Source organism: Roseobacter sp. N2S (assembly GCF_031454055.1).
Lineage (GTDB): Bacteria > Pseudomonadota > Alphaproteobacteria > Rhodobacterales > Rhodobacteraceae > Amylibacter.
The window spans coordinates 1136838-1192891 of sequence record NZ_JAVDQB010000001.1; the positions used below are offsets into that span (position 1 = coordinate 1136838).

The following is a 56054-nucleotide window of genomic DNA, read 5'->3' on the forward strand; positions in this document are numbered from 1 at the left end:
CGCTATGGCGTGATCATGTTCATCATGTCCGAAGTCATGTTCTTTGTGGCGTGGTTCTGGTCTTTCTTCAAACACGCGCTTTATCCCATGGGGCCTATGTCTCCGATTGTGGATGGCGTTTGGCCACCTGCTGGGATTGAAACCTTTGACCCTTGGCACCTGCCGTTGATCAACACGCTGATCCTGCTGTGTTCGGGCTGTCTGGCCACTTGGGCACACCACGCGATTGCCCATGAAAATGACCGCGACGCCATGAAAAAAGGCCTTTGGGGCGCAGTTCTGCTGGGTCTGCTGTTCACAGCCTTCCAAGCCTATGAATACAGCCACGCGGCTTTCGGGTTCTCGGGCAACATTTACGGTGCGAACTTCTTTATGGCGACAGGGTTCCACGGGTTCCACGTTGTGATCGGGACGATCTTTTTGGGCGTCTGTTTGATCCGGGCCTATAAAGGCCACTTTACACAGGAACGGCACGTCGGCTTTGAAGCTGCGGCTTGGTACTGGCACTTTGTGGATGTGGTTTGGCTGTTCTTGTTTGCAGCTGTGTACATCTGGGGCGGCTAAGCCTGTCCCATCTGCGAAAGCGCATTGGCACACCCGTGTGCCTAAGGCCCAGCAGATGCAGAAATAATCGGAAGGCGCGGGCTGTCAGGGTTCGCGCCTTTCCCGTTTCCAGCACAGGCTGCTGGGGTGTAAGTTGAGTATTTGGAGAACATTGAAGCATGAGCACGCGAATGATTTTGCCCCTGCTGTTTGGCATTGCGGGCGTTGCGACATTGTTGTGGCTGGGGTTCTGGCAGTTGGGGCGGCTTGAGTGGAAAGAGGCGCGGTTGGCGCAAATCCATGCGCGTATTTCATCCGAGCCGGCACCGTTGGCGGGGTACTTCCACGATACAGGGGCGCTGGAAGAAGACAATTACCGGCGGGTTCGCTTCGAGGGTGAGCTGACGGGCACAGAGGCGCATGTTCTGACATCGCTGAAATTTCAGGGAGCGGGGTTTCGCATTCTGAAAGAGGTGATCTGGAACGATAAGCCCTTTATGCTGGATTTGGGTTTTGTGCCCGAGGCGCAGAAGAACGATCAGCGCCCCACTGGGCCAGTTCGGGTTGTAGGGAATATTCTGGACCCTGACGATTATGACGCCTCTTTTACCCCCGATCCTGATATGGACAAGAACATCTGGTTCGCCCGTTACCTGCCCATGTTGGCCGAGAAACTGAATGTTTTACCTTTTATGGTGGTTGTCGAAAAAGCCGAATACAACAAAGATGGCGCGTGGGTGGCCTATGACGCCGTATCGCCGTTGCCCGTGTCGGTGAATATCCCTAATGATCACTGGGAATATGCGATCACCTGGTTTTCATTAGCGGTTGTCTGGTTCGGGATGACGGCGTACCTGTTGTGGCGCATCCGGCAGAAAACGGTTTAGGCAAGGTAGCATGAAGTATATTTCCACGCGGGGGCAGGCGCCCGAACTGACATTTGAAGAAGCAATGCTGACAGGGTTGGCACGCGATGGCGGCTTGTATGTGCCTGAAAGCTGGCCGACTCTAAGTCAGGATCAGATCGCAGGTTTCGCAGGCAAGCGCTATGAAGATGTGGCCTTTGAGGTGATGAAGCCTTTTGTAGGTGACACTTTTGACGACGCGGAATTCCGCGACATCATTGCCAAAGCCTATGCCGGTTTCAGCCATGATGCGCGCTGTCCTGTGGTGCAACTGGATCACAACCACTATCTGCTAGAACTGTTCCACGGCCCCACCTTGGCGTTCAAAGATGTCGCCATGCAGTTGATCGGCCAGATGTTTGAGGCCGCTTTGAAACGCTCCGGCAAACGGGTGACGATTGTGGGTGCCACAAGTGGCGACACAGGCTCGGCCGCGATTGAGGCGTTTCGCGGTCTGGATGCGGTGGATGTGTTTATCATGTACCCCCATGGCCGCGTGTCCGAAGTACAGCGCCGCCAGATGACCACGCCTGTAGAAAGCAACGTGCATGCGCTGGCAGTGGACGGGGATTTTGACACCTGTCAGGCGCTGCTGAAAGACATGTTCAACGATTTTGATTTCCGCGATGGTGTGCAGCTAGCGGGGGTGAATTCGATCAACTGGGCGCGGGTTCTGGCGCAGGTGGTGTATTATTTCACCTCGGCTGTGTCCCTTGGGGCGCCCCATCGTAAGGTCTCGTTCTGTGTGCCGACAGGGAACTTTGGTGATATCTTTGCAGGCTATGTGGCCAAACGCATGGGGTTGCCGATTGAGCGCCTGGTGATTGCAACCAATCAGAACGACATCCTGCACCGCACATTGCAATCGGGCGACCATGCAAAAACCGGTGTTGTGCCCTCAATCAGCCCGTCGATGGATATTCAGGTTTCGTCAAATTATGAACGTCTGGTGTTTGACCTTTACGATCGTGAAGGCGATGCGGTTAGCCAGTTGTTCGAAACGCTGAAAGACGCGGGATCGTTCAAACTGTCCCAAGGGGCGCTGGCGCGGATGGCAGAAGAGTTTGACTCGGGCCGTGTTTCCGAAGAAGAAACCAGCGCCGCGATCAAGGATTTCTTTGCCCGCACAGGCGAGGTGTTGTGCCCCCATTCCGCAATCGCCGCCAAAATAGGCGATGAAATGCAGGGCGATGTGCCGATGATCTCGCTGGCGACAGCCCATCCCGCAAAATTCCCTGCGGCAGTCGAAGAAGCTTGTGGCGTTCACCCGCCCTTGCCGGCACGGATGGCGGACCTATTTGAACGCGACGAGCGGGTAACGCGCGTGGCAGGCGATTTGGCAGCAATCGAAGCTGTTATTCGAGAAAGGATTGCGGGTTGACCGTAGAAATACACACACTCTCTAACGGATTTCGCGTTGTAACCGAGCATATGCCGGGGCTGAAATCAGCTTCTTTGGGCATCTGGGTTGGCGCAGGCGGGCGGCATGAACGCCCTGAACAGAATGGCATTGCCCATTTTCTGGAACATATGGCCTTTAAAGGCACCAAAAAACGCAACGCGCTGGAAATTGCCGAGGCGATTGAAGACGTTGGCGGCTATATCAACGCCTATACTAGCCGTGAAATGACGGCGTATTACGTGCGCGTGCTGGAAAACGACGTGACGCTGGCGATGGACGTAATCAGCGATATTGTGTTGAATTCCGTGTTCGATCCGGCCGAGGTTGAAATCGAACGGGGTGTAATCCTGCAAGAGATCGGCCAATCCCTTGATACACCGGACGATGTGATTTTTGACTGGCTGCAAGAGGTCTCTTATCCCGATCAGCCCATTGGCCGCACGATTCTAGGCCCCGAAGAGCGTGTCCGCTCGTTCACGCGCGCTGACCTTCAGGCGTTTGTAAAAGAGCAATATCGCCCCGAACAAATGGTTCTGTCGGCGGCTGGAGCTGTGGATCACGACGAATTGGTCAAGCTGGCTGAAGCCGCCTTTGGCCATATGGATCGTGGGGTTTCGACGGTCTTGCTGCCCGCATTGTATCAGGGCGGTGAACACCGCGTTGTCAAAGATCTGGAGCAGGCGCATTTTGCTTTGGCCTTTGAAACCGCCAGCTACCGCGACGATGAAATCTACACAGCGCAAGTTTTTTCACTGGCGCTAGGGGGCGGCATGTCAAGCCGTCTGTTCCAGGAAGTGCGCGAAAAACGCGGGCTGTGTTACACAATTTACGCGCAGGCGGGGGCTTATGCCGACACTGGCAGCCTGACAATTTACGCAGGCACCAGCGGGGCTGATGTGGCGGATTTGTCTACCCTGTGCATCGACGAATTGCGCCGCGCAGCGGGTGACATGAACGAAGCCGAGGTGAACCGCGCCCGTGTCCAGATGAAAGCGGGCATGTTGATGGGGCTGGAAAGCCCGTCTTCGCGCTGTGAACGGCTGGCGCGGATGGTGATGATCTGGGGACGTGTTCCCGGATTGGACGAAGTGGTGGCCAAGATTGACGCTGTGGATCGGGCTGGTGTGGCGGAATATGGCGCGCGGCTCTGTGCTTCTGGCGTGCCGTCACTCGCCCTTTATGGTCCGGTTGCCGATGCCCCTGAAGTGGGTGTTTTGGCGGATCGGCTGGCGGCCTGACCTGTGCCGCAGATCAGCTTTGATGATGTGTCCCTAAGTCTTGACGGGCGGCAGGTTTTCGGGCCTGTTTCCCTGTCTTTGCGGGAAAAACGCATTGGTGTTGTTGGCCAGAACGGCGCGGGGAAATCCAGTTTCCTGCGCTTGATGGCGGGGTTGGTGAAGCCCGACCAAGGCCAAGTGCGCATAGGCGACGCGGATGTCTACGCGGATCGCAAGGCGGCACTGGCTGGGATCGGGGTGATTTTCCAAAACCCCGATCATCAAATCCTGTTCCCCACCGTGGCCGAGGAAATCGCCTTTGGATTGGTCCAACTTGGCGCGTCAAAAGCGGATGCCAAAGCGGGGGCTTTGAGTGTTTTACAAGATCAAAATCGCAGCGATTGGGCGGATCGGTCCTGTTATACGCTGTCTGGTGGGCAACGGCATTATCTGTGTTTGATGGCGGTTCTGGCGATGAAACCAGACGTGATCTTGCTGGATGAACCCTATGCAGGGCTGGATATTCCCACATCGGCGCGTTTGCACCGCCAACTGGCGGGACTGGCGCAATCCCTGGTGATGATAACCCACGACCCCCGCACACTTGACAGCTATGACCGTGTGATCTGGCTGGACGGCGGCGTGGTTGCAGCCGATGGCCCACCAGCAAAGGTTCTTCCGCAGTTTGAGTCCGAAATGGCGCGGCGGGCGGAATGTTAAGCCTGACGTTGGAACGCCAAAGCTGGGCGCACCGCATACCCGTCGGCTGGAAACTGGCAGCCCTTTGCGGGCTGACGTTTTTTGTCTTTCCTTTGGAAAATATCGCGCTTTTGACCCTTGGCATCGGCGGGGTTGGCCTGTTGTGTGCCAGTCTTGGCCGTGTCGGATTTACCGCTAGCCTGCGGGGCTTGCGCCCGATTCTGTGGTTTGCGGTGATCATCCTTGGCTATCACTTGCTGGTCGGACGGATCGGGCAGGGGCTGGGGATTGTGCTGCGGATGCTGCTGCTGGTGGGGGCCGCGAACTTTGTGACCATGACCAGCCGCCTAAGCGATATGATGAATTGGGTGATCTGGGCGCTGTCTCCCCTGCGCCGCCTTGGCATTCCGCCCGAAAGGATCGCCCTTGCTTTTGCTTTGATGATCCGCTTTACCCCTGTGCTCGGCCAGCGCGCTGCGCATTTGGCCCAAGCATGGCGCGCGCGATCAAACCGCCGCGTCGGAGTTGGAATCGTCGCCCCCCTTGCGGTGTCGGCACTGGATGACGCGGATCACGTGGCCGAGGCATTACGCGCCCGCGGCGGGGTCCGCTAAAAGGAACAGGTTATGGAAAGAAACATCGTCTACATCGCGGTTTTTGCGGCAGTGATCGCAGCCCTTGGCTTGTTGCCGAAACTGACCTTGATCAGTGGCATCCCGATCACCGCGCAATCCATGGGGATCATGCTGTGCGGCACCATTCTGGGCGCGCGCAAAGGCGCATTGGCGGTGATCCTGTTTCTGGCACTGGTTGCGCTTGGCTTGCCCTTGCTGGCAGGGGGGCGCGGCGGATTGGGTGTGTTCACAACCCCTTGGGCGGGGTTCCTGTTCGGTTTTCCAGTCGCCGCCTTTGCCACTGGCCTGATGATGCGCTTGTTGCGCGGCGCGCGGGTTGGCGTCAGCGCGGGGATCGCCGCTGTGGTTGGCGGGATCGGCGTGCTTTATGCGGTGGCAGTGCCTTATTACATGGCTATGACGGGTGCAGGTCTGGTGGATGCGATAGTCACAGCAATGCTGCCGTTTCTGGCGGGCGATCTGATCAAGGCCGTGGCCGCTGGCGCGATCACTGGTGCAATTCACAAAGCACGGCCCCGCGCCGTGATGTCGCGGGCCTAAACCTGTAACAGCATGGCGGTTCCCAGCCCGCCTGCCGCAGCAATCGCAGCAAGGCCGGTGCCGCCGGCCTGTTGCAATTCGTGAAACAAACGCACCGCGTTGATCGCTCCCGAGGCCCCGATTGGGTGCCCCCGCGCCAAGGCTCCGCCACTACGATTCATGGTCAGGGGGTCAAGTCCCGCCCCCCGCTGGCAGGCAATGGCCTGAACGGCATACGCTTCCATTATTTCGCTGCATGTCAGTGCGCCAGCCGCTATCCCAGCCTGCGCCAAGATCTGACGTATCGCCGCAATCGGGGCGGTTGCGGGTGTTTCTGGGGCAGCCCCCAAAGTGACACCGCCGATGATTTGCGCAGGGGTAATCCCGTGGAATTCAGCCGCCAGTTCCTGATCGACCACTAATAGAAAAGCTGCCGCATCCGCCTTTATTGCCGTATTGGCCGCGCTGAGACTGCCTGTAACCATCGGCGCACGGGCTGCGGTTTTAAGGTTGAGATTACGGGTAAACGCGTCCTTGTCCAACCCTGCCACAGGAATGATTTCTTGGTGTAGCTGATCACGGGCGGCGCGGGCCTTGGCATGGCTTGCAACCGCAAACCCATCCTGTGCTTCGCGGGTAAGCCCCATCCCATCTGCCAGTTGCGCCGCACTTTCATGCAGATCAGGGTCGCGGCTGGCCCAAGGGGAAAACGGCGGACGGTCATATGCGATTGCTGCGGCCCCGTCAGGATCGGTGCGCAGGCGCAACGGGCGGCGCGAGTGGCTTTCCGCCCCGCCAGCCAGTACCGCACGCGCCGCCCCTGACTGCACCAACCGTGCCGCCAATAAGATGGCATCAAGCCCCCCCGCGCATTGCCGATCAATCGACAGCCCCGCCACGGTTTCAGGCAATCCTGCCGCAAGGGCAGCAAGACGGGCCGGATTGCCGCCACCGTACAGGGCGTTGGACAGGATCAACTCGTCAGGCGGAACCGGGCAATGGTGCAGGCAGGCCTTGATCACAGGCGCGGCCAGATCGTGCAGCGCAACCCGCGCAAAAGCGCCGTTTTCGGGGGCGACGGGGGTGCGATAGGCCGCAACAATATAGGCAGGCTTCATGGGATCAGCTCTCGCAGGGCGGCGTAGTCCGGTTTGCCTGATGTCAGACGGGGAAGTGTAGGCAGCTGCGTCAGAGATTTCAAAAGATTGGGTTTTGGCGCGGTTCCTTCGATAAATCCGTGTAAAACATAGCCGCGCAGCGGGTCGGGCAGTGCGACGATCGCGGCTGATCCAGCCCCTGCGGTAATCAAAGCGGACTCAAGCTGGTCAAGAGATACGGATTTATCAGCTATGGTCAGGATGCGATCCATCCGCCCCGTCAGATACAGATTGCCCGCAGGGTCCAAATGCCCAACCTCGCCCACGGACAACCATGTGTCCTGCCATTTTGTGCTGGCAGACCTCCCGATGGCATATTCGCTGAACAGCATCGGGCTGCGCAGCCAGACTTCCCCAGCCGTGTTGGCGGAAAGCGGATTGCCTGAGGGATCACGGATGGCAATTTCACCCCCCGGAAAGGCGGGGCCGACGGATTTTTGGGGGGTAGCGTCATCAGCCAAAGTGATGAAACTGGTTTCAGCCGCGCCATAAAAGCGCCAGACTTTGGCATTCGGGAAAATCCTGCCCACATGGGCGGCAGTGGCCTCGTCAAAAGGACCTCCCCCTGTGATGACATGGGTCACACGCGGGGCGGGTTGGCGGATCACGCGCAACTGGGTCGGGGTGGCATAAAGATGGGTGATGCCGCGTTTGTCAGCCTCGGCCCCGCGTATAAAGTGGAAATCCGCGCCACAATAGAGCGCCTCAATCGCGCTATAGAGCGACAGGGAATAGGTGAGGTTGCCCAGCGTGGCCACACGGGCGTTTGGCCCGATATTCAGCGTGGCGCTGAGCGTCTTGATCGAATGCAGCCAGCTTGATGTGCTGCGTCGAATAACCTTGGGCGCGCCTGTGGTGCCGCCTGTCAGGGTGAAAAAACTGTCAGGTTGGTCTGGCGCGTTTACCGGGGTGCCGATGATTGGGGAAAGACCTGCGCCGAGCGCGTTCAAAAATGCGGGAATCGCCGTTAGCGGGTTGCTGGGATCACTGCTGCGGTTTGGGGCGACGCCAGCCGCCTGTGCGGCATCTAAAAGGGTGCCGTCAAAGTCGCTGAGTGTTGCGCGGGGATGCCAGTGAAGCCGGTTCATAGGGGCGGTTTAACGGTGTTTGGGCTACGGCTCAATCCTATTGAAAGCGGGGCCTCATTGGGTTTTTTGCGCAAACTGGGTCTGTTGCGCTTTTCTTGTGACCTGTCTTGTTCTATGAGCATCTCATCTGCGATCCGAGGAGTGCTGCGCGTGTTTTCCAACAGTTTTATCGACAAAGAAACAATGTCCGAACTGGCAGCCAAGATGCTGCTGGAAATCAAAGCGGTGAATTTCCGCGCGGATGAGCCTTATACTTTTGCCAGCGGGCTGGCTTCGCCGGTGTATATCGACTGCCGCAAGTTGATTTCCTATCCCCATATCCGCAGCGCCCTGATGGATTTCGCTGTGGCCACGCTTTACCGCGATGTGGGATTTGAACAATTCGACGCGGCGGCGGGTGGCGAAACGGCCGGTATTCCCTTTGCCGCATGGATTGCGGAACGGATGAACCTACCCATGCAATATGTGCGCAAAAAGCCCAAAGGCTACGGACGGGATGCGCAGATTGAAGGCGATATTTCCGAGGGTCAGCGGGTTTTGCTGGTTGAGGATCTGACAACAGACGGCGGATCAAAGCTGCGCTTTGCCGAAGCGATCCGCAAAACAGGTGCCACCTGTGACCACACGTTGGTGGTATTCTACTACGATATTTTCAAGAACACCCATGAGATGTTGGCCGAGAACGGGCTAAAGCTGCATTATCTGGTTACATGGTGGGATGTTTTGAAAGTTGCCCGTGCGCAAGGGAACTTCGACACCAAAACACTGGATCAGGTTGAGGCGTTTTTGAATGCGCCTTTGGAATGGTCCAAAGCCAACGGTGGCGTTTATGAATTGCCCACGGCGGGGTGATTTGACGGTCCTGTTTTTGGATATTTGAAAAACAAAAAAGAATTGGTGGCGCCTCTCGTTTTCAGCGGGGGGCGTTTTTGATTTATTGTGGATAAAGTGAAAATAGCTGGGGATGGATTGCTGCATTACAAAAGTTTTTCTTTACATGCAGGTCAATTGATTACACCATATCTTGTAAGGTGTTCGGGAAAACCCCGTAGACCTAGCGCTGACGCCTAGAAATTGGGGCGGCGTGTCTCGCAAAGACAAACAAGAAGGCAGCAGGCATGACAAGCACAGAGCATTATCTTGATAGCGGTGAATTACATCCCATTGATGTGGTTGAAACCCTTGCAGAACATTACGACTGGGCGTTCGATCGGGTTGCGGAAGACCAGATTGCTATGGCGATTGAAGGGGCGTGGCGCACCTATTCGATTACTTTGGCGTGGTCGGCTTATGACGAAACCCTGCGAATGATTTGTACTTTTGAAATGGCCCCGCCCGAAGAAAAACTGGCGCCGTTGTTTGAGGCGATGAATCTGGCAAATGACAAATGCTGGGCCGGTTCGTTCTCATTGTGGCGCGAGCAGCAGCTGATGGTCTATCGCTATGGTCTGATGCTGGGCGGCGGTGCATCTGCGGCCCCTGAACAAGTGGATCAGATGCTCAGTGCGGCTGTTGTGGCCTGCGAGCGGTTCTATCCGGCGTTTCAGTTGATTTGCTGGGGCGATGAAACCGTCGAGCGGGCGATGGATATCGCCATGTCGGAATCCTACGGCCGCGCCTAAGGGGTTAACCCGCCGCATGGGCTTGATTTCCAATCGACCATCGCCCAAGGTCCGCCGTGAATCGGCTGGATGTTTGGGAAGGGTTTTTCGTGACTTTGGAACGTGTGAACAAGGGCGGTCTGGTGCTGCTTGGCTGTGGGAAAATGGGCTCTGCCATGTTGCAGGGCTGGTTGTCACAGGGTGTGACGCCGAAAGCTGTCTCTATTCTTGATCCGTCGCCGTCTGACTGGGTGCAAGCCTTGCAGGCGGATGGTGTGGGGGTGAACGGCGCTTTGCCTGATGCGCCTGCGGTGTGCATTGTTGCGGTTAAACCCCAAATGATGGGCGATGCCTTGCCCCGTTTGCAGGCCATGGGCAATGGTTCGACAGTGTTTATTTCGGTGGCAGCCGGAACGCCGATTGCCGCGTTTGAGGCGGTTTTGGGGGATAAAACCCCGATCATCCGCGCTATGCCAAACACACCTGCGGCTGTATCCAAAGGGATTACTGCGCTGATTGGTAACGGAAATATTGGCGAAAGTGACATGCAGATGGCCGAAAGCCTGTTGCGGGCAGTGGGCCAGACGGTGCGTTTGGCCGATGAAAGCCAGATGGATGCGGTGACGGCTGTATCGGGGTCCGGACCTGCCTATGTGTTTCATTTGATTGAAACTTTGGCGGCAGCGGGGGTGGCCGAAGGGTTGCCAGCCGATCTGGCGCTGAAACTGGCCCGTGCCACGGTTGCCGGGGCGGGGGCTTTGGCGGAACAATCGGATGAGGATCCAGCCCAGTTGCGGGTGAATGTAACGTCCCCCGGGGGGACCACGGCGGCGGCGCTGGGGGTTTTGATGGATGCAGAAAGCGGCTTTCCTGCCTTGTTGCGGCGCGGTGTCAAAGCCGCAGCGGATCGCAGTCGGGAGTTGGCAAAATGAGTGATGAATTGAGCGATGAGATTTCCTTTGACGATTTTATCAAAGTGGATGTGCGCGTAGGGGTGATCACCCGCGCGGAACCGTTTCCCGAGGCCCGCAAACCCGCGATCAAACTGTGGGTAGATTTTGGCGGAGATCTGGGCGAGAAAAAATCATCCGCGCAGATCACCAAACACTACACGCCAGAAACTTTGGTCGGGACCCAAGTGATGGCGGTGGTGAATTTCCCGCCGCGCCAGATCGGGCCTGTGATGTCCGAGGTGTTGGTCTTGGGCCTGCCTGATGCAGAGGGTGAGGTTGTTTTGGTACGTCCTGATATGGTTGTGCCCGCAGGCGGGCGGCTGCATTAAGCTGTGATCTGAGTATTTGGGGGAACATTGAAGATGGTAGATTTACCGAGCGTATTTGTGACGCGGCCTTTGCCGGATGCGGTAATCGCTGAGGCGCGGAAACATTTTGCGGTGACCGTGCGGGCCGAGACTTTGCCGCTGTCAGATGCTGAAATGGCCGTGGCGCTGGCGGAGTTTGACGGGGTTTTGCCGACGTTGGGCGATCCGCTCGGGGCTTCTGTTTTTGGTGGCGCGATGCGGGCGCGGGTTCTGGCGAATTTCGGCGTGGGGTATAATCATATTGATGTGGCAGCGGCGCAGGCGGCGGGGCTGGCTGTGTCCAATACGCCCGGTGCAGTGACCGATGCCACAGCGGATATTGCGGTTTTGCTGATGTTGATGACGGCGCGGCGCGCCAGTGAAGGCGAAGCGGCGGTGCGCAGCGGGGCTTGGCAAGGTTGGCATCCGACGCAGTTTTTGGGGCTGCACGTCAGTGGCAAAACGCTGGGTGTGATCGGCATGGGGCGGATTGGCAAGGCGATTGCCAAGCGCTGTCACTATGGCTTTGGCATGGATGTGGTGTTTTACAACCGATCTCCTGTGGCAGATTGCGGCGTGCCCTCGGCCCGTCAATTGGGCAGTATTGCCGAGGTTATGGCGGCGGCGGATGTTGTGTCTTTGTCGGTTCCGGGCGGCGCTGCAAACCAGCATATGATCGGCGCGGCTGAACTGGCCGCCATGCGTCCGCACGGTATTCTGGTGAATACGGCGCGGGGGGATGTGGTGGATGAGGCCGCATTGATTGCAGCGCTTGAAGCCGGTGTGATTGGCGGGGCAGGCTTGGATGTGTACGAAAGCGAACCCGTGGTGCCAGAGGCGTTGCGGCGATTGAATAACGTGTCGTTGTTGCCCCATCTGGGGACTGCCGCGCTGGATGTGCGCACGGGCATGGGGCTGATGGCGGTGGAAAACCTGCGGGCGTTTTTTGCGGGGGAGGATATGCCCAATAAGGTGACAGGATAGGATCAGCGCAGCAAGCCGTTGACCCATTCGGGCACCAGCGTGCTGGCGGGGCCGGTGCGGCATTGCGCAAAGGTGGATGCCCCCAATGAGGGTTCAAGGTTCAGTTCAAGCGTGGCAGCCCCCGCGCGGCTGGCTTGTTCCACAAAACCTGCAGCGGGATAGACATTGCCCGAGGTGCCGATGGACACAAACAGGTCTGCGCTGTGCAGGCGGGCATAGATATCTTCCATGAAATAGGGCATTTCGCCGAACCAGACCACATCGGGACGGGTGGTTTTTGCACGACAGTTCGGGCAGGGATCATCCGGCTGCATTTGCGCAGGCGCGGGCCATGTGTGATCGCAGCTTTGGCATTTGGCGTGGTTTAACCTGCCGTGCATGTGCCAGACAGCGCGGCTGCCTGCCCGTTCGTGCAAGTCATCGACATTCTGCGTGACGATTAGGACTTCGCCTTGGAACTGCTGTTCCAATCGGGCAAGCGCCGTGTGTGCAGGGTTAGGTGCGGAACCTGCACAATTGGCGCGTCTGGCGTTGTAAAAATCATGCACGAGTGCGGGATTATTCTGGAACCCTTCCGGGGTTGCCACCTGTTCTATGGGGTATTTCGCCCAAAGCCCGTCATCATCGCGAAAGGTGCCAAGGCCGCTTTCAGCAGATATACCCGCGCCTGTGAGGATAACAATGTTCATAGGAAGCCTCGTGAAGCTGTGTGATAAGGGGAGGGTGTGTTGACCCAAGAAAGTGTGGTCATGACCCAGTCTATTCTGTTTGTCTGTTTGGGCAATATCTGCCGCTCTCCCACCGCCGAGGGGATTATGCGTGGCTTGGTGCAATCGGCTGGCGTGGAAATTGAGGTGGACAGTGCAGGCACAAGTGGCTGGCACAACGGAGCGCTGCCCGACCGCCGCTCTATGGCTGAGGCGGCGCGGCGGGGATATGATCTGTCGGGGCAGCGATCCCGACAGATGGTGGTGCAGGATTTTGCGCGGTTTGATCTGATCCTTGCGATGGATCGCAGCAATTTCCACAATCTTCAGGCCATGGCACCCAGTGGGGCAGGGGGTAAGTTGGGGCTGTTGCTGGATTATCTGCCCGACCAGCCCCTGCGCGAGGTGCCAGACCCTTATTATGAAGACGGGTTTGACCGCGTGTTTGATCTGATTGAAGCGGCCTGTCGGGCGGTTTTGGCGGATGTTGCGGGGTAGGTTTATCTGCCTGTGCTGGCTTGTTTTGCAAAGGCAGGTTTTGGATATTTAGCCAAAAAAGAGCCTGCGGGAGCTGTTAAAACAGCAAGCCAAACACCACGCCGATCAGGCCGAGGATTTGGGCGATCAGGGTGAACAGCATTCCAAACAGGCGAAAGCGGAAATGTGTGCCGTCTTTGGCGAAGTAAACCGCATGCAGGTATCGCCCGATCACCAGAAATGCGGCAATGACCAATGTGATAGGGGCGGGGTTTAGCGACTCGTTCAAGGCGATCAGGATCAGGCCCAGCGGGATTTGCTCGGCTGCATTGGCCTGGCCTCTGATCTTTTTGGCCATGATGCGGTCGTTATTGTCGCCCAGAACGATGCCATCGCTGCGCCGGACCATGATAATCAGGATGGTCAGCCAAAGGTACAACACCCCGAGAAGAACCGTGGACCATGCGGTAATGGGAAAGGCAAAATCGTGCATCTTTGTGCTTTCGGTATAAAGGATACAAAAAAGCCGGAGCGTTTGCCCCGGCTTTTGGTGTTAATATAGTTTCGCTTATTCGCGGTTGCCGAACAAGGACAGCAACATCATGAACATGTTGAGGAAGTTCAGGTACAAGCTGAGCGCGCCCATGATTGCGGATTTACCCAGCCACTCATTGTCGCCGTGATGCGCATGGGCCAGATAGGTGTTTTTGATGTTTTGCGTGTCATAGGCGGTCAGGCCGGCAAAAATCAGAACACCGATGGCGTTGATTGCGAACATGATTGCAGGGGACTGCAGGAAGATGTTCACGACCATTGCAACGATCAAGCCAACAACGCCCATGATCAGGAAGCTGCCCCAGCCGGAAATGTCTTTCTTGGTGGTGTAGCCCCAGATGGACAGGGACGCGAATGCGATGGCGGTCACAAAGAAGATCTGTGCGATGGACATGCCAGTATAAACTGCGAAGATCCAGGAAATCGACAGACCCATCAGAGCAGAGAAAGCCCAGAACACCATCTGTGCGGTGCCCAGTGACATTTTGTTAATCATGGCCCCAAAGCCAAAGACAACGGCCAGTGGCGCGAACATGATCACATAGCGGACGGGGCTGGTGAACATTGTTTCCAGCATTCCGACAGAGAAGATCATTGTAGGCTGGCCAGCCTTTGCAAGGGCCAGATCGGTGCCGACGAAGTAAGCGACGATACCTGTGATGAACATCGCCACGCCCATCAGGCCGTAGACTTTGTTCATGTGCGCGCGCAACCCAGCGTGAATTTGGGTGGCTTCGACACCCACACCTGCACCTGCGCGGCGGACTGTCTCGTATTGTGCCATTTGGTTTTCTCCCTAGAAAATCATTAAAACTGCCCATCTGCCGATGCGGATAGGTTCATGCAAGAATATCGGGTGTCTGGGGGGTGTTTTCAAGAGAATAGCGGTGAAAATTGTGCCGTTAGATCAAAAACGGCACAATTTAGGGGTGAAACGGGGCAGGCACTAGCGTTTCCAGTGGTTTGGCGCGTCCCAAAGACCGCGGTTTGCTTCTGCTTCGGCCTCGGCGCGGGTGACGCCGATGTCTGAAAGATGCTGGTCGCTCAGACGGATAAGGGCCCTGCGTTCCCGACGCAGCTGACCCGCTGCGCGCAGTCGGGCAAGCCAGCTTTTGGGGGCGCCATGCAATCTGTGGGCCTGGAGGGCGGGGGGTGTTGTTGTGTAGGTCATCGGTTTTCCTTTCTGAATTCGGATGCGATATTGGGTTTGCATCAATTTCCTTGATGTTTATGTGCCATGTGGTTACTCATTTTAAAAACGAATGTTTGTTGATTTTGATATCAAGGATTGTGATATGGCTAGAAATTTGGATTTGACGGCCCTGCGAAGTTTTGTTGCAGTGGCGGATACGGGCGGGGTAACGCGGGCAGCGGCCCAGTTGAACCTGACCCAATCGGCGGTTTCCATGCAGTTAAAACGGCTGGAAGAAAGCCTGGGGCAAAGCCTGTTGGACCGCTCAAACCGCAGCGTTTCCCCCACCGCACAGGGCGAGCTGTTACTGAGTTACGGGCGGCGGTTGCTGACACTTAATGATGAGGTCTGGAACCGCATGACCGATCAAAAATTCGAAGGCGAGATCATGTTCGGCGTACCCCATGACATCGTCTATCCCCATATCCCGAAGGTTCTGAAGCGGTTCTCTACCGCTTATCCCAAGGTGAAGGTGAATATGGTGTCTTCTTTCACATCAGAGCTGAAATCCATGTTCGCCTCTGGGGAGTGCGACGTGATTCTGACAACTGAAACCGGCGGGGCCGAGGATTCAGTGCGTTTGGCGAGCCTTGATCTGGTGTGGTACGGCGCGCCAAACGGGGCAACTTGGAAAGAGCGGCCATTGCGGATCGCCTTTGAAACTCAGTGTATTTTTCGCCCGATTGTGTTGAAGGCACTGGATGAGGCGCAGATTGACTGGGAAATGGCGGTGGATACCATGTCATCTATGACGGTCGAGGCATCATTAAGTGCGGATCTGGCGGTCCATGCGCGTCTAAAGGGAACAACGCCGCAATATCTGGAAGAAATTGACCATGGCGGCAGCTTGCCTGATTTACCGGAGTTTCAGGTCAATATGATGGTCGCGCCATCAGCACAAAACCCGATGGCCCCCCTGTTTGCTGAGATGGTCCGTGAGGCTTATTGCTGCGATATGGAACCTGCCAAAAAAATTCGGTTGGCGGGCTAGCCTGTCATCCGGCGGGGCGCAACGCTGGCAAATGGGCACTGCACCCGTTGGTGTTTATTCTGAAAGGGTAATGACAACCTTACCCGTGGCCTTGCGGGTGCGCAGCAGGTCCAAAGCCTCATTCGCCTGATCCAGTGGCAGGGTATGGCTGACATGGGGTTTGATTTTCCCCGTTTCGTACCAGTTCAACAGCTTTGCCAAACTGTCGTTCAGCACCGTCGGATTGGTTTTCGCATAGCCGCCCCAATAATAGCCGATCACAGTAAGGTTTTTCACCAACAGAATATTGGCCGGAATTTGCGGCACATCGCCTGATGCAAAACCAAGCGGGATCAGACGGCCTTCGGGGTTGGTGGCCCGTAAAGCGGCCTTGAACTGGTCGCCGCCCACAGGATCATAGACCACATCCGCACCGCCAAGGGCTTTGACCTGTTCGCGCAGATCGCCGGTTTCGGAATCGATCAGATGATCCGCCCCTGCGGCCTTGGCGATGGCCAGCTTTTCTGCGCCGCGGGCCACGGCAATCACCTCGGCCCCCATAAGTTTGCCCAGTTCCACAGCCGTCAGGCCAACCCCACCCGATGCGCCCAGCACCAGCAAACGTTCCCCCGGCTGCAATCTGGCGCGGTGATCCAGCGCCAGATGGGCAGTGCCATAGCCCACGGGGAAAGCGGCGGCGTCGGTCATCGGCATTGTATCTGGAATCGCCAGACAAATATCGGCGTCAATGGCGGCGTAATCCGCCATGCCGCCAAACCCGATATACGAAATCACCTTTTGCCCCACTTGAAGGCTGGTGACCTCTGATCCGACCTCTTCGACAGTGCCGGAAATTTCCATGCCCAGGGTAAAAGGCAGCGGCGGCTTTTCCTGATAGGTGCCTTTCAACAGTAAAAGGTCGCCAAAGTTCAGCGCACAGGCTGCGATTCGAACCAAAACTTGCTTGGGAAGTGGTTCCGGGCGTGGAATATCGCAAAGTTCCAGTGGATTACCGTGTTGGGTGACCTGCATCGCGCGCATTTTTGGATTCCTTTAACTTTATTTAACAGCGGTCATAGCTGAAGACCAAAGCGGGGTGAATTGGGTTTGGGCCGAATTTTTAATCAATATTGAGACTGCGTTACGCAATATGTTGATATTTTCTTTGCAAAATGCGAAAGAATGTGCGAATTGCCCTGAAAAGCCTCGAACATGATAAATGATCAGCTTTAGATTGTATGGGATTTAGATTATCACGTTTAAAGAAAGTATTTGTCTCGACCGTATTTCGGTATCGTTCCGAATTTTGATATTAGTGGTCCTGGTGGATATGGGCGTGGCGCCTTTTTTGAAAGGCTGTGCAGCGCTATTACTATACGTCAAAGCGTAACAGACAATGGAGAATTCTTGATGAAACATCCAGTGGACATCCACGTTGGTAAACGTGTGCGCCATCGGCGATGGATGCTCGGCGTGACGCAGCAGCAGCTTGGCAATAAGGTTGGGATCAAGTTCCAGCAAATTCAAAAGTATGAAACCGGTATGAACCGGATCAGTGCATCGCGTCTGTGGGACATTGCCGAGGCTTTGGACGTTCCTGTCAGCTTTTTCTTTGAAGGGTTCGATAAATCCGAGGGCGAAATAGAAGCACAAATCGAATCCGCTGTGCCTAAAGGCCAGCAAGGGGATCTGCTATCGGATAAAGAAGCGCTCGATCTGGTGCGTTCGTATTATGCCATTCCAGAAAACCAGCGGCGCAAGCTGTTTGATCTGGCACGGGTTCTTAGCGCCAGCGCATAACAACAGGCGGTTCTTTCGGATTGACGAAAGGGCCGTGCAGTCTATCGTTGCGCCAAATCGTTAAGGCTTGCGCATCTCTATGTCTAAAATTGTGACACTTTCCCCTGATCTGACCCGTGAACTGGTGCAGGTGGCCTATGCTTTGGCTGATGCCGCACGCCCGATTGCGCTGCAATATTTTCGCCGTGGCGGTCAGAATATTGAAAATAAACTGGCGGGGGATTTTGATCCTGTCACCGTAGCTGATCGTGAAATCGAACGCCAGATGCGCGCGATCCTAGCCCAATCCCGCCCCGAAGACGGCATTCTGGGCGAAGAGTTCGGCACCAAACAGGGCAGCAGCGGCTTGGTCTGGGTGTTGGACCCGATTGACGGTACACGCGGCTTTATTTCTGGCACGCCCACATGGGGTGTTTTGATCGCTGTAGGCCCCGAAACCGGCCCTGAAATCGGTATTATCGACCAACCTTTCACGGGTGAGCGGTTCCTCGGGACGCCGGATGGCGCTTTGTGGCAGCGCGGTACTGTTCATGAACCACTGGCCGTGCGTCGCTGCGCCAGCCTGAAGGACGCGATCCTGTTCACCACCTTCCCCGAAGTTGGCACCCCGGAAGACCGCAGCGCCTTTGAACGGGTGCGCGACTGCGTGAAACTGACGCGCTATGGCACGGATTGCTACGCTTATGGTTTGCTGGCAGCAGGGCAAATTGATTTGGTGATTGAAGCAGGTTTAAACGCCTATGACATCCAGGGCCCGCTGGCCGTGATCAAAGCCGCTGGTGGTATTGTCACAGATTGGGAAGGCGGCCCGGCCCATGCGGGCGGCCGCGTTCTTGCCGCAGGGGATAAAGACACCCATGCGGCTGCTTTGGCCTTGTTGCGGGTTGTTTAACACTGATCCGCTAGTCTTGGATACCGTTGTAAAAATCAAAGGTATCAAGGGGAATTATACCTGACGAAATCACAAATGCCAGAATCAGCCAGACCACCGTTGCAACACCCGTAACAATCAGCACCCGTTTGCCCAGCTGCGGATTAACCGGCGCAGAAGGGGGCGTGCCTGGCACAATATGGCCGTCCTCATCCTGACTTTTCAGGCGCAAGGGCAGGACAATAAATAAGGTTAAAAACCAGGTTACGGCATAAAGGACAAGAGCGGCACCAATATTCATTTAAACTTGTTCCAACTCGACAAGGGTTCCGGTGAAGTCTTTGGGATGCAAGAATAAAACAGGCTTGCCATGGGCGCCGATTTTAGGCTCTCCACTGCCAAGAACCCGCGCGCCTGTGGCTTGCAGTTTGTCCCGTGCGGCCAGAATATCGTCTACTTCATAGCAGATGTGGTGAATGCCACCCGATGGATTCTTGTCCAGAAAGCCTTGGATCGGGGAATTTTCCCCCAAAGGGTACAAAAGTTCGATCTTGGTGTTGGGCAGTTCGATAAACACCACAGTTACGCCGTGATCCGGTTCGTCCTGCGGCGCACCGACGTTGGCCCCAAGGGTGTCACGGTATTGCGCACAGGCAGCATCCAGATCCGGCACTGCAATGGCCACGTGGTTCAAACGTCCAATCATCCTAAGCTCCTTTGGTCCCGTTGCCTTTGATATGGCGCGATTGCTGGGGTTTGGCAACGCGACAAAGGGTGCACCCAATGGCGCGTTTTACGAAATTATGTCTGCCAGAAGGCAAAAACGTAAAATTGTTAGGAACCTGTTAGCACCTATGCGGTTCCATGGGGGTAAGTTTTCTGCAACTTTTGGGGGCGACCATGCCACATGATATTGATCCGTTTACGAAAAATTACGCCAAACGCAGACCTTTGATGGGGGTCACGATTCTGCTGATCGAAGATAGCCGTTTCTGCTCCGAAGCGGTGCGTTTAATGGCCCTACGCAGCGGCGCAAGGTTGCGCCGCGCCGATTGTGTAAAATCCGCGCGTAAACATCTTTCAATGTATCGGCCCGACCTGATTATTGTGGATCTGGGCCTGCCCGATGGTTCTGGACTTGAATTGATCCGCGAACTGGCAGAACACGGCAACCCGGAGCAGGCGATTTTGGCCCTTAGCGGCGATACCCAGGACAGCACCCGCCAAAAGGTTATTGCGGCAGGGGCTCATGGGTTTCTGGCTAAGCCTATAGAAAGTCTTGATCTGTTTCAGCGGCGGCTGGTCTCCACACTGACCCGAGAACGTGAGGGGCCGCGCATTGTGCCAGATCCCGTTGCGCAGTCATCAAACACCGCGCTAGAGCTGGATCAACAGGCGCTTTTGGATGATCTGGACCGGATTCGTGCCATTCTGGAAAAGGCTTTACCGGATGGGGATCGCCAGCAACTACACTATTGCGCGCAATTCGTGGATAGCGTGGCGCAGACCGCCCGTGATACAGAGCTGTCACAGCAAGCGCGGCAGTTTTTCAGCCGCATGAATTCAGGCGCTACAGGGCAAAACAGCGGGCGTATGATGTTGCATATGCTGCGCGAGAAACTGACAACCGCCGACCGCGCCATTCCCGATCGCGAAAATGTAGCGTGATGCGGGGCAGGACGGTTTAGGCACTCCAATTGGCGGAGTTTTCCGCCCCATTTTGCCGTTTTGTGACTGTTCTTGACGCGCGATCCAGTGCAAGTTCAGGGCATGACATATATTTCGAACCCATGGCGTGGCACTGGCGTGCCCGCGCAATCCAGTCTGGCAGCGGGCGAAGTGACGGTTGACGATAGCCTTGTTCTGAAACTTTTAGGCCAATGTCCAGCCCATGCCCAAACGCCTTTAACTGATCTGCCCGCCCTTGCGGCCCGCTTGGGAATTGGCAGTTTGCATGTAAAAGACGAGCGCGCCCGCATGGGGTTGGGCAGTTTCAAAGCATTGGGTGCTGCCTTTTCCATCGCCAAAACCGCATTTGAACGGGTGGGGCAAGATATATCTGACCCGCAAAAGGCGAAAATCGCGCTGGAAGGGCATGTTTTTGTCACGGCAAGTGCCGGGAATCACGGGCTCTCGGTGGCGGCGGGCGCGCATGTCTTTGGCGCAACTGCGGTGATCTATCTGGCTGAAACCGTGCCGTCCGGCTTTGCCCAACGTTTGCGCGATAAAGGGGCTGAAGTGGTCGTAGTAGGCGCAGATTACGAGGCCAGCATGGCTGCCGCTGCCAAAGCCGCTACGCAGAATGGCTGGCGCTTGCTGTCTGATAGCACTTGGGTAGAGGACACATCCGGGCGGGATGTGATGGAGGGGTATCTGGCGCTTAGCGCTGAAGTCTTTGAACAATATGGCCCCGCGCCCACACATATCTATCTGCAAGCAGGCGTTGGTGGTCTGGCAGCAGCCGTGGCGGCATCTGCGCGAAAACACTGGGGGCAGGACGTGCAAATTATTGTGGTCGAACCCGATGCAGCCCCCGCGTTGCTAGCCAGTATCCAGGCAGGAAAACCCGTAGCGACCCAAGGCCCTGCGTCCAATATGGGACGGCTGGATTGCAAGGAACCCTCTCATCTGGCGCTAAAAGCACTGGCACGAGATGCGGATGGTTTTTTGACGCTTAGCGATTCTGACGTGGCGCGGGATATTGCACAATTGGCGGGGTTCGGGCTGCAAACTTCGCCTTCTGGCGGGGCTGGTTTTGCGGGGGTGGTGGCGCAGGCTGCCAGTCTCGGTCCGCAGGCGCGGGTTTTGGTGATTCTTTCCGAAGGCCCAGCCGATGACTGATTTCCCTGTCGTCGAATTTCAGGACCGTCTTGAACGGGCCCAGAAAAAAATGGCGACAGACGGATTTGATGCGATCCTGCTAACAACCGAGGCAGAGGTGCGGTATTTCACCGGATTTCGAACCCTGTTTTGGCACAGCCCCACGCGGCCTTGGTTTGTGATCCTGCCCCAATCGGGCGCGCCAATCGCCGTTATCCCAGCCATCGGCGCGGATTTGATGGGGCGCACTTGGGTTAAGGATATCCGTACATGGCCAAGTCCGCGGGGCATTGATGAAGGCGTAAGCCTGTTGGTTGAGGCTTTGGCCCCCTTCAATCAAATCGGCCTGCCCATGGGCGAAGAATCCAGTCTGCGCATGGGGTTAACCGATTTTCGCGCGGTTGAGGCCGCAATTTCTGGCCATTTCAACGACTGTTCGGCCCTGATCAAATCCCTGCGGATGATAAAATCTGATGCTGAAGTCGCCATTATCCGCCGCATTTGTGACATCGGCTCGCGCACATTTGCCCGCGTGCCAGAACTGGCCGCCATCGGGGACGGGTTGGACCAGGTGTTCCGCCGATTTAAAATTGCATTGTTGGAAACGGGGGCCGAGGATGTGCCCTATCTTGTGGGCGGTGCCGGGCAGGGGGGCTACGGCGATGTGATTTCCCCGCCAACCGCGACTCCGTTGGCTGATGGGGATGTGTTGATGCTGGATACAGGTGCCAGTTTAAAGGGGTATTTTTGTGATTTCGATCGAAATTTTGCCATAGGCCACGCCCACGCTGAAGCTGTGTCTGCCCATGCAAAATTGTGGGATGTGACCGAAAGAGGGCTGGAAACTGCCCGTGCAGGGGTGCGCTGCTGCGATCTTTTTGCCGCCATGAATAAGGGTCTGGGCGGCGGATCTGATGTGGGGCGGATCGGGCATGGATTGGGGATGCAACTGACGGAGTGGCCGTCAATCGCGGCTCATGACACTACGGTTTTGCAAGCGGGAATGGTGATGACGCTAGAGCCCTCGCTAATGATTGACGCAACCCGTATGATGGTGGCCGAAGAAAATATTCTGATCACCGAAGGCGCGCCGGTTCTGCTGACACAGCGGGTGGCGCGGGAACTGCCTGTGATCTGAATAGGCATCTAAGAAAGAGGCACGCGATGGCACAGCATTTTGAAACCGATACCGGATACGGGGATCAGGCGGCGTTGGGGCTGATCGTTCTATCCACCGATGAAACGATGGAACCGGAACTGGCCAGCGTTTTTGGCCCCGCGCGGGTGCCCGTTTATCACAGCCGGATTGTCAGCCAACCCGATGTGACCCCTGAAACGCTTGCCCAGATGGAGGCGGATTTACCCGCATCCGCAGCGCTTTTGCCGCGCGAAGTGTCGTTCGGGGCGATAGGATACGGCTGCACATCCGGGGCGACGATTATTGGCGAAGATCGCGTGGCGGCCTGTGTGCAAACCAGCCATGCGGGCGTGCCTGTGACCAATCCGATGTCTGCTGTTATGGCCGCGTGTCGGGCGTTGGGCGCGCGCAATATCGGTTTTTTGACGCCCTATGTTGCTGACGTGTCTGCGGCCATGCGGGCCTTGCTTGAACAAAACGGCTTTAAGATTTCGGGCTTTTCAAGTTTCGAGGAAGCCCGCGAAAAGGTTGTGGCGCGGATTTCACAAGATTCGGTTTTGCAGGCGATAGCAGAGCTGGGGCAGGGGGAGTGCGATGTTGTCTTTGCCTCTTGTACCAATTTGCGGGCTTTTGACATTATCGAACAGGCCGAAGCGCAGATTGGCAAACCGGTGATTTCCAGTAATTCGGCTTTGGCATGGCATATGGCACATTTAGCGGGGCGCAAAGTGCCAGGGCCGGGGCGGTTGTTTCAATTGTAAGTGGACTTTTGTGCTTTGGGCGCGGCATTGGATATTTGAAAAACAAAAAGAGAATGGTCGTGGTTGTTGCGCGGCGGATTTCTTGGGTTTTCCTTCGGCCACGGGCTGGTTAGAAGGTGGCGATGACTTTTAGGCGGGACTGATCCTATGGCGATGGAAAAGAATTTTGATGCGGCCTCTGCCGAGGCGGCGATCTTCAAAAAATGGGAAGACGCAGGCGCGTTTCGCGCAGGTGCGAATAAATCCCGTGACGAGAGTTTTAGCATCATGATCCCGCCGCCCAATGTGACGGGCGCGCTGCATGTGGGCCATGCGTTTAACAACACGTTGCAGGATATTCTGATCCGCTGGCATCGGATGCGCGGCTTTGACACCCTTTGGCAGCCCGGGCAGGATCACGCAGGGATTGCCACGCAGTTGCAGGTGGAAAAACAGCTGGCTGCCGAGGGCGGGCCGACGCGTGCAGAAATGGGACGCGAGGCATTTCTAGAGCGGGTTCTCGCTTGGAAAGAGGAAAAAGGCGGCACGATTATTTCCCAGTTGAAACGGCTTGGCGCCTCGGCTGATTGGGAACGGAATGCCTTTACCATGGATAAGAATTTCCATGATGCGGTGCTGAAGGTCTTTGTGGATTTGTACAACAAGGGTTTGATTTATCGCGGCAAACGGCTGGTAAACTGGGACCCGCATTTTGAAACCGCCATTTCCGATCTTGAGGTGGAAAACATCGAGATCGACGGCCATATGTGGCATTTCAAATACCCGCTGGCGGGTGGCGAAACCTATGAATACATTGAAAAAGACGAAGACGGCGTAGTCACGCTGCGCGAAACACGGGATTATATTTCCATTGCGACAACACGGCCTGAAACCATGTTGGGAGACGGGGCGGTTGCGGTTCACACCAAAGATGAACGCTATGCGCCGATTGTGGGCAAATTGTGTGAAATTCCGGTCGGTCCGAAAGAGCACCGCCGCCTGATCCCGATCATCACCGATGATTACCCCGATCCTGATTTCGGTTCTGGTGCCGTGAAAATTACCGGTGCCCATGACGCGAATGACTATGGCGTGGCCAAGCGCAATAACATTCCGCTCTATCGTTTGATGGATACCAAAGCGCAGATGCGGGCGGATGGTTTGGACTATGCAGCCGCTGCCACGCGGGCCAAAGAAATTGCCGAAGGTGCGGAGTTTACCGAGACCGAAGTGGAGCAAATCAACCTTGTGCCGGATGCCTATCGCGGGTTGGACCGGTTTGAGGCGCGCAAGGCGGTGATTGCAGATATTGACGGCGAAGGCCTGATGATCACCATCGAAGACAAGAAAATCATGCAGCCCTTTTGTGATCGCTCCAAGGTTGTGATGGAACCGATGCTGACGGACCAATGGTATGTGGATGCGGCCAAACTGGCGGTGCCTGCGCTGGAAAAAGTCAAAGACGGCACCGTTCGGATTCTGCCAGAACGGGATAAAAAGGTTTATTACCACTGGATGGAAAACATCGAGCCGTGGTGTATTTCCCGTCAATTGTGGTGGGGGCATCAGATTCCGGTTTGGTACGGTCCACGGATGGAAAACGGCCAGATTATTGGCGAAGCCCCGTGGAAGGAATTCTGCGCTGCAAGCGAATTGGAACTGACCAACCAGACGCTGGAATATTATGGCGGCACAATTTTGCTGTTAGACCAAGAACCCCATTCGATCAATGTGGGCGGCCCTATGGGGTTGACCGGCGCTGTGCCTGTTTGGCGTGATCCGGATGTTCTGGATACGTGGTTCTCATCGGGTTTATGGCCGATTGGGACGCTGGGATGGCCCAATGAAACGGATGAACTTAAACGGTATTTCCCGACATCTACCTTGATTACTGGCGCGGACATTCTGTTCTTTTGGGTCGCGCGTATGATGATGATGCAGCTTGAGGTGGTGAAGGAAGTTCCCTTTGATACCATATACTTGCACGCATTGGTGCGTGACGAAAAAGGCGTAAAAATGTCCAAAACGTTGGGCAATGTGGTGGACCCGCTGGACCTGATCAACGAATTCGGGGCGGATGCTTTGCGCTTTACCATGACGTCGATTGCGGCTCTTGGTGGGACGTTGAAACTCAGCGTGGACCGCGTGAAGGGCAACCGCAACTTTGGTACGAAACTGTGGAATGCGGCACGATTTGCCGAGTTTAACGAGGCCACACCGCAGGCGGATTTTGATCCTGCGACGGTGCAGCAAACCCTGAACAAATGGATTGTCGGCGAGACTGCCAAAGTGCGTGAGGTCGTGGATACGGCGCTGGAACAATACCGGTTCAACGATGCGGCAAACGGGCTTTACGCTTTTGTTTGGGGCAAGGTTTGCGACTGGTATGTTGAGTTGTCCAAACCCTTGTTGCAAGGCGAGGATGAAGCCGCCAAAGCAGAGACCAAGGCGACCCTGTCCTGGACGCTGGATCAATGTCTGATCCTGCTGCACCCGATTATGCCGTTTATTACCGAACAGCTTTGGGGTGATATTGCCGAGCGCCAAAAGTTGCTGATCCATGCGGATTGGCCGACCTATGGTGCCGAATTGATGGATGCAGATGCTGACCGCGAAATGAACTGGGTGATCACTTTGATTGAACAGGTACGCTCTGTACGGTCCGAAATGCGTGTCAATGCGGGGGCGAAAATCCCCATGGTGCAACTGGCGCTGGATGATGCGGGCAAGGCTGCTTTGGATCGCAACCAGCCGATGATCATGCGTCTGGCGCGGATTTCGGAACTGACCATTGCGGATCAAGCCCCTAAAGGTGCGGTGACCTTGCCGGTAGAGGGGGGCTCTTTCTGCCTGCCACTGGCTGATGTGATCGACATCGAAGAAGAAAAAGCACGCCTGCAAAAAGCCATCGACAAACTAGCCAAAGAAATCAACGGCCTAAAGGGTAAGCTGGCGAATGAAAAATTCGTCGCAAATGCGCCTGAAGCTGTTGTTGCAGAAAACCGTGACCGGATGGAAGCAGCTGGCCTTGAATCCGCCACGTTGCAAGCCGCCTTTGATCGGGTTGCTGCGCTGGGCTGATCAGCTGGGCTAACACACGTAAAACCTCGGCTTTAAGGGCCGGGGTTCAGACGGTTCGCCGCATCAAGCGCGGGACATGGTCAAACACAGGACGCAGTTAGGGAGACAGGGATGAGCGGACCGATTTACACGGATTTGGTTGCGGGGTTGCCCTCAACAGTGCCTTTTGTTGGGCCGGAAACGCAAGAGCGGGCACGGGGACGCGGTTTTGCAGCACGGCTTGGGGCGAATGAAAATGTGTTCGGCCCCAGCCCTTATGCGATTACCGCCATGGCCCAAGCGGCGGGCGAGGTTTGGCAATACGGCGATCCTGAAAACTTTGATCTGAAGCTAGCTTTGGCTGAATTCCACCACATCGCCACGGAAAACATCATTGTAGGCGAAGGAATCGACGGCCTGCTTGGCTATCTGGCGCGGATGATTGTGGAACCCGGTGTTAAAGTTGTGACCTCGCAAGGGGCCTATCCTACCTTCAATTATCATGTGGCAGGCTACGGAGGAGAGCTGGTTACAGTCCCTTATAAAGGTGACTTCGAAGACCCCGTTGCTTTGATGCAAAAAGCGGCTGAAGTGGGCGCGCGGCTGGTCTATCTGGCCAATCCTGACAATCCCATGGGCACTGTCCACAGCGCCGAGGTGATACAGGCCGCCATTGACGCCGTGCCGGAAAATTGCCTTTTGATACTGGATGAGGCCTATATTGAATTCGCGCCAACAGGCCATGCGCCAGAGCTGAACACAGATGATAAAAAAGTCATCAGAATGCGTACTTTCTCAAAGGCTTACGGCATGGCTGGTGCGCGGGTGGGGTATGGCATTGGGCATGCGGATCTGATCGACAGTTTCAATAAAATCCGCAACCATTTTGGTATGTGCCGGATCAGTCAGGCGGGGGCTTTGGCTGCGCTTAAGGATCAACGTTATCTGGCGCAAACGGTTGATAGCATTGCTTTGGGGCGCAAGCGGATTGCCCAGATTGTAGCAGAGCAGGGGCTGTCCGTTGTTCCCTCGGCCACCAATTTTGTGGCTGTTGATTGCGGTCAGGATGCGGCTTTTGCCAAGGCGGTTCTGGATCAGTTGATCGCGCGGGACATCTTTGTGCGGATGCCTTTTGTAGCCCCTCAAAACCGCTGTATTCGGTTGTCTGTGGGAAAAACTGCGGATTTATCTTTGTTTGAACTGCAATTTCCCCTCGCACTCGAAGCGGCCAGCGGCGCTTAACGGCTGGGTTACAAAAATGCGGTTAACGTGGCGAGCGCTGCGATTTCCGCAACCTGCTGGCATCCGCCAAGCACATCCCCCGTGTAGCCTTCAATCCGCCGCCATGCCAGCCAACACAGGGGTAAACAGGACAGCACGGCGATTGCGATCATCGGCAGGGCCAGCAGCCCAACGCTAATAAGACATAGGAAGATGGTTAACAGGGCAGCGATGATCGCTGTGGGGGCGCTTACCAGTCCGACCTGCGCCGCCAATCCACTGGGGCGCGCCAAAGGCATGGCGTACATCACTAAAACCATCGGCAGGCGGCTTGCAGTCCCAACGGCGATAAATCCTGTTAACCAATTAACCGAAATGATGCTGTCATAGCCGGACCAACGGGCCAGTACGGCCACAATCAAGGCCGCAGCACCAAAGGCTCCGACACGGCTGTCCTTCATAATTTCCAGTCGCCGCGTAAGGGTTGCACCGCCGCCAAAACCGTCAGCACAATCTGCAATGCCGTCTTCATGCAGTCCGCCTGTCAGCATCATCAGCGCCCCAAGGGCCACGGCCGCCGCAATCCCGCTCGACACGCCAAGGGCTGCAATCCCAAGCGCGATAAGACCTGCAATCAGCCCCAAAACTGCCCCAACCAGCGGATAGGCCCAAGCCGCACGGGCAGCGCGCTCTCCGGCGAGTTGATGGTTAACGGGTATCGGCAATCTGGTTAACAAGGTGAAAGCGGCGGGGATGTCCACGGGGTGCAGGTCAATATTGCCTAACCCATTGCTGCGCATGTCGTTCATAGGGGGTATGCCTTCGCGAATCCAGTGTCACATGGGTGAATTTAAGGTTAAAGACTGGGCCAAACAATGGCACATCCGCCCGTGATGTTCGTAACACAGGACCCGACCTCTATGACCCATACCTTTAATTCTTTGGCAGACTTTGAAGCGGTTTTAAAAGCGGCGGTCGGGCCGGATACACAAGCGATGAGCGCGGCGCAGGAGCGCAACAGCCAGTTAACCAAACCCCCTGGTGCATTGGGGCGGCTTGAGGATTTGGCAATCTGGTACGCAGGTTGGCGTGGCAATGCAGCACCCCGCATAACGAATCCGCAAGTGGTTGTTTTTGCAGGAAACCACGGTGTTGCCGCTCGGGGCGTTTCAGCCTTTCCCGCCGAGGTTACCGCACAGATGGTGCTAAACTTTCAACATGGCGGCGCAGCGATTAACCAATTGTGCAGAACTTTCGATGTAAAGCTGGATGTGATTGCACTGGATCTGGAAACACCAACGGCTGATTTTACAACTGGCCCCGCCATGAGCGAGGCCGAAGTCGTCGCTGCATTGGCAACGGGCTGGGATGCTGTGGATCCTGCAGCGGATTTATTCGTGGCAGGGGAAATGGGCATCGGCAATACCACATCGGGCGCAGCGATTTGTACCGCATTGTTTGACGGCAACCCTGAAGACTGGGTCGGGCGCGGGACTGGTGTGGATGATGCTGGCTTGGCCTTAAAAGCCCAAGTAGTGGGCGAAGGACTGGCCGCAAACCCAATTTCAGCCCACAACGGGCTTCAATCGTTGCGCTGTCTTGGCGGGCGGGAACTGGCTGCAATGGCGGGCGCGATTGCTGCCGCGCGGGCGCATCGCATCCCTGTCATTCTGGACGGGTTCATTTGCACGGCCGCTGCGGCTTGTCTTGAAGCAGCGTGTAAAGGCGCGTTGGATCACGCTGTTGCCGGGCATGAATCCCTTGAATCCGGGCATGCGCGTATTCTAAGCGCGCTTGGAAAGCAGCCCTTGCTGTCCCTGGGTCTGCGTCTAGGCGAAGGGTCCGGGGGCGCGCTGGCAGTTGGCGTAATGAAAGCCGCGTTGGAGTGCCATTCAGGCATGGCCACTTTCGCAGAGGCCGGAGTCGCAGGCGGGGCCTAATTCGTATGGCGCAGTAGAGAGATTGTTAAGACAACGCGGTTAGACTTTGCCTACTCAGAAATTGGGATGAGCGGCATTCGGCGTTGAAACAGAGTAAAACACCATCTTTAAACGACCTGACGTTAAGTGATCTGGCGCGTTTTGACGAAGCCTCCTCGGCTTCTGGTTTGCTGCGGCGATATACTTTCGGGCGGATGGGTGCGACTTCGATCAGGATGCTTATCGCGGCAATCGGCTGTGCCTTGCTTGCTATTCTGGTTTCTCCGAAATTCGGCTTACTGGCCGCTGCGGTAACTTTCCCGCTGGAACTGGTCGAATATTTAATATTGGCCTACGTTAGGAAAAAGGCCAATTATCAAGGGCGTAAGGTTCACTTACTGGTCATTTTTGCCAGCTTTGTTCAGACCAGCGGATTGGGTATTTGTATGGTTCTGGCCGCCTCGCAGTCAGAATCTTTGCGGATGTTTAGTTGGGCTTTTTTGTTCGGCGCAATGATGAACTCGCTGCTTTCAGCCCGTTTCCACCCGGCATCCCATCGTGTTCGTCTTGGGGTTCTGGCGGTTGCCGGGCTGATCATTCTGTTCCGCGCGCTCACCCATCCCGAAGCAGTTTACACCGAAATTGCATCCGAAATGTCGGCGGTTTTGTCGATGATTTTTATGGTCGGGTATCTATTCTCTCATTTGTCGCGGCGGGCAAAAAACACCCGCCAGACCGAACGCGCCCTTATCATTCAATCAGCAGAGGCACGCCGCCTTGCTCTTGTGGCCGAACATGCGTCTGACAGTATCGTGCTTATGGATGAAAACCACTTGATAACATGGGCAAATTCACAATTTACGGACCTGACCGGATATACATTGGATGACGCGATCGGGCATGGCATGGGGGAGTTATTGAACCATGTAGATGCGGATTTGGCTGTTATCAAAGCGATGAATGCCAAGATCGAAAGCGGACAATCGACCAATGCACGGATCCTAAACAAAACAAAATCGGGCGCAACGCTTTGGATGGAAACCCATCAGACGCCAGTGTTTACCGAAGATGGGAAAATCCGCGCCTATATTGCCGTTGAGAGAGACGTCAGTGAATTGGTGCGCCGCGAAAAAGAACTGCACGCGGCACTGGATGCGGCAAAAAAAGCCGATCAGGCAAAAACGGAGTTCCTTTCAAGGATGAGCCATGAACTGCGCACTCCTGCCAACGGGCTTTATGGCGGGATGGAAATTTTGCGTGAAACCGCGCTAAGTGCCGACCAAAAGGATGCGGTTGCAATATTGGAAACTTCATCAAACCGTTTAATGCATTTGGTGGAAAACATCGTAACTGTCACAGATGTCGAATCGGGCAGGCTGAAGGTTGAACTTTGCGATATGTGTGTCAGCGAAGTTCTGGAAGCCGTGGCAAGCCTATATCGGGCCGAAGCCGCTGACAAAAACGTAGCGATACAGATCAGCGTGGATAGCACCGCACAAAAGCCCTATGTCGCCGATCCCGATCTTGTATCGCGCATTTTGGCGAACCTTTTGTCCAATAGCATCAAGTTTACAGATAAAGGTGCAATTACAATGTATGCGCAAGTTGACACAGCTGGCCAAATGCAGATCAGCGTTCAGGACACAGGGATTGGCATTGATCGTTCTAAACTGGCCTTAATTTTCAATGCCTTTGAGCAAGTGGACAATGGGAACACACGCCAATTTGACGGGGCCGGTTTGGGCTTGTCCACTGCGCGGGATTTGGCCCGTTTGATGGGGGCTGAAATTGAAGTAGAAGCAGAGCTGGATAAAGGAAGTCTGTTCAGGCTGGTTCTGCCTTTAAATGAACGTCGACATGTTTCTCAAGTCGCGGTTTGTAAGCCGGTTGCACCGCACCATATGCGCGTTCTGGTGGCTGAAGATAACGGTACCAATCGGCTGTTGATCAAAACAATGTTGAAAGGCGCGGGGCATGAGTTGGAGTTTGCGCAGGACGGTAAACAAGCGGTGGAGCAGTATGCGTTGAAGCCCTTTGATTTCGTTTTAATGGATATCAGCATGCCCAATAAAAACGGATTGGAGGCCACCCGCGAAATCCGCGCGTTTGAGGCCCATAAACACCTGCGGCGCTGCCCGATCATTGCCGTTACAGCAAACGTGTCCGTCGAGGATCAACGCTTGTGTTTTGAGGCGGGTATGGATGAGTTCATTGCCAAGCCCCTGAAAAAAGAGCTTCTTTTACAGACAATTGGCAATGTTCTTGCGGCAAGCGTGCCACAAGGAAAACCTCTGCATTAGCTTTTTTGTTTGGCTAACTGTATTTTTGCGGGGAAAATGGCGCCAGGTCCATGTTCGGCCCAGTGCCGTCGATTAGCCCAGCAATGATCCTGCCAGTTTTTGGTCCTGCTGTTAGGCCAACGTGCTGATGACCAAGTGCTGTAAATGCACTGTTTGTGTCATTTGTCGCCCCGATCAGCGGGAGGCTGTCGGCTGGGGCGGGGCGATGTCCCATCCATTCATCGACGCGATCATAGCGGACATCGGGCAAAATTTGTGCAACATGGCGCTTTAGTAAATCAAACGGCGCGCGTGAGGCTGGTTTTTTCAACCCGCCGAATTCAACAACACCAGCGCAACGGATGCGGCCTTCCATGGGCGTGATCACAAATTTCCCAGCGACAACCATCATTGGTGCTTTGGGCATGTGAGAAGGGTTCACAAGTTCAATGTGATATCCGCGTTCAGATTCCAGATCGATGGTTAACCCAAGTTTACGTCCCAAAGGTTTCGACCAAGCCCCCAAGGCCATGACTGCATGATCGCCGCGCATGTCACCTTTTGAGGTCACAAAGCCTTTTGTGACTTCACCGTCCCGAATTGCATCGGTAACCTCGGCGATGATTAAGGTTCCACCTTCCGCTTGAAAATGCGCGGCCAGTGCTTTGACATAGGCGCCCGGATCACTGATGCGTCCGTGGTTTTTACAGCGCACAACTGTGGCGAAATTATCTGCATAAAGCGGGTCATATGTGCCGAATTCAGCGCCCGAGACTACTTCATAGTCTACATTATTCTTGTCCCGAATATCCCATCCGTACCGATCCGCTTCAAACTCCGCGCGGGTTGGGTAGCCAAAGCAGAAATCTTCATCGGTAATATAAGCCGCCGCCGGCGTTCCTTGCGCCAAAGCGCGGTGTTGATCCAAACTGTCGTGCAGCAACCCAGCCATGGCCGTTGCGTAATAATTGACATGTGTATCGGTGGAAAAACGCAGGTATTTCAATAGGAAAGGCAGCAGTTTGGGCAGGTAGGTCCATTTCAAAAACAAGGGGCTGTTTCTGTCGAGCACCATTCGCGGGGCTTTACGCCACAAACCCGGAACAGTGACAGGCACAATGGCGCCCGATGCAAGAACGCCAGCATTGCCGTAAGAGGTTCCAGCCGCCGGGCCTTCGCGGTCTACAACAGTGACGGTATGACCGGCCCGCTGTAACCAGATCGCTGTGGAAATACCTACAATTCCGGCGCCTGCCACGACTATTTCGGCCATGATACCCTCGCAAAGTTTGTCATCACTCAGGGATACCCAAGCGACGCTTTTTTGCAATGCTTATTGGAAACACCCGCCTTTTCAGTCTTTTGAAAACACGTCAAAGGCCTTTAACGCTTTGGCAGAATAAGCATAAGACGGCCCGCCCCCCATATACGTGGCCATGGCCAGGGCCTCGCATAATTCTGCGCGGGTAATGCCAAGCCGGATCAATGATTTTACATGAAACCCGATGCAACTGTCGCAGCGGGTGGCGATGGCGATGCCCAGTGCCATGATTTCTTTAGTTTTTTCAGGCAAGGCACCGGATGCCTTAGCTGCTGCCCCCATTTTATTGAACCCTGCAACCGTATCCGGAATCTCTTTTGACAGGGTGCCAATATTGGCCAATGTGTCGTCCATAAAGTCTTCCCAGTTCATCGCAGCTCTCCTTAGATGTTTTCATTTGCGCCCATGTGCCGTTCCAGCCAACGTACCCCTGCGCTGATAATCAGAACCAGCACCAGATATTCGAGGATTAGGAAAGTGTAGAGTTCCAGCGGGCGGTATTCGCTGACCACCAGTTCGTTGGCCCGCCGCGTCAGTTCCTGCATGCCGATAACGCTGGCGAAAGCGGACATTTTTACGATGTAAATGAATTGGTTGGCCAGCGGTGGCAGAATGCGGCGGATCGCTTGGGGCAGGATCACATAGCGCATAGTCTGCCCGTAGGTCAGCCCGATGGTCTGTGCCGCCTCGGTTTGGCCGCGCGCAATTGACTGGATGCCTGATCGGTAAATTTCGGCTGTAAAGGCGCTGTCCGACAGGGCCAGCGTGATGACCGCCCCCCAAAAGGGATCAATCGGAACATCCAGCCCGATGGATTTGAAAATGATCGGCAGGCCGTAGAACACCCAGAATAGCATGGGCAACAAGGGGATAGACCTGACAAATTCCACATAAATTCGATTTATTATCCGCAGCCAGCGCCGATGGGACAAGGCAGGCAAGGCCACTACCAGCCCTAGTGCAATGGAAATACCCGCGGCAATCAGGGAAATCAGAATAGTATTGCCCATCCCGTTAACCAGAAACTTGATGTTGATCCAGCCGGATTTTGTTGTGGGATCAATGACATACCAGCCCCATAAATCGGAAGAGGCACATCCAGACAGCAGGAACAGCAAGGCAAGGGTAGACAGGTTTTTCAAAAGCAGACCCCTTAGTGATGCAAAATCTGGGAGAGAAATTTTTGGCAGCGTTTCGATTTTGGCGCAGCAAAGAACTGTGCAGGGGGGCCGGATTCGACGATCTCTCCCCCGTCCATAAAGATCATCTGATCGGCCACTTTACGGGCAAACCCCATTTCATGGGTCACAACAATCATGGTCATCCCGTCTTCGGCCAGCCCGACCATAACGTCCAGAACTTCGGAAATCATTTCGGGGTCAAGGGCAGAGGTGGGTTCGTCAAACAACAGCACTTGGGGTTCCATCGTCAGGCTGCGGGCGATGGCCACCCGTTGTTGTTGCCCGCCTGACAGTTGCGCCGGGCGTTTATCAGCCTGTTCGGGAATCCGCACCCGTTTCAGATAGTGCATGGCACGCTCCGTCGCATCCGCGCGCGATAGGCCGCGGGCTTTCATCGGGCCAAGGATCAAGTTGTCCAGCACAGACAGGTGAGGGAACAGGTTAAATTGTTGAAACACCATCCCCACTTCGGACCGGATCGCGGCCACTGCAGAGGCGTCGTTTGTCAGCTCGATCCCATTCACACGGATCGTGCCCCTTTGGTGTTCTTCCAGCCGATTGATGCAGCGCACGACGGTGGATTTGCCAGACCCGGACGGGCCGCAAATCACCACACGTTCACCGCTGCCAACGGTCAAATTGATATCTTTAAGGACGTGAAAATCGCCGAACCACTTGTCTACACCGATCATTTCGATCTTGTTCTCAGCCATCTGCCCTCGCCATTCCCCGGATCGGGGCTAGGTCCCTGTGGGGACGAATTCACTTGAGTTTAGCGGGGGTTTGTTTCCATATTCAATCATGAAACGCCGTCCATAACAAAATGGTGCGGTACTGAAATAAGGGGAGAAACGGATGAAATCCTGGAAATTGGGCATGAATGCCGCGATTGTCAGCTTTGGCTTGGCGCTCAGTGCCACGGCACTATCGGCACAATCGGCGTTGAATGAAATTCTGGACAGCGGCACGTTGAAAGTTGGCACCACGGGCGATTGGAACCCGATGTCGGTCAAAGATCCGGCCACGAATAGCTACAAAGGCTATGATATTGATATCATGACTGAGTTGGCCAAAGACCTTGGGGTTGAGGTTGAATTTGTACCCACCGACTGGAAAACGCTGGTGAACGGTGTGGTGGCTGGCAAATATAACCTTACTGGGTCTGCGTCGATTTCCGCCGCGCGGATGAAGGTTGCGGGGTTTTCCGACAGCTATATCTCGGTTGAAATCATCCCGTTTACCACCAAAGATAAGATGGACCGTTTTGACGGAATGGACAGCATTAACCAGTCCGACGTGAAAGTGGCGACAACTTTAGGCACTTCGTTTGAAAAAATGACGCGGGACTGGTTCCCCGATGCAGACATCAAAGTTGTAGAGGCACCAGCGCGCGGCTATCAAGAGGTAATCTCGGGGCGGGCAGATGTGTTCATCACTTCCAACATCGAAGGTTCGACGCTTGAGGGTAAATTCCCGATTGCCCGCGTTAAAAACGTGACTGCGCCCTCCAGCACGCCGATTGCCATGTTGATGCCGCAAGGGGATCAAATCTGGATCAATTACGTGAACAACTGGATCAAGCTGAAAAAAGGCGAAGGTTTTTTCGAAGCGACGCGGGTGAAATGGGGGCTGTAAGACTGCCCAAACAGTAAAACCAAAGGCTGCCTGCGGGTGGCCTTTTTTGTTTCTGTCGTGGCTTTGTGGATCGTTTATCAGTTGACAGACTCTGGGTGTAGGATGTTTATTAGTGTACAAACGAATATACATCGAAAGCCACCCCGAACATGTATTTCCAACCCACTACTCTGGATCAAGCCGTGCAGGACGCGCAGTTGGAAAACGTGCGCATCTTGTCGGGAGGAACGGATTTTTATCCAAGCCATGGCGATAGCCTGCCTGACTTCCCGATCCTAGACGTGACGCGGGTGGCGGATATGTCAGGCATCCGCCGCGTTGATAACGGGTGGCGTATTGGGGGGGCGACCAGCTGGACTGATATCGCCAAGGCTGATCTGCCCGCCGCCTTTAACGGGTTAAAGGCAGCAGCCCGTGAAGTGGGCTCGATCCAGATTCAGAACGCCGGCACAATCGCGGGCAACCTGTGTAATGCCTCACCCGCAGCGGATGGGGTGCCGCCGTTGTTGACGCTTGGGGCTATGGTCGAACTGGCCTCATGCCAAGGAACGCGGCGATTGCCGTTGGGCGATTTTCTGCAAGGCGTACGCAAAACCGCGCTTCAAACGGGCGAGATTATGACAGCGGTTTACCTTCCCGATTTGGGTGGGGGATGCGGCGGATTTACCAAGCTGGGCAGTCGTAAGTATCTGGTGATCTCCATCGCAATGGTGGCCGTTTGGATCGAACACAACGACCGTAAAATCAGCCAAGCCCGCGTGGCTGTTGGCGCGTGTTCCCCCGTTGCGCAGCGTTTGCCGCAGCTTGAAGCTGACCTGATCGGCCTGACCTCGGCACGCGGCGCAGTCACTGCAAAACACCTCGACGGGCTGTCACCGATTGACGATGTGCGCGGCTCGGCGGGCTATCGTTTTGACGTGGTGGTACCGATGATTGAACGGGCGATCGAAACCTGTCTGGAGCATTCATAATGGACGGAACTGGGCCTCAGCTTATCGGATTTACCCTGAACGGGCAGTCGGTGGATGTCAGCGCCGCACCTGGCGAGCGGTTGTCGGCGACCCTGCGCGAACGACTGGGCGCGCGTGATGTGAAAATCGGCTGCAACGCCGGAGATTGCGGCGCCTGTACGGTTTTGGTGGATGGCGAATCCACCTGTGCCTGTCTGATGTCCACCGCGCAGATAGAAGGCCGGAAGGTGGAAACCCTTGCAGGCTTGGCGCAAAATGATGCGGATACCAAGGCGCTGGCCGAAGCGTTTCAAAACCACGGCGCGGCGCAATGCGGGATTTGTACGCCTGGTATGATGGTGGCCGCTACTGCCTATTTACGTAATAAAGACAGCAGCATAGAGGATGCTTTGGGCGGTGTTCTTTGCCGCTGCACAGGCTATCGTAAAATCATCGACGCCGTAACCGAAGCCGCCGGTGGGGGCGCAGTTGCCTTGCACGGTACTGGTGCGCTTGGCACCTCAATCCGCCGACTGGACGGGGTGGACAAGGTCGAAGGGCGCGAGTCTTTTGGCGATGACGTGGCCCCGATTGGCACCGCCGTCGTCCATGTGATCCGGTCCCCTTTCCCCCGTGCCAGCTTTGAATTTGGTGATCTAGAGGGGTTCGAAACCCATACAGACGGCGTATTGGCGGTGTTAACCGCCGCCGACATCAAGGGCCGCAACTGTTTCGGCGTGATCGCACCTTTCGCCGACCAACCGGTGTTTGCCGTAGCCGAAACCCGTTTCCGCGGAGAAGCCGTGGCGGCGGTTGTGGGCACCCCGGAACTGATGGCCCGTTTTCACGACGGGGATTTTCCCGTTAGATGGAGCGAACTGCCTGCGGTTATGACCCCTGATGCTGCCATGAAACCCGATGCGCCGCAGCTGCATTCGGGACGCAGCGGGAACATTATGACCAGCGGTTTCGTGCAATGCGGCGATGCGGATCGCGCCCTTGGCACCGCTGAACATCGCGCCACGGGGCAGTTTGATACTGCATTTGTCGAACACGGTTACATCGAACCCGAAGCGGGGTATGCCACCGTAAATGGTGACCGTGTGGAAATCCACGCCTGCACTCAAGCGCCCGTGATGGATTTGGATAGTCTCGAAGAAATCCTCGCTATGGATCGCAGCCGCATTCGGATAGTGCCAACGGCGGTCGGCGGGGGGTTCGGGTCAAAACTGGATATTTCGGTTCAGCCCTATCTGGCGCTGGCAGCGCTGAAAACCGGCGGGCCGGTGCGGATCACCTATTCGCGCGGTGAATCCATGCAGTCGACCACCAAACGCCACCCCGCGCAGATGCAGGTTTCCATCGGGGCAGACGCACAGGGCCATTTGCAGGGATTCCGCTTTGACGGGGTGTTCAACACGGGCGCTTACGCCAGTTGGGGCCCGACTGTGGCGAACCGCGTGCCGGTTCATGCCTCTGGTCCTTACCGTGTTAAAGATTACCGCGCCGAGGCGGTCGGGGTTCACACCCATTGCCCGCCATCCGGTGCATTTCGCGGCTTTGGTGTACCACAGGCCGCCATCGCCCAAGAGGTTCTGTTTGACGAATTGGCCCAAAAGCTGGGCATGGACCCGCTGGCGTTTCGCGAACTCAACGCGCTGGAAAATGGCATGCCGACCGTCTGCGGACAGGTGTTTGAACAAGGCGTCGGTATCAAAGCCTGCTTCACCGCGCTGCGGGGGCCATGGGCAGATGCCCTGGCCGATGCGGCGGAATTCAACGCCAAAGCTGGCGCTATTCGGCGAGGCGTGGGCATTGCGGCGGGCTGGTACGGCTGCGGAAATACGTCGTTGCCCAATCCTTCTACGATCAAGTCTGGCGTGCAGGCGGATGGTCAAATTGTACTGCACCAAGGGGCGATGGATATCGGTCAGGGCGCAAATACCGTTATTTCCCAAATATTTGCACAGGCGCTTGGCTGTGACGTTCACCGCTTGAAACTGATCGGCGCAGATACGGATGTGACGCCAGATGCGGGGAAAACCAGCGCCTCGCGTCAGACGTTTGTGTCGGGCAATGCCGCGCGGCTGTCTGGACTGGCGCTGCGGGCCGACATCCTGCGCCGCTGCAATATCGACAGCGCGGCTGCCGTGATCGAAGCGGGTGACGGTGTTATCATCGTGCGCGACGGCGCGGAAGTTCATGAGGTTTCTTTGAACGGCTTGCCCGCAGACGCAGACGGATACGTGCTGCGCGCACAAGAAAGCTATGATCCACCGACCAAACCGCTCGATAAAAACGGGCAGGGCGTGCCTTATGCGCAGTTCGGTTATGCCGCGCATCTGGCGGTTGTGGATGTGGATATGCAGCTTGGCACCGTTCATCCGGTGCGTTTTGTGGCGGCCCATGATGTTGGCCATGCGATTAATCCTATGCTGGTCGAAGGACAGGTTCACGGCGGAATCGCGCAGGGTCTTGGCATGGCCTTGATGGAGGAATTTATCCCCGGACGGACTGAAAACCTGCATGATTATCTGATGCCGACCATTGGCGATATTCCCCCGATCGAAACCCTGATTATCGAAGAACCGGACGCTCACGGCCCTTACGGCGCCAAGGGTTTGGGCGAACATGTGCTGATCCCTACAGCCCCCGCGCTGATCAATGCAATCAACCGTGCGGCGGGCGTGCAAATGCGCCGCGTTCCGGTCACGCCAGCCCGCCTTAGGGCGGCAATTCAGGAGACAGGCCATGACTGAACGCGCCGCTGTTGAGAAAATTCGCTGCGATGCCTGTCCGGTGTTGTGTTTTATTGCCGACGGACGCTCGGGCGCGTGTGATCGCTATGCCAACCACGGCGGCGAATTGGTGCGGCTTGATCCTTTGACCGTGATCGAAAACGGCGGCCCTGCCGTGCCGTTTTTGCAAGGCGCAGATTGGGACGGGGACATCGTACAAGGATCGCGGCCCTTTGTAACGGCGATTGGCGCGGGAACCACCTATCCAGATTACAAGCCTGCCCCGTTTATCGTATCGGCTGAAACCCGTGGCGTGGATATGGTTACGGTCGTGACCGAAGGCATTTTCAGCTATTGCGGCGTGAAAGTGAAAATCGACACGGACCGACATATCGGTGAAGAACGGGCCATTGTGCGCGTGGACGGCGAGGCCATCGGTCATGTGATGACCAGCGAATATGGCAGCAAAATGCTGTCGCTTGGCGGGGTCGATCACCTGACGGGTGGATCGAAAAAGGAAGGCCGTGTCACATGTGACGCTTTGTTGGCTTTGTGTAATTGCGAACCGGTTGAGCTGTCTATTGACGATGGAGCTGTTGTGATTGTGCAAGCTGGTGCGGCCCCAATTGTCGGCGGCGTGCAGGAAAAACTGATGCGGGTGGGCTGCGGCTCGGCGGCGATTGGCATGTTCGCGGCCCAGTGGAAAGGCCACGCGGATGAGGTGATTGTGGTCGATGATCACATCACCGGCGTGCTGTCGGAACACCAGGCGGGCGTGCTGTTGGACATCCCCCCAAGCGGTATACGGGTGGTCGGGCGCAGATCGACTCCGGGGCGGTATTTTCAGGTGGCAGAACCCGGCACGGGCTGGGGTGGCACCAATATCGAAGATCCGCTGAAGGTCATCAAAACCATAAACGACAAACTCGCCTGGCCGGGTTTGCGGCTGTTCATGATTTCCACCACGGGCGAGCAATGGGCCTATTTCGAGCTGGATGAAAATCTTGTGCCGCAGGTGGCTGAACCTTCGGCTGCTTTGCGGGCCAGCGCGGAAAGGGTGGCAGAGAATTGCGAGCCTTCGGTCTGTTCGGTGCTGTTTATGGGCGGCGCAGGGGGATCATTGCGGGCGGGTGTGACAGAAAATCCGGTCAAGCTGACGCGCTCGGTGCGCGATACGCTGACGCAAGTGACCATTGGCGGGGCCGAGGCCTATCTTTGGCCCGGCGGCGGGATCACCGTGATGGCCGATGTGACGCAAATGCCGTCAAATGCTTTTGGCTATGTGCCAACCCCTGCGCTGGTCGCCCCGATTGAATTTACCATGCGGCGATCCGATTACATCGCGCTTGGCGGCTATGTGGATGAAATCCGCAACGTGGATGACGTGCTGAACGGCAAGGAACGCCGCATTGGCGGGGCCGAGGCGGCAGAATGATCGCAGCCCAGTTGTCAGGCGACCGGTTGCATTTGCAGCATGGCCCGATTGATCTGGTGATCGGTGCAGATGGCGCGCGCGCGGCTGGTTTTGCCGCAGCAAAACAACGGTTTGCAACGGTTTTGGATGAATTGGTCGCGGAATTACCCCTGTTGCGCAGCCCGATGCCTGTGGTTCCTGTCGGGGCGGTCGCGCAGCGAATGGTCCGTGCGGCGACGGGGTATTCCGAGTTTGTAACCCCCATGGCCGCAGTGGCCGGTGCCGTTGCCGATACAGTGCTGGCTGCGATGCTGCAGGGCGCTGATCTGACACGAGCTTATGTGAATAATGGCGGTGATATTGCGCTGCATTTGGCAGCTGGACAGCAGTTTGACGTGGGCGTGGCGGGGCTGGATGCCAGTGCCTTGGGCAAAATTCGCCTGCATGCGGGGCAGGGAATTGGCGGTATTGCCACCAGCGGGCGGGGCGGGCGCAGCCTGTCGCGTGGGATTGCCGACAGTGTTACGGTTCTGGGGGAATGTGCCGCCAGTGCTGACGTGGCGGCAACGCTTATTGCCAATGCTGTTGATCTGGTGGGCCACCCCAAAATAACGCGGATTAAAGCGAATAAACTAGACCCGGACAGCGATCTGGGCGAACGTCTTGTTGTCACCGATTGTGGTAAATTATCCATAATCGACAGGCAAAGGGCATTAGAAAACGGAGCGCGGCGGGCGCAGGACTTGTTGGCCTTGGGGCGTATCAAAGCGGCCTATTTGGTGTTGCAGGGGCAAAGCCGTGTTATTGGAAATAGGGAGTTGGCAAATGCCTGAAGTCATAGTGCGAAAAATTGTAACGATGGTGGAGGAAATTCACCATGAATTTGGCCCCGTGCCAGACACTCCGCTGCGCCGTGTTGCGGCGATTGCGGTGATTAAAAACCCCTATGCAGGGCGCTATGTGGCTGACATTGCTGATTTTATGGAAGACTTGAAACCTTTGGGCCTGCAAATGGCACATAAGGCAGTGGCCTGTTTGGGCGGCGATACGTCGGATGTTCAAGGCTACGGTAAAGGCGCGATTGTGGGCCTTGGCGGTGAATTGGAACATGGCGCTTTGTGGCATGTGCCGGGGGGCTATGCTATGCGTGAATTGCTGGGCGATGCGGCGGCGATTGTGCCCTCGACCAAGAAAGTCGGCGCGAGCGGTGCACGGCTGGACGTGCCGATCACCCATATTAACGCGTCTTATGTGCGCAGCCATTTTGATGCGATGGAGGTTGGCCTGAATGACGCCCCCCGCGCCGATGAATTGGCCTATATTCTGGTGATGTCCACAGGCGCGCGAATTCATGCGCGGGTTGGTGGGTTGAAGGCAGAGGATATTATTGGCAAGGACGGATTGCGATGACGTTGAAAATCAGAAAAACCGCCGTTTGGGTCGAAGAAACACATATTGAAATGGGCCGTGATATTTCGCCCGCGACCCGCAAGGCAGTGGCCGTTGCGGTGATCGCCAACCCTTTCGCGGGGGAATATGTCGAGGATTTAACCCCTCTGATGGATATTGGCGCGGAATTGGGCAAACTGCTGGGCGAACGCTGTGTCGCAGCGCTTGGGATCAAGCCCGAACAGGCGGAAAGCTATGGCAAAGCGGCCATGGTCGGGGAAAACGGAGAGTTGGAACACGCCGCTGCGATCCTGCACCCGAAACTGGGCGCACCCTTGCGCAAAGCGGTGGAACAGGGTGCGGCCCTTGTGCCCTCGTCCAAAAAAATGGGCGGGCCGGGGCAGGATCTGGATGTGCCGCTGGGCCATAAAGACGCCGCCTATGTGCGCAGCCATTTTGACGGGGTCGAGGTGCGGATGAGTGATGCCCCACGGGCCAATGAAATTCTGGTCGCGGTGGCCGTCACTGACAGCGGACGCCCCTTGCCGCGGGTGGGCGGCCTGACCCATGTGCAAGCCGAGGGCAAGGACGGGTTGCGCTAGATGGCGTATCGGCTGGATGAACAGATCGGGTATATCCTGCGGTTGGCCAACCAGCGACACGCCTCGGTTTTCAACAAACACTCCGATCTGGGCCTGACACCGACGCAATTTGCAGCGTTGGTGCGGATCGGGGAAATGGGCTCTTGTTCGCAGAATCTACTCGGTCGCCGCACCGCAATGGATGTGGCGACGATCAAAGGCGTTGTGACCCGCCTAAAGGCCAAAGGCTTTATCCAGCTAAGTGCCGATCCGGGCGATAAACGGCGCACAGTGGTATCCCTAAGCCCGCAAGGGCAGGATGTTCTGGACCAATTGCACCAGTTTGGCGCCCGCGTAACCGAAGATACTTTGGCCCCGTTAAGTAAAGAGGAACGTAAGGTTTTTCTGGACATGCTGAAGCGCTTGACGTGATCTGATGTTGCAGGACTTGCAGCATGGAGGATCACATGACACCCGGACGGGCATTTCTGAACACCGAGGAAATTCGCAGTTTTAACGGGCGATCCGATCTTTGGGGGCTTTGGCTGGTGATTCATTGTTGGGGCGTAATTGCGCTGGCTTTGGCTTTGTTTGCGCTGTGGCCCAATGTTTTGACCTTTGTTCTTGCGGTTATGCTGATCGGATCACGCCAGCTAGGGCTGGCGATCCTGATGCATGAAGCTGCCCATGTGGCCCTGTTTAAAACCCGCAAATTCAATGAATTGGCAGGCGAGTGGCTGTGCGGGCGACCCATTTTGGCAGATATGTTCGAATACCGCCGCTATCATTTGCAGCACCATCAACACACCCAGACCGAAAACGATCCCGACCTGAAACTGTCACGGGCCTTTCCAACCACCAAGGCCAGTCTGCGGCGCAAGTTGGTTCGGGATATTTCGGGGCAAACCGGATTTCGCCAACGCAGCCAGCAGATCATGTTGGCGTTTAAACTGGCGGGCGAGGCAGACGATCATATGACCCGTCAGGATCTGGCACAGGCGTTTTCCGGCCCTGTGCTGGGGCGTGCGATAATCGCCAATCTGGTGATTTTCGCGGTGATGTGGGCCGTAGGCGCATGGTGGTGGTGGTTTGCGTTTTGGGCGCTGCCGTTGCTGACGTGGTTCCAATTGGTTCTGCGGGTGCGCAATATTGCCGAACACGGGGTTGTGGAATATTCAGACGACCCACTGCGCAATGTGCGCACCACTAAAGCGGGGCCTGTGATGCGGCTGTTTCTAGCGCCGTATTGGGTGAATTATCATCTGGAGCACCATTTGATCATGCATGTTCCCTGCCGCCACTTGCCGCGTTTGCATCAGTTGATGCTGGACAAGGGCTATGGCGATAAAATGCGGATCGGGCGGAATTACTGGGATGTTCTGCGACTGGCGGCGTCTAAACCTGCGTAACATGGGCTTAACGCAAGGGAAGCCTTGGTGAATCCCATCACGCGGGTCTAGGTTTGTACCATGCCAGACCAACATAGCGACTACCCCGCCTATTCCTTGCCCGAGCGGATTGCCGATGGGTCCATTCACGCCTTGGGTGTCATTGGCGCCTTGGTTGGGGCCGTGGTTTTGATTGTCTGGACGGTGTCTGCTGGCAATCTTGGTCACACAACGGCTGTGGCGATTTATGGGGCGGCGTTGATTGCCACGTTCAGCGCCTCGGCGATTTATCACATGACCCCCGTAGAACGGTTCCGCCCGATTTTTCGCCGCTTTGATCACGCCGCGATTTTTCTAAAGATTGCAGGCACCTACACGCCTTTGGTGGTGATGATCGGTGGTTTTTTCGCCTATGGTATTCTGGCCGTCGTCTGGGCGCTGGCACTGTTTGGCATCATAACACGTTTGTTTTTCTGGCAGACACCAGGGCGGTTCGGCGCGGTTTTATATCTGTGTATGGGCTGGCTCAGTGTGCCGCTGATCGGCTTTATGATCCCTGCATTGCCCGCATCTGCCACCGTTCTGATCATCGCGGGGGGCTTGCTTTACACCTGCGGCGTTGCGTTTTTTATGTGGGAGAGCCTGCGCTTTTCCAATGCCATTTGGCACGGCTTTGTCTGCGTTGCCTCGGCCTGTTTTTACGGAGCGATCCTGTTGGGTCTGCACAGCGGGTTTGCCCCGCTGTAGCAGGGGGTTTAGGCAATCACCTCGGGGATGCGGTTCGCCGGCGGGGTATTTCGTGACCGTCCTGAGGTGACTTTCCCGTCGATAATTGTCATCCCGACACCCGGCAGATTGCCCAGTTGGATGCTTTCCAGAATGTTTTTACCGGGGGCATGTTGCGCCTGATCCATCAGTACGAAATCGGCGGCTTTGCCGACCTCGATCAACCCTGTGTCCAGCTCGCGCCGCCGCCCTGTGTTGCCATTGGCAAAGCAAAACGCGGTCTCGGCGTTGACGTTCCCAAGCGAGGATAACATGGCAACCATACGCATAATCCCAAGGGGTTGCACGCCCGATCCCGCTGGGCCATCGGTGCCAAGGATCACCTGATCCAACTTGCCCAATTCCCGCGCGGTGTTCAGCGTCAGCAGGGCCGCCCGTTCGTTGCCGTTATGAACGATTTCCAACGCCGCGGTGCAGTTTTCACACAGGCAAATGATCTGGTCGTCGGGCAGGGCGGAATGCCCGCCGTTGATGTGGCCCACCACATCCGTGCCCGTTTCCAGCACCATATCCGCGTCAATCAGGCCAGAACCGGGAATCGACGGCCCACCTGTGTGGATGGTGGACTGGATGCCATATTTGCGTGCCCAAGATACCATTTGCTGCGCGGTTTTTCCGTCTTTGACGGTGCCAAGCCCAACCTCGCCCAGCAGTTTCACACCCGCACTTGCCAGTTCTTTGAAGTCTTCTTCGACCATGCCGTGTTCAATAACCGGCGCGCCTGCGTGGACTTTCATGCCCGAGGGGCGGAAATTTTCGTACCAGCGCTGGGATGCAATCGCCATGGCTTTCAGCCCGACAATGTCTTTGGGACGGCCCGGCATGTGAACTTCGCCTGCAGAAATCAGAGTGGTGACGCCGCCGTGCAATGTGCTGTCAATCCAACCCAACTGCTGCTGGCGCGGGGTGTAATCGCCCACGACAGGGTGGATGTGGCTGTCAATCAAACCGGGTGCAAGGCAGACGCCATTGGCATCCACCATCGTATCTGCCTGATCAATATCCATGTCCTTGCCACGGCCGATTTCACTGATTTTCCCATCAATAGCGATAATGCAATCCGCGTCCAAAATCGGTTCTTCGATCTTGCCCGACAGCATCAGGCCGATGTTTTTAATCACTGTCTTTTGCATGGGGTCTCTCCTTTACACACCAAGGTAATGGTGCAGTTTTTCAGGGTTTTCGCGCAGGGCGTCAGTGTCAGTGGTTTCCAGACTGCGGCCGTTTTCAACAAATACCACCTGATCGGCAATGTTCAAAACCGCGTCAATGCGCTGTTCCACAAGGATCACCGCCAGATTGCGGGATTTCATCTGGATCACCACATCGCGGATCAGGTCGATCATTGACGGTTGCAGCCCTTCGGTGGGTTCATCCAGCAGCAGAACTTTGGGGCGCAGACACAGGGCGCGGCCCATGGCCAGCATCTGTTGCTCGCCCCCTGACAGGGTGTCGGCCTGTTGTTTCAGCCGTTCGCGCAGGCGGGGAAACAGGGTCAGAACCTCCTCGCGCGTGGCAGCTTTGTCGGCGGTGTGCAGCAGGCCCACTTCCAGGTTCTGTGCGACCGTCAGTTCAGAAAACAGGCGGCGGCCTTGGGGGACATAGGCAATGCCCGATGTGGGGATTTTATGGGGCGGCAGGCTGGCCAGATCGACACCGTCCAGCGAGATCGCCCCCGCTGTCATCGGCAACATGCCCATGATGGTTTTCAGCGTGGTGGTTTTCCCCGCCCCGTTGCGCCCCATGATACAGGTGATTTCCCCTGCTTTGGCGGTCAGGGACACGTCAAACAGCACTTGTACACGGCCATAGCCGGACTGGATTTTTGAGAGTTCAAGCATGACCTGTCCCCAGATAAGCCTCTTGCACCGTGGCATTGGCGCGGATTTCCGTAGGGGTGCCATTGGCCAGCACGCGGCCCTGATCCAGAACGGTGATATATTCGGCTACTTCCATTACCACATTCATATTGTGCTCGATCAGCAGGATTGTGGTTTCGGCGTCCAGCGTTTTGATCAGGTGGTTGAAATCTTCCACTTCGGATTCCGCCAACCCTTGGGTGGGTTCATCCAAAATAAACAAACGTGGTTCCTGCGCCAGACCCATGCCGATTTCAAGGATGCGTTGGTGTCCATAAGACAGATCCCCCGCCAGTTGATCGGCGCGATCGGTGATTTGCAAACGGGTCAGGATTTCATCGGTTTTGGCCCGCACTGCGGCTTTGTTCCGCCCCAGCCGTCGGCGTGCTGCAAGTGCGATATTTTCCTGCACGGGCAGGCCGGGGAACACCGATGTAATCTGAAACGTATAAGCCATGCCGCGCTGGATGCGTTTATGGGCGGGCAGCGCGGTCACGTCTTGCCCGTCAAAAGAAACACTGCCCCGTGTGGCAGGGATACGACCACAGATCATCCCCACAAAAGTAGATTTGCCAGCGCCATTCGGGCCGATAATCGCACGGGTCTGACCTGCGGGCAGATCGAAATCCACATCCGTATTGGCGGCAACACCAGAATAGGTTTTGGTTAAGCCTCGGGTCGAAAGGATCATGGCAGCCACCTTAACAATCGGGTTCGGATCGTGCCCACAATGCCATGGGGCAAGAACAGGGTTACCAGCACAAGCGTGATGCCGACGACCAGCAAATACGCCTCGGTTTTGCCAGAGGCATAGTCGATCAGGTAGAACATGAACAACGCGCCGATAAACGGGCCGATTGTGGTGCCAGCGCCGCCCACCAGCACCCACAGCAGGGGGAAGATGGAATATTGTACGGTGGCAAATGTGGCACCCGCATAACCGAACAACAGCGCATAGGCAGCACCCGAGGCGCCAGAAATCACGCCGGACAGGATCACCGCCTGCAATTTGAGTGCGGTAACGTTGTAACCCAACATGCGCGCGCGTTCCTCGTTTTCACGAATGGCAATCAGCGTGCGGCCAAAGGGGGCGCGGATCACAGCGGCAAGGCCCAGCAGAGCGGCTGAAAACAGAATCAGGGCACAGAAATAGCGCACAGTCGGGTCTGTCAGATCATAGCCTGCAATCTGTCGGGTGGCTTGTTTCAGGGCGAAGCCCTCGTCGCCACGGGTATATGTGCCAAAATACAGGATCGTCAGATAGCCCGCTTGTGCGAACATTAATGTGACGATCATGAAAGCCACACCGGTGGTGCGCAGGATCAAAAAACCGATCACGGCAGAGACAACTAATGCCGCAATCAACCCGCCGATAAAGGCCGGAACCGGCGTCCAAGCGCCAAGGTGCATCAACAGGCCCAGCCCGTACATGCCCGCCGAAAAGAACAGCGCATGGCCGAGTGATAACAGCCCCGTATAGCCAAACAGCAGGTTATAACCCATCGCATAGATCGCAATCACCATGACACTGGCCAGATTGCCCGAATGATAGGCTGGAAGTACGAAGTAGCACACAGCCAGCAGGGCAATCAGCCCTATATGCAGACTGTGGGATTTGGCAGTATCAGTCATGAGGTGGATTTTCCCAACAGGCCAGTGGGGCGGAAGACCAGAACCATGGCGACCACCAGTGTCGCAAAGATTTTGGCCAATGTGGGGGTGAAAAAGACCGAGATAACACCGTCAGCCATGCCGATAATGATAGCGGCGATAATGGTTCCCGGTAACGATCCAAGCCCGCCGATAATCACCACGATAAAGGACAATAGCAGCGGATCATGACCCATCAGGTAATAGGCCTGTTGGATCGGCACCACCAGAACCGCGCCAACCGCCGCCAGACCCGCGCCCAAACCAAAGACCACGGAATAGACGGTTTTTACGGGGATACCAAAAGCTTGGGCCATATCGCTGTCTTGTTGTGTAGCGCGCATGATCAGCCCCGCTTTGGTGCGGGTGATCGCCAGCCATAGCACCACCAGAATGACCGCCGCTGCCGCGATGACAAACAGTTTGTAAGATGTGGTGGACAGACCCCAAGGGAAATACATCGCAAAGCCGTTTTCCCCCCATTCAAACCACGGCAGCGCAATACGTGAATTGAACGGCGGCTCTACGGGGCGGGCATCGGGGCCAAAGGTCATCAGCGTGGTTTGTTGCAGGATGTACAACGTGCCGATGGTGGCCACGATCGTGCGTTCCGGATCATAGTTGATGTGGCGCAGGATCAGGCGATCCACACTGGCGGCCAGCAGGCCGACCAGCACCGGCGCGATCAGCAGCGCCGCAATGAACCCAAGTGCGGGATGGGTGCCAACACTGGTGGCAATAAACCACGCCAGCACCGCGCCGACCATGTAAAATTCACCATGCGCGACGTTCACCACGCGCATAACACCAAAGACGATGCTTAGCCCCATGGCGGTCAGTGCCAATACGGCAGCCGTGGTTGCGCCTTCAAGCGAGGCAAGCAGAAGGTGGGGACCAAATTCCATCCGTTACACCTTTAATCCACAAGCGTTCAAGCCTGCGGGAAATTGCAATGTTAGTGCGAAAACGCACAGAATCACCTGCGAAAGGCGGCTAATAAAAGTGAATGATTTCTGAAACATAAGGGACTTCCAGCACTGCCACCAAGAGTTGAGAAAAACGTATCGAGTAACCAGTTTCGGTGGCAGGAGCCCTGCGTTTAAAACGCGGGGTTCTGCGTGGAGCAGGGCGTGGCACTGAGCGGTTTTGTAGCACCGCCGCGCCTTGGGGAACCACCCTGCATGTGATGTGCAGGGTGGCTTTCCACGATCTGTTCGCAGACCTAATCCTTGGTCAAGCGGTCCTTTGGACGGACGGCTTAGAAGCTTTGGGTGGTGTAATCCACTTCGTCTTCATAAAGCGTATCCTCTATGGAAGAGGTATGCGCCAACACCAGTTTTCCGCCTTCGACTTTGGAAATATACTGATGGCCAAAGGTCTGGTGCGTCTTGCCGTTAAAGCGTTTCGCCCCCTGTGGATGGTCGTCAGACAGGGGCATGTCCGTCATGGCCTCAACCGCCTCGATCAGTTTGGCACGATCTGCAATGCCTTTGTAATCCGCCGCTTCCATGCCCGCTTTGACGATGTTCAACGTTTCCCAACAACCGAACATATGGGCGTAAGTAGACACGTCCTTGGCATCCGTTACAGAAGCGCCATTTGCATCGACGCCAACTGCCTCGCGGTACAGTTTGTCGTGGCTGGACTGGTCGGCCTGCGCGTAGCGGGGGTTGCCCTCCCAGAAATACGTGCCTTCGAGGAATTCCAGACCGGGAGAGTTTATGTCCACCGCTTCCAGACTGTCGATATAGCCAAAGATTTCCGGTTTGGACGGGCCAAAGAATTCACCCATTTCTTTCACAAAGGTCAAAACTGCGGGGCCGATCATCACGTGATAAATCACTTCGGTTTCCCGCGGGATGTTCGGGAAATATTTGGTGAAGGATGTTTCGCTTGGCGGGATGGCGATATGAGCCACAACCTCGCCGCCCTGTGCTTCAATCGCAGAGGTGAAATAATCGCGGTGATCATGGCCAAACGCGAAATCGGGGAAGATCATGGTGACTTTTTTGCCAAGGTTCTGCGCCACAAACGGGGCCATGGCCTGAACCTGTGATTTCACATCTGTGATGCCGGGTTGCATGGTCCAGCGGTTCAACGCGCCTGATGCAACGTGATGGCCCTCTGATACAACAAAATAAGGCAGTTTTAATTCACCAGCGCGCGGGGCCGATCCGTAAACCACATGGGAAAACAGGGTGCCGAACCCGATGTCGCAATTGTGTTGGGTGGCGAATTTTTCCACAACTTCCGCGCCCCGTTTGGGGTCTGTACCGTCGTCTTCGGCGATGATTTCAACGGGGCGGCCATTGATGCCCCCCATGTCGTTGATGCGTTTTACAGCAGCCGTTGTGGTGCGGTCATACCAGCGGCCATAAGATGCGCCGATACCGGTGCGGTGTACCTGAAACCCGATGCGGATCGGTTCCGCGCTTTGGGCTTGGGCATAGCGGCCCAGCAGCGGCGTTGTTGCCACCGCTGCGGCTGCTGTTCCCAGCAAGGTGCGGCGTGTGAGAGTGGGTGTCGGTTTTATTAACTTCGTCATTGTAACCTCCGAGTCGTCTGTTGGTTGGTTTTTGTTTTTTTATTAAGTCTGTATGTACACTAACGATTTGTCTACATATTTTTTACGCTCCTTTGGGTGTGGCCAACAGCCAGAGCCCCAGAATGGTGTATCCGATCATAAAAGCGGATAAGGGTATCTGGCTTATTAAAACGGCGCGGCGGGTTGCGAAGAAATCACTGGCCACGCGGTGCGATAAAAGAATGGCAAGGATGTGGCCGAGAACGATGCCGCTTGCCTGACTGAGGAAAATCACCCGCACGGTGGCCGTGGTGTTGAAAAATCCTGTGGTCACAAAAAACGGCCCCAGATTAAAGTAATCCGCCCCGTTGTTCAGCGGGTTTGACAGGGCCACAAGGGCATATTGCCCGTCTACCAGAAAGCTGGGCAGGAAATGGGCAAAATGATAGGCTAGCGCTATGGGCAGGATGGTTAACGCCTGCCTGCGAAACAATTCACCTGTCTGTTTTGCGGGCGCGGTAAGCCACACACACAGATAAAAAATCACGCAAAGTCCGATGTTTACCACGATCAATCCGGTCAGGGTTTGCGGCACAATGGCCGAACGCCCCGGAAAATCCAGCGGGTTGATGCCAAGTTGGATAAGCCAGAAGAATGTCTCGTTCAATCCATCAAACGTGCCAGTTCCCAGCAAAATCAGGGCAAAAAGCGCCAATGACAGGCTGGGCGTGGGGGACTGTGCAATCCGCCAACCGGGACAGCCGATGTTTAAGGTCTCCCCCCGTTGAAACGGCGATATTTTGGCCAGCAAGCCGATGAAAACTGTTAGAAACTCCCCCCGTTGCAGCCATGTTTCTGCACCGAACAGCATCATCATCACAAAGGTGAACATCCAATACAAACAGCCCAAAATCGCCAAAAGCTGCGGATCGGTTGCTGCCGCACTTGCAATGCCAAAGCCGTTAAACCCCATCAAAAGCGCTATGGCGGGCCAATGCCCAATGCTTTCGGGCAGTTGAAACGGTGGGCTTGGGTCCTTGCCTGCCAACAGCGCAAAAATCCCGCTCCACGGGTTCAGCCAAGCCCAAAGATTGCCGAAGATCCCGCATAAAAGAACCAGCCCGATCCAGACACCTGTCCAAACCCCCAGCGACATCAGATTAGCCAGCGGATCATGGGGGCCGAACAGGCCCAGCCAGATCATTGCGAAAAACGCAAATGTGGACGCAAGACTTGTGAAAATCTGACGCGCGGCGGGCAGGGGGGCAATGGGGTGGGGCGTGAAAAGGGTCTTTAAGAAACGGTGCTTCATAAACGCCGCTAAAACTACGGTCAAAACCACTGCCAAACCGCCCGACAGGATGTAAATCTGTGTTGGAAGCAACAGGATCAACCCTTGTTGTCCCGCATGGGCCAAGGCGAAACTCGGGAAAAAGGCGAATAGGGCAAGCAGCCATTTATGTGTCATTCGCGGAGGTTAGAAAACTATTTCGGGTTTGAACAGATGTAGACTGGGCTTGTGTCCTTGCTTGCCCCAAGTTACCCATCATGGCGTTAAGGGAGCGAAAGGGTTTGCCATGGTGAAAGCCATCTATCCAAACACGCCGAAACACGCGTCGTATGACGTGGTGATCGTTGGCGGCGCCATGTACGGCGCATCGATTTCATGGTGGTTAACAGAATGCGCCGGATTTGACGGTAGAATTCTGGTGGTGGAGCGGGATTCAACCTATGAATTCGCCTCTACGGTGCACACAAACAGTTGCATCCGCCAGCAGTTCAGCCGTGCAATCAATGTTAAAATCTCACAGTTTGGCGCGGAATTTATCAATAACTTCAGACAGTTCATGGGCGGCGACCCCCGAGTGCCCGATCTGGTCTTACAAAGTTTCGGCTACTTATATCTGGCGGACTCCGAAGATTTTCTAAACTCGCTGCAAGAGGCGCAAAAATTGCAGGCTGCGCAAGGGGCTGCCACGCAATTCATGACCCGCGCCGAAATTGCAGCGGAGTATCCGTTTTACCAACTGGAGGATATTCTGGGTGGCAACCACAATCGGGTGAATGAGGGCTATTTTGATGGTGGCACGATGTTCGATTGGTGGAAAAAATCGGGCCGTGAACGGGGCGTGGAATACATCGAAAACGAGGTGGTTTCGATGGCAAAAAACTCTGCTGGTACTGCGGTAGAAACCGTAACGCTAAAATCTGGCGAGGTGATTTCCTGCGGTACTGTGGTAAATGCCTCTGGTCCGCGGGCCGCGCGCACCGCTGCAATGGCGGGGATTTCCCTGCCGGTTGAGCCGCGCAAACGTTACACGTATATTTTTGCCGCGGAAAAACCGCTGGATCAGGATCTGCCGTTAACCATTGATCCCTCGGGCGTGCATTTTCGCACCGAAGGCAATTATTATATGGCGGGCAGCGCGCCAGAACCCGAAGACGATCTGGCTGTAGCCCCCGATGATTTCAACGCAGATCACAGCCTGTGGGAAAATAAGGTCTGGCCTATCATCGCCAACCGAATCCCACAGTTTGAGGCGATCAAACTGGTGAATTCCTGGGTCGGGCATTACGCCTATAACACGCTGGACCAGAATGCGGTGATCGGGCGGCACGGCACTGTGGATAATTTCATTTTTGCCAACGGATTTTCCGGTCACGGCTTACAGCAATCGCCTGCTTTGGGGCGCGGAATTTCCGAACTGATTGCATACGGTGCATACCGCACGTTGGACCTGTCAGCGTTCAGCTTTGCGCGAATCGAAAATAACGAAACTTTTGACGAGAAGGCGGTCATATGAACCATCCTCCAAACACATTTCTGGACGCAATTCGGGCCGGACAACAGCAAATCGGCCTATGGGTCAGTCTTGGCTCTGGCTTTTCTGCCGAAGCCATTGCAGGCGCGGGATTCGACTGGCTGTTGATTGATATGGAACATGCGCCCACCGAACTGGGTGCAGTGTTTTCCCAAATGCAGGCGCTTGCAGCTTATGACGGCACCGTAGTTGTGCGCCCACCGTGGAATGACACGGTGATGGTGAAACGTCTGCTGGATGCGGGGGCGTCTAACCTGTTGTTTCCAATGGTGCAAAACCCGGATGAAGCGGCATCTGCCGTTTCTGCCATGCGCTACCCGCCCCACGGGGTGCGCGGTGTGTCCGGTCTGACGCGCGCAACGCGGTTTGGTCGGGTGAAGGACTATTTTGTGAATGCCAATGATCGGGTTGGCACCATTGTACAGGTAGAAACCCGCGCTGCGATGGAACAAATTGATCAAATCGGCACAGTGGACGGCGTAGATGGCGTGTTCTTTGGTCCCGCCGATATTGGCGCGGATATGGGGATTTTGGGCAATCCTAACCATCCAGATATCTGGGAGGCCATTCGCCCCGTTGCGAAAAAGCTGATGGATAAAGGCATTCCTGTGGGCACGCTGGTGTTTGACGCGGAATTTGCCAAAAAACTACTGGGTGAGGGTTTCACCTTTGTCGCCTGTGGGTCGGACCTGCAACTTCTGACCCAAGGCGCCAACCAACTAATTGCAAAGATGCGAGGCTAACATGCTGAAAAAACTAGTTTTAACCGGTGCTGCCGGTCGGTTGGGGTCTTACTTGCGCGAACCATTGTCGAAAATGTGCGAGGAATTGGTTTCCACGGATATCGCCGATGGGGTTGGAAAATTATACCCAAGCGAACGGTTTGTTCAGGCGGATATTTCCAAGTTCGAAGAAGTCGAACCTTTGATGGAAGGCGCGGATATGGTCATCCATTTCGGCGCTATTGTGGATGAAGTCCCGTTCGAAGAAATCTGGGGGCCGAATTTTGTTGGTTCTTACAACGTGTGGGAAGCAGGTTATCGCCACGGTGTGCGCCGCGTGGTTTATGCCAGCTCGATCCATGCGGTAGGCATGTATCCGTCGCGCGATAATGTGGGGGTGGATGTGCCCCATCGGCCTGATACATTCTATGGGTTGGCCAAATGTTTTACCGAGGATTTAGGCCGGATGTATTGGGAAAAACGCCAGATGGAATCCGTGCATCTGCGGATTCTGTCTGCAGCCCAAGTGACCGGTGCGCGCGCCTTGGGGACGTGGTTGTCGTATGACGATCTGATCCAACTGGTGACCCGTGCGATTGAAACCCCCGTGGTGCAATGGAGCGTGATTTACGGTGTGTCCAACAATGACCGCGCGCCCGTTGATAACACCAAAGCGCGGCATTTGGGGTATAAGCCTAAAGACAACGCCGAAGTCTTTGCAGAAGAGATCCTTAAAAACACACCTGCGATGGATCCGACTGATCCAGGCAACGCCCGTCTTGGGGGGCCATTTGCCTCGGTTGAGTTGGGGCAAAGCGGGTTGGCCAGCATGGATATTGTGGACGATAAAAAGATCACCTGACCCTATTGGCTGTCGCAATAACGGCTGTTTCCGAAATCAGAACCACAGGCGGCGCAGATATTGCGTCGCCTGTTGCGGTTTTAACATTATGCAGTGCCGATAGCCTGCCAAGATACGGCGCAGCGGGCGATTTTTGTGTCGCCCCAAGTGTGGATGGCGATTTTAAAGCCCTGCTGACCGATATTTTCCAACCCAACACGATAGCGCAAATTCTGCGCCTTAGAGCTGTCAAAGCTGCTAAGTCCAAAGGTGATACCGGGGGCCGCTTTGAACGGACTTTGAAACGCCACCATTTTAGCGACAGAGCGGGCGCCTTTCCCTGTCCACATGTAGTCATTGGGGTCAACGTGGTTGAACAGTTCCATTTCCCCGGTAATTAACATCGTATCCGCAGACAGGTGGATCACGGTCTGGGTGTTCAATTTGACTGGGT

At 55.7% G+C, this 56054-nt stretch carries 59 protein-coding genes (2 of these 59 cut by a window edge); 37 read left to right on the forward strand and 22 right to left on the reverse strand.

Annotation, left to right across the window (positions count from 1 at the left end; translation table 11 throughout):
• The 7 genes from GGE09_RS05600 to GGE09_RS05630 form a co-directional block, all read left to right on the forward strand.
• Window positions 1–564, forward strand: partial view of a cytochrome c oxidase subunit 3 gene (locus GGE09_RS05600; protein WP_309744676.1) — the 3' portion only. It extends 240 nt beyond the left edge of the window; the window shows 564 of its 804 coding nt (coding positions 241–804); its start codon lies off the left edge, out of view; its stop codon occupies window positions 562–564.
• A 158-nt stretch (window positions 565–722) separates the two neighbouring features.
• Entirely contained in the window at window positions 723–1430 is a 708-nt protein-coding gene (locus GGE09_RS05605) for an SURF1 family protein (protein WP_309744678.1), read from the forward strand.
• A 10-nt stretch (window positions 1431–1440) separates the two neighbouring features.
• Window positions 1441–2829: a threonine synthase gene (gene thrC / locus GGE09_RS05610; protein WP_309744680.1), complete on the forward strand. Its 1389-nt coding sequence runs from the start codon at window positions 1441–1443 to the stop codon at window positions 2827–2829.
• A complete protein-coding gene (locus tag GGE09_RS05615; RefSeq protein ID WP_309744682.1) occupies window positions 2826–4088 on the forward strand; it encodes a pitrilysin family protein in 1263 nt (420 codons plus the stop codon). The genes thrC and GGE09_RS05615 overlap by 4 nt, the downstream gene beginning before the upstream one ends.
• Window positions 4089–4091: 3 nt before the next feature.
• Window positions 4092–4787: an ABC transporter ATP-binding protein gene (locus GGE09_RS05620; protein WP_309744684.1), complete on the forward strand. Its 696-nt coding sequence runs from the start codon at window positions 4092–4094 to the stop codon at window positions 4785–4787.
• Window positions 4781–5380 carry an energy-coupling factor transporter transmembrane component T gene (locus tag GGE09_RS05625; protein ID WP_309744686.1) on the forward strand — a complete coding sequence of 200 codons (600 nt, stop codon included), beginning with the start codon at window positions 4781–4783 and terminating at the stop codon, window positions 5378–5380. The genes GGE09_RS05620 and GGE09_RS05625 overlap by 7 nt, the downstream gene beginning before the upstream one ends.
• A 12-nt stretch (window positions 5381–5392) precedes the next feature.
• Window positions 5393–5941 carry a biotin transporter BioY gene (locus GGE09_RS05630; protein WP_309744687.1) on the forward strand — a complete coding sequence of 183 codons (549 nt, stop codon included), beginning with the start codon at window positions 5393–5395 and terminating at the stop codon, window positions 5939–5941.
• Here the strand turns inward: GGE09_RS05630 and GGE09_RS05635 are convergent.
• Window positions 5938–7038 carry a thiolase family protein gene (locus GGE09_RS05635; RefSeq protein WP_309744689.1) on the reverse strand — a complete coding sequence of 367 codons (1101 nt, stop codon included), beginning with the start codon at window positions 7036–7038 and terminating at the stop codon, window positions 5938–5940. The genes GGE09_RS05630 and GGE09_RS05635 overlap by 4 nt on opposite strands.
• On the reverse strand, window positions 7035–8165 hold the full coding sequence (locus tag GGE09_RS05640; protein ID WP_309744691.1) for an AMP-binding protein: 1131 nt from the start codon (window positions 8163–8165) through the stop codon (window positions 7035–7037). Before GGE09_RS05640 ends, GGE09_RS05635 begins: the two co-directional genes overlap by 4 nt.
• 114 nt (window positions 8166–8279) lie before the next feature.
• Between GGE09_RS05640 and GGE09_RS05645 the strand changes: the two genes are divergently transcribed.
• The 5 genes from GGE09_RS05645 to GGE09_RS05665 all read left to right on the forward strand — a co-directional run bounded on the left by GGE09_RS05645 (window position 8280) and on the right by GGE09_RS05665 (window position 12050).
• Complete coding sequence (locus GGE09_RS05645; protein WP_309744692.1) at window positions 8280–9017, forward strand: orotate phosphoribosyltransferase; 738 nt, start codon at window positions 8280–8282, stop codon at window positions 9015–9017.
• 266 nt (window positions 9018–9283) lie between these two features.
• On the forward strand, window positions 9284–9787 hold the full coding sequence (locus GGE09_RS05650; protein ID WP_309744693.1) for a YbjN domain-containing protein: 504 nt from the start codon (window positions 9284–9286) through the stop codon (window positions 9785–9787).
• An 89-nt stretch (window positions 9788–9876) separates the two neighbouring features.
• Window positions 9877–10698, forward strand: coding sequence for a pyrroline-5-carboxylate reductase (gene proC / locus GGE09_RS05655; protein ID WP_309744695.1), 822 nt, complete (start codon window positions 9877–9879; stop codon window positions 10696–10698).
• Window positions 10695–11048, forward strand: coding sequence for a tRNA-binding protein (locus GGE09_RS05660; protein ID WP_309744697.1), 354 nt, complete (start codon window positions 10695–10697; stop codon window positions 11046–11048). Before proC ends, GGE09_RS05660 begins: the two co-directional genes overlap by 4 nt.
• 33 nt (window positions 11049–11081) lie before the next feature.
• On the forward strand, window positions 11082–12050 hold the full coding sequence (locus GGE09_RS05665; protein ID WP_309744699.1) for a D-glycerate dehydrogenase: 969 nt from the start codon (window positions 11082–11084) through the stop codon (window positions 12048–12050).
• Between the two features lie 2 nt (window positions 12051–12052).
• Here GGE09_RS05665 and GGE09_RS05670 read toward each other — a convergent pair whose 3' ends face one another.
• Window positions 12053–12739, reverse strand: coding sequence for an NAD-dependent deacylase (locus GGE09_RS05670; RefSeq protein ID WP_309744701.1), 687 nt, complete (start codon window positions 12737–12739; stop codon window positions 12053–12055).
• Window positions 12740–12778: 39 nt separating this feature from the next.
• On the opposite strand from GGE09_RS05670, the gene GGE09_RS05675 reads away from it, so the two are divergent.
• Window positions 12779–13255 carry a low molecular weight protein-tyrosine-phosphatase gene (locus GGE09_RS05675; RefSeq protein ID WP_309744703.1) on the forward strand — a complete coding sequence of 159 codons (477 nt, stop codon included), beginning with the start codon at window positions 12779–12781 and terminating at the stop codon, window positions 13253–13255.
• A 76-nt stretch (window positions 13256–13331) separates the two neighbouring features.
• Here GGE09_RS05675 and GGE09_RS05680 read toward each other — a convergent pair whose 3' ends face one another.
• The 3 genes from GGE09_RS05680 to GGE09_RS05690 form a co-directional block, all read right to left on the reverse strand.
• Window positions 13332–13727, reverse strand: a complete 396-nt coding sequence (locus tag GGE09_RS05680; protein WP_309744705.1) for an MAPEG family protein — start codon at window positions 13725–13727, stop codon at window positions 13332–13334.
• Window positions 13728–13802: 75 nt separating this feature from the next.
• A complete protein-coding gene (locus tag GGE09_RS05685; RefSeq protein WP_309744707.1) occupies window positions 13803–14573 on the reverse strand; it encodes a Bax inhibitor-1/YccA family protein in 771 nt (256 codons plus the stop codon).
• A gap of 162 nt (window positions 14574–14735) precedes the next feature.
• On the reverse strand, window positions 14736–14960 hold the full coding sequence (locus GGE09_RS05690; RefSeq protein WP_309744709.1) for a DUF1127 domain-containing protein: 225 nt from the start codon (window positions 14958–14960) through the stop codon (window positions 14736–14738).
• 124 nt (window positions 14961–15084) lie between these two features.
• On the opposite strand from GGE09_RS05690, the gene GGE09_RS05695 reads away from it, so the two are divergent.
• Window positions 15085–15972: a LysR family transcriptional regulator gene (locus tag GGE09_RS05695; protein ID WP_309744711.1), complete on the forward strand. Its 888-nt coding sequence runs from the start codon at window positions 15085–15087 to the stop codon at window positions 15970–15972.
• A 54-nt stretch (window positions 15973–16026) separates the two neighbouring features.
• On the opposite strand, the gene GGE09_RS05700 is transcribed toward GGE09_RS05695, so the two are convergent.
• Window positions 16027–16992, reverse strand: a complete 966-nt coding sequence (locus GGE09_RS05700) for an NADPH:quinone oxidoreductase family protein (protein WP_309744714.1) — start codon at window positions 16990–16992, stop codon at window positions 16027–16029.
• A 369-nt stretch (window positions 16993–17361) separates the two neighbouring features.
• On the opposite strand from GGE09_RS05700, the gene GGE09_RS05705 reads away from it, so the two are divergent.
• Both GGE09_RS05705 and GGE09_RS05710 read left to right on the forward strand, forming a co-directional pair.
• Complete coding sequence (locus GGE09_RS05705; RefSeq protein ID WP_309744716.1) at window positions 17362–17751, forward strand: helix-turn-helix transcriptional regulator; 390 nt, start codon at window positions 17362–17364, stop codon at window positions 17749–17751.
• A 79-nt stretch (window positions 17752–17830) separates the two neighbouring features.
• The gene (locus GGE09_RS05710; protein WP_309744718.1) at window positions 17831–18643 is read left to right on the forward strand and encodes an inositol monophosphatase family protein; all 813 of its coding nucleotides are present in this window, start codon (window positions 17831–17833) and stop codon (window positions 18641–18643) included.
• A gap of 10 nt (window positions 18644–18653) precedes the next feature.
• Here GGE09_RS05710 and GGE09_RS05715 read toward each other — a convergent pair whose 3' ends face one another.
• Both GGE09_RS05715 and mce read right to left on the reverse strand, forming a co-directional pair.
• The gene (locus tag GGE09_RS05715) at window positions 18654–18923 is read right to left on the reverse strand and encodes a DUF1467 family protein (RefSeq protein ID WP_309744720.1); all 270 of its coding nucleotides are present in this window, start codon (window positions 18921–18923) and stop codon (window positions 18654–18656) included.
• Window positions 18924–19328 (reverse strand): methylmalonyl-CoA epimerase, encoded by a 405-nt coding sequence (gene mce / locus GGE09_RS05720; protein ID WP_309744721.1) that lies wholly within the window; start codon window positions 19326–19328, stop codon window positions 18924–18926. It lies immediately after the preceding gene.
• 194 nt (window positions 19329–19522) lie between these two features.
• On the opposite strand from mce, the gene GGE09_RS05725 reads away from it, so the two are divergent.
• The 6 genes from GGE09_RS05725 to GGE09_RS05750 all read left to right on the forward strand — a co-directional run bounded on the left by GGE09_RS05725 (window position 19523) and on the right by GGE09_RS05750 (window position 27622).
• A complete protein-coding gene (locus GGE09_RS05725) occupies window positions 19523–20290 on the forward strand; it encodes a response regulator (protein ID WP_309744723.1) in 768 nt (255 codons plus the stop codon).
• A gap of 102 nt (window positions 20291–20392) precedes the next feature.
• Window positions 20393–21463, forward strand: coding sequence for a pyridoxal-phosphate dependent enzyme (locus GGE09_RS05730; protein WP_309744725.1), 1071 nt, complete (start codon window positions 20393–20395; stop codon window positions 21461–21463).
• The gene (locus GGE09_RS05735) at window positions 21456–22580 is read left to right on the forward strand and encodes a Xaa-Pro peptidase family protein (protein ID WP_309744727.1); all 1125 of its coding nucleotides are present in this window, start codon (window positions 21456–21458) and stop codon (window positions 22578–22580) included. Before GGE09_RS05730 ends, GGE09_RS05735 begins: the two co-directional genes overlap by 8 nt.
• A gap of 26 nt (window positions 22581–22606) precedes the next feature.
• Complete coding sequence (locus tag GGE09_RS05740; RefSeq protein WP_309744729.1) at window positions 22607–23341, forward strand: aspartate/glutamate racemase family protein; 735 nt, start codon at window positions 22607–22609, stop codon at window positions 23339–23341.
• A gap of 147 nt (window positions 23342–23488) precedes the next feature.
• Window positions 23489–26401, forward strand: coding sequence for a valine--tRNA ligase (locus tag GGE09_RS05745; RefSeq protein WP_309744731.1), 2913 nt, complete (start codon window positions 23489–23491; stop codon window positions 26399–26401).
• 111 nt (window positions 26402–26512) lie between these two features.
• A complete protein-coding gene (locus GGE09_RS05750) occupies window positions 26513–27622 on the forward strand; it encodes a pyridoxal phosphate-dependent aminotransferase (RefSeq protein ID WP_309744733.1) in 1110 nt (369 codons plus the stop codon).
• 8 nt (window positions 27623–27630) lie between these two features.
• Here the strand turns inward: GGE09_RS05750 and GGE09_RS05755 are convergent, their stop codons facing one another.
• The gene (locus GGE09_RS05755) at window positions 27631–28410 is read right to left on the reverse strand and encodes an adenosylcobinamide-GDP ribazoletransferase (protein WP_309744735.1); all 780 of its coding nucleotides are present in this window, start codon (window positions 28408–28410) and stop codon (window positions 27631–27633) included.
• 111 nt (window positions 28411–28521) lie between these two features.
• Between GGE09_RS05755 and cobT the strand changes: the two genes are divergently transcribed.
• Both cobT and GGE09_RS05765 read left to right on the forward strand, forming a co-directional pair.
• Window positions 28522–29541, forward strand: a complete 1020-nt coding sequence (gene cobT / locus GGE09_RS05760; protein WP_309744849.1) for a nicotinate-nucleotide--dimethylbenzimidazole phosphoribosyltransferase — start codon at window positions 28522–28524, stop codon at window positions 29539–29541.
• Between the two features lie 83 nt (window positions 29542–29624).
• On the forward strand, window positions 29625–31820 hold the full coding sequence (locus GGE09_RS05765) for a response regulator (protein WP_309744737.1): 2196 nt from the start codon (window positions 29625–29627) through the stop codon (window positions 31818–31820).
• A 13-nt stretch (window positions 31821–31833) separates the two neighbouring features.
• Here GGE09_RS05765 and GGE09_RS05770 read toward each other — a convergent pair whose 3' ends face one another.
• The 4 genes from GGE09_RS05770 to GGE09_RS05785 all read right to left on the reverse strand — a co-directional run bounded on the left by GGE09_RS05770 (window position 31834) and on the right by GGE09_RS05785 (window position 35014).
• Entirely contained in the window at window positions 31834–33072 is a 1239-nt protein-coding gene (locus tag GGE09_RS05770) for an FAD-dependent oxidoreductase (RefSeq protein WP_309744739.1), read from the reverse strand.
• Between the two features lie 81 nt (window positions 33073–33153).
• Window positions 33154–33492, reverse strand: a complete 339-nt coding sequence (locus tag GGE09_RS05775) for a carboxymuconolactone decarboxylase family protein (RefSeq protein ID WP_309744741.1) — start codon at window positions 33490–33492, stop codon at window positions 33154–33156.
• A gap of 11 nt (window positions 33493–33503) precedes the next feature.
• A complete protein-coding gene (locus tag GGE09_RS05780; protein WP_309744743.1) occupies window positions 33504–34262 on the reverse strand; it encodes an amino acid ABC transporter permease in 759 nt (252 codons plus the stop codon).
• 11 nt (window positions 34263–34273) lie between these two features.
• Window positions 34274–35014, reverse strand: coding sequence for an amino acid ABC transporter ATP-binding protein (locus tag GGE09_RS05785; RefSeq protein WP_309744745.1), 741 nt, complete (start codon window positions 35012–35014; stop codon window positions 34274–34276).
• Window positions 35015–35156: 142 nt separating this feature from the next.
• On the opposite strand from GGE09_RS05785, the gene GGE09_RS05790 reads away from it, so the two are divergent.
• The 10 genes from GGE09_RS05790 (at window position 35157) to GGE09_RS05835 (ending at window position 45143) form a co-directional block, all read left to right on the forward strand.
• Window positions 35157–35936, forward strand: coding sequence for a transporter substrate-binding domain-containing protein (locus GGE09_RS05790; protein WP_309744747.1), 780 nt, complete (start codon window positions 35157–35159; stop codon window positions 35934–35936).
• Between the two features lie 149 nt (window positions 35937–36085).
• A complete protein-coding gene (locus tag GGE09_RS05795; protein ID WP_309744749.1) occupies window positions 36086–36907 on the forward strand; it encodes an FAD binding domain-containing protein in 822 nt (273 codons plus the stop codon).
• A complete protein-coding gene (locus GGE09_RS05800; protein ID WP_309744751.1) occupies window positions 36907–39645 on the forward strand; it encodes a molybdopterin cofactor-binding domain-containing protein in 2739 nt (912 codons plus the stop codon). Before GGE09_RS05795 ends, GGE09_RS05800 begins: the two co-directional genes overlap by 1 nt.
• Window positions 39638–41059, forward strand: a complete 1422-nt coding sequence (locus GGE09_RS05805) for a 6-hydroxynicotinate reductase (protein WP_309744753.1) — start codon at window positions 39638–39640, stop codon at window positions 41057–41059. Before GGE09_RS05800 ends, GGE09_RS05805 begins: the two co-directional genes overlap by 8 nt.
• Window positions 41056–41871 (forward strand): UPF0280 family protein, encoded by an 816-nt coding sequence (locus GGE09_RS05810; protein WP_309744755.1) that lies wholly within the window; start codon window positions 41056–41058, stop codon window positions 41869–41871. The genes GGE09_RS05805 and GGE09_RS05810 overlap by 4 nt, the downstream gene beginning before the upstream one ends.
• The gene (locus GGE09_RS05815) at window positions 41864–42448 is read left to right on the forward strand and encodes an amino acid synthesis family protein (protein WP_309744757.1); all 585 of its coding nucleotides are present in this window, start codon (window positions 41864–41866) and stop codon (window positions 42446–42448) included. Before GGE09_RS05810 ends, GGE09_RS05815 begins: the two co-directional genes overlap by 8 nt.
• A complete protein-coding gene (locus GGE09_RS05820) occupies window positions 42445–43029 on the forward strand; it encodes an amino acid synthesis family protein (RefSeq protein WP_309744759.1) in 585 nt (194 codons plus the stop codon). The genes GGE09_RS05815 and GGE09_RS05820 overlap by 4 nt, the downstream gene beginning before the upstream one ends.
• Complete coding sequence (locus GGE09_RS05825; protein ID WP_309744761.1) at window positions 43030–43440, forward strand: MarR family transcriptional regulator; 411 nt, start codon at window positions 43030–43032, stop codon at window positions 43438–43440. It abuts the gene before it with no gap.
• A gap of 35 nt (window positions 43441–43475) precedes the next feature.
• Complete coding sequence (locus tag GGE09_RS05830; protein WP_309744763.1) at window positions 43476–44417, forward strand: fatty acid desaturase family protein; 942 nt, start codon at window positions 43476–43478, stop codon at window positions 44415–44417.
• 60 nt (window positions 44418–44477) lie between these two features.
• The gene (locus GGE09_RS05835) at window positions 44478–45143 is read left to right on the forward strand and encodes a hemolysin III family protein (RefSeq protein ID WP_309744765.1); all 666 of its coding nucleotides are present in this window, start codon (window positions 44478–44480) and stop codon (window positions 45141–45143) included.
• Between the two features lie 8 nt (window positions 45144–45151).
• Here GGE09_RS05835 and GGE09_RS05840 read toward each other — a convergent pair whose 3' ends face one another.
• The 7 genes from GGE09_RS05840 to GGE09_RS05870 all read right to left on the reverse strand — a co-directional run bounded on the left by GGE09_RS05840 (window position 45152) and on the right by GGE09_RS05870 (window position 52683).
• Entirely contained in the window at window positions 45152–46315 is a 1164-nt protein-coding gene (locus GGE09_RS05840) for an amidohydrolase family protein (RefSeq protein WP_309744767.1), read from the reverse strand.
• Window positions 46316–46327: 12 nt separating this feature from the next.
• Window positions 46328–47023 (reverse strand): ABC transporter ATP-binding protein, encoded by a 696-nt coding sequence (locus tag GGE09_RS05845; RefSeq protein WP_309744769.1) that lies wholly within the window; start codon window positions 47021–47023, stop codon window positions 46328–46330.
• Complete coding sequence (locus GGE09_RS05850; RefSeq protein ID WP_309744771.1) at window positions 47016–47732, reverse strand: ABC transporter ATP-binding protein; 717 nt, start codon at window positions 47730–47732, stop codon at window positions 47016–47018. Before GGE09_RS05850 ends, GGE09_RS05845 begins: the two co-directional genes overlap by 8 nt.
• On the reverse strand, window positions 47729–48673 hold the full coding sequence (locus GGE09_RS05855; RefSeq protein ID WP_309744773.1) for a branched-chain amino acid ABC transporter permease: 945 nt from the start codon (window positions 48671–48673) through the stop codon (window positions 47729–47731). The genes GGE09_RS05850 and GGE09_RS05855 overlap by 4 nt, the downstream gene beginning before the upstream one ends.
• Entirely contained in the window at window positions 48670–49596 is a 927-nt protein-coding gene (locus GGE09_RS05860) for a branched-chain amino acid ABC transporter permease (RefSeq protein ID WP_309744774.1), read from the reverse strand. The genes GGE09_RS05855 and GGE09_RS05860 overlap by 4 nt, the downstream gene beginning before the upstream one ends.
• 353 nt (window positions 49597–49949) lie before the next feature.
• Complete coding sequence (locus tag GGE09_RS05865) at window positions 49950–51236, reverse strand: ABC transporter substrate-binding protein (RefSeq protein ID WP_309744777.1); 1287 nt, start codon at window positions 51234–51236, stop codon at window positions 49950–49952.
• 82 nt (window positions 51237–51318) lie between these two features.
• Window positions 51319–52683, reverse strand: coding sequence for a hypothetical protein (locus GGE09_RS05870; RefSeq protein ID WP_309744779.1), 1365 nt, complete (start codon window positions 52681–52683; stop codon window positions 51319–51321).
• A gap of 109 nt (window positions 52684–52792) precedes the next feature.
• Between GGE09_RS05870 and GGE09_RS05875 the strand changes: the two genes are divergently transcribed.
• The 3 genes from GGE09_RS05875 to GGE09_RS05885 are packed head-to-tail and all read left to right on the forward strand — an operon-like array spanning window position 52793 to window position 55621.
• Window positions 52793–54019, forward strand: a complete 1227-nt coding sequence (locus GGE09_RS05875) for an FAD-binding oxidoreductase (RefSeq protein WP_309744781.1) — start codon at window positions 52793–52795, stop codon at window positions 54017–54019.
• Window positions 54016–54780 (forward strand): aldolase/citrate lyase family protein, encoded by a 765-nt coding sequence (locus tag GGE09_RS05880; protein ID WP_309744783.1) that lies wholly within the window; start codon window positions 54016–54018, stop codon window positions 54778–54780. Before GGE09_RS05875 ends, GGE09_RS05880 begins: the two co-directional genes overlap by 4 nt.
• 1 nt (window position 54781) lies before the next feature.
• Window positions 54782–55621 carry an NAD(P)-dependent oxidoreductase gene (locus GGE09_RS05885; RefSeq protein ID WP_309744785.1) on the forward strand — a complete coding sequence of 280 codons (840 nt, stop codon included), beginning with the start codon at window positions 54782–54784 and terminating at the stop codon, window positions 55619–55621.
• 86 nt (window positions 55622–55707) lie between these two features.
• Here the strand turns inward: GGE09_RS05885 and GGE09_RS05890 are convergent, their stop codons facing one another.
• Window positions 55708–56054, reverse strand: the 3' portion of a protein-coding gene (locus GGE09_RS05890) for an H-type lectin domain-containing protein (RefSeq protein WP_309744787.1). The gene runs 67 nt beyond the window's last position; only the last 347 of its 414 coding nucleotides appear in the window; its start codon lies beyond the right edge, outside the window; it ends in the stop codon at window positions 55708–55710.

Excerpts from the sequence above, each read along its gene's own strand:
- GGE09_RS05605 (WP_309744678.1), top strand. The coding sequence starts at position 723 with ATGAGCACGCGAATGATTTTGCCCCTGCTGTTTGGCATTGCGGGCGTT.
- thrC (WP_309744680.1), top strand. The coding sequence starts at position 1,441 with ATGAAGTATATTTCCACGCGGGGGCAGGCGCCCGAACTGACATTTGAA.
- GGE09_RS05625 (WP_309744686.1), top strand. The coding sequence starts at position 4,781 with ATGTTAAGCCTGACGTTGGAACGCCAAAGCTGGGCGCACCGCATACCC.
- GGE09_RS05630 (WP_309744687.1), top strand. The coding sequence starts at position 5,393 with ATGGAAAGAAACATCGTCTACATCGCGGTTTTTGCGGCAGTGATCGCA.
- GGE09_RS05635 (WP_309744689.1), bottom strand. The coding sequence starts at position 7,038 with ATGAAGCCTGCCTATATTGTTGCGGCCTATCGCACCCCCGTCGCCCCC.
- GGE09_RS05640 (WP_309744691.1), bottom strand. The coding sequence starts at position 8,165 with ATGAACCGGCTTCACTGGCATCCCCGCGCAACACTCAGCGACTTTGAC.
- GGE09_RS05645 (WP_309744692.1), top strand. The coding sequence starts at position 8,280 with ATGAGCATCTCATCTGCGATCCGAGGAGTGCTGCGCGTGTTTTCCAAC.
- GGE09_RS05650 (WP_309744693.1), top strand. The coding sequence starts at position 9,284 with ATGACAAGCACAGAGCATTATCTTGATAGCGGTGAATTACATCCCATT.
- GGE09_RS05660 (WP_309744697.1), top strand. The coding sequence starts at position 10,695 with ATGAGTGATGAATTGAGCGATGAGATTTCCTTTGACGATTTTATCAAA.
- GGE09_RS05665 (WP_309744699.1), top strand. The coding sequence starts at position 11,082 with ATGGTAGATTTACCGAGCGTATTTGTGACGCGGCCTTTGCCGGATGCG.
- GGE09_RS05670 (WP_309744701.1), bottom strand. The coding sequence starts at position 12,739 with ATGAACATTGTTATCCTCACAGGCGCGGGTATATCTGCTGAAAGCGGC.
- GGE09_RS05680 (WP_309744705.1), bottom strand. The coding sequence starts at position 13,727 with ATGCACGATTTTGCCTTTCCCATTACCGCATGGTCCACGGTTCTTCTC.
- GGE09_RS05685 (WP_309744707.1), bottom strand. The coding sequence starts at position 14,573 with ATGGCACAATACGAGACAGTCCGCCGCGCAGGTGCAGGTGTGGGTGTC.
- GGE09_RS05690 (WP_309744709.1), bottom strand. The coding sequence starts at position 14,960 with ATGACCTACACAACAACACCCCCCGCCCTCCAGGCCCACAGATTGCAT.
- GGE09_RS05695 (WP_309744711.1), top strand. The coding sequence starts at position 15,085 with ATGGCTAGAAATTTGGATTTGACGGCCCTGCGAAGTTTTGTTGCAGTG.
- GGE09_RS05700 (WP_309744714.1), bottom strand. The coding sequence starts at position 16,992 with ATGCGCGCGATGCAGGTCACCCAACACGGTAATCCACTGGAACTTTGC.
- GGE09_RS05705 (WP_309744716.1), top strand. The coding sequence starts at position 17,362 with ATGAAACATCCAGTGGACATCCACGTTGGTAAACGTGTGCGCCATCGG.
- GGE09_RS05710 (WP_309744718.1), top strand. The coding sequence starts at position 17,831 with ATGTCTAAAATTGTGACACTTTCCCCTGATCTGACCCGTGAACTGGTG.
- GGE09_RS05715 (WP_309744720.1), bottom strand. The coding sequence starts at position 18,923 with ATGAATATTGGTGCCGCTCTTGTCCTTTATGCCGTAACCTGGTTTTTA.
- mce (WP_309744721.1), bottom strand. The coding sequence starts at position 19,328 with ATGATTGGACGTTTGAACCACGTGGCCATTGCAGTGCCGGATCTGGAT.
- GGE09_RS05725 (WP_309744723.1), top strand. The coding sequence starts at position 19,523 with ATGCCACATGATATTGATCCGTTTACGAAAAATTACGCCAAACGCAGA.
- GGE09_RS05730 (WP_309744725.1), top strand. The coding sequence starts at position 20,393 with ATGACATATATTTCGAACCCATGGCGTGGCACTGGCGTGCCCGCGCAA.
- GGE09_RS05735 (WP_309744727.1), top strand. The coding sequence starts at position 21,456 with ATGACTGATTTCCCTGTCGTCGAATTTCAGGACCGTCTTGAACGGGCC.
- GGE09_RS05740 (WP_309744729.1), top strand. The coding sequence starts at position 22,607 with ATGGCACAGCATTTTGAAACCGATACCGGATACGGGGATCAGGCGGCG.
- GGE09_RS05745 (WP_309744731.1), top strand. The coding sequence starts at position 23,489 with ATGGCGATGGAAAAGAATTTTGATGCGGCCTCTGCCGAGGCGGCGATC.
- GGE09_RS05750 (WP_309744733.1), top strand. The coding sequence starts at position 26,513 with ATGAGCGGACCGATTTACACGGATTTGGTTGCGGGGTTGCCCTCAACA.
- GGE09_RS05755 (WP_309744735.1), bottom strand. The coding sequence starts at position 28,410 with ATGAACGACATGCGCAGCAATGGGTTAGGCAATATTGACCTGCACCCC.
- cobT (WP_309744849.1), top strand. The coding sequence starts at position 28,522 with ATGACCCATACCTTTAATTCTTTGGCAGACTTTGAAGCGGTTTTAAAA.
- GGE09_RS05770 (WP_309744739.1), bottom strand. The coding sequence starts at position 33,072 with ATGGCCGAAATAGTCGTGGCAGGCGCCGGAATTGTAGGTATTTCCACA.
- GGE09_RS05775 (WP_309744741.1), bottom strand. The coding sequence starts at position 33,492 with ATGAACTGGGAAGACTTTATGGACGACACATTGGCCAATATTGGCACC.
- GGE09_RS05785 (WP_309744745.1), bottom strand. The coding sequence starts at position 35,014 with ATGGCTGAGAACAAGATCGAAATGATCGGTGTAGACAAGTGGTTCGGC.
- GGE09_RS05790 (WP_309744747.1), top strand. The coding sequence starts at position 35,157 with ATGAAATCCTGGAAATTGGGCATGAATGCCGCGATTGTCAGCTTTGGC.
- GGE09_RS05795 (WP_309744749.1), top strand. The coding sequence starts at position 36,086 with ATGTATTTCCAACCCACTACTCTGGATCAAGCCGTGCAGGACGCGCAG.
- GGE09_RS05800 (WP_309744751.1), top strand. The coding sequence starts at position 36,907 with ATGGACGGAACTGGGCCTCAGCTTATCGGATTTACCCTGAACGGGCAG.
- GGE09_RS05805 (WP_309744753.1), top strand. The coding sequence starts at position 39,638 with ATGACTGAACGCGCCGCTGTTGAGAAAATTCGCTGCGATGCCTGTCCG.
- GGE09_RS05810 (WP_309744755.1), top strand. The coding sequence starts at position 41,056 with ATGATCGCAGCCCAGTTGTCAGGCGACCGGTTGCATTTGCAGCATGGC.
- GGE09_RS05815 (WP_309744757.1), top strand. The coding sequence starts at position 41,864 with ATGCCTGAAGTCATAGTGCGAAAAATTGTAACGATGGTGGAGGAAATT.
- GGE09_RS05820 (WP_309744759.1), top strand. The coding sequence starts at position 42,445 with ATGACGTTGAAAATCAGAAAAACCGCCGTTTGGGTCGAAGAAACACAT.
- GGE09_RS05825 (WP_309744761.1), top strand. The coding sequence starts at position 43,030 with ATGGCGTATCGGCTGGATGAACAGATCGGGTATATCCTGCGGTTGGCC.
- GGE09_RS05830 (WP_309744763.1), top strand. The coding sequence starts at position 43,476 with ATGACACCCGGACGGGCATTTCTGAACACCGAGGAAATTCGCAGTTTT.
- GGE09_RS05835 (WP_309744765.1), top strand. The coding sequence starts at position 44,478 with ATGCCAGACCAACATAGCGACTACCCCGCCTATTCCTTGCCCGAGCGG.
- GGE09_RS05840 (WP_309744767.1), bottom strand. The coding sequence starts at position 46,315 with ATGCAAAAGACAGTGATTAAAAACATCGGCCTGATGCTGTCGGGCAAG.
- GGE09_RS05845 (WP_309744769.1), bottom strand. The coding sequence starts at position 47,023 with ATGCTTGAACTCTCAAAAATCCAGTCCGGCTATGGCCGTGTACAAGTG.
- GGE09_RS05850 (WP_309744771.1), bottom strand. The coding sequence starts at position 47,732 with ATGATCCTTTCGACCCGAGGCTTAACCAAAACCTATTCTGGTGTTGCC.
- GGE09_RS05855 (WP_309744773.1), bottom strand. The coding sequence starts at position 48,673 with ATGACTGATACTGCCAAATCCCACAGTCTGCATATAGGGCTGATTGCC.
- GGE09_RS05860 (WP_309744774.1), bottom strand. The coding sequence starts at position 49,596 with ATGGAATTTGGTCCCCACCTTCTGCTTGCCTCGCTTGAAGGCGCAACC.
- GGE09_RS05865 (WP_309744777.1), bottom strand. The coding sequence starts at position 51,236 with ATGACGAAGTTAATAAAACCGACACCCACTCTCACACGCCGCACCTTG.
- GGE09_RS05870 (WP_309744779.1), bottom strand. The coding sequence starts at position 52,683 with ATGACACATAAATGGCTGCTTGCCCTATTCGCCTTTTTCCCGAGTTTC.
- GGE09_RS05875 (WP_309744781.1), top strand. The coding sequence starts at position 52,793 with ATGGTGAAAGCCATCTATCCAAACACGCCGAAACACGCGTCGTATGAC.
- GGE09_RS05880 (WP_309744783.1), top strand. The coding sequence starts at position 54,016 with ATGAACCATCCTCCAAACACATTTCTGGACGCAATTCGGGCCGGACAA.
- GGE09_RS05885 (WP_309744785.1), top strand. The coding sequence starts at position 54,782 with ATGCTGAAAAAACTAGTTTTAACCGGTGCTGCCGGTCGGTTGGGGTCT.